Annotated in this window: 53 protein-coding genes and 1 tRNA gene (1 of these 54 cut by a window edge); 31 read left to right on the forward strand and 23 right to left on the reverse strand. The window is 65.4% G+C overall.

What is annotated here, in order from left to right:
- From DRB19_RS10015 to DRB19_RS10035, 5 genes are all read left to right on the forward strand, one after another.
- Positions 1–246, forward strand: a 246-nt coding sequence (locus tag DRB19_RS10015) for a MarR family winged helix-turn-helix transcriptional regulator (RefSeq protein WP_162815640.1), incomplete at its 5' end; no start/stop codon positions are given.
- Between the two features lie 189 nt (positions 247–435).
- The gene (locus tag DRB19_RS10020; protein WP_114185907.1) at positions 436–864 is read left to right on the forward strand and encodes a DoxX family protein; all 429 of its coding nucleotides are present in this window, start codon (positions 436–438) and stop codon (positions 862–864) included.
- A gap of 228 nt (positions 865–1092) precedes the next feature.
- Positions 1093–2064: an ABC transporter substrate-binding protein gene (locus DRB19_RS10025; protein WP_114185908.1), complete on the forward strand. Its 972-nt coding sequence runs from the start codon at positions 1093–1095 to the stop codon at positions 2062–2064.
- An 18-nt stretch (positions 2065–2082) separates the two neighbouring features.
- Positions 2083–2865 carry an ABC transporter ATP-binding protein gene (locus DRB19_RS10030; RefSeq protein WP_114185909.1) on the forward strand — a complete coding sequence of 261 codons (783 nt, stop codon included), beginning with the start codon at positions 2083–2085 and terminating at the stop codon, positions 2863–2865.
- The gene (locus tag DRB19_RS10035) at positions 2862–3635 is read left to right on the forward strand and encodes an ABC transporter permease (RefSeq protein WP_114185910.1); all 774 of its coding nucleotides are present in this window, start codon (positions 2862–2864) and stop codon (positions 3633–3635) included. The genes DRB19_RS10030 and DRB19_RS10035 overlap by 4 nt, the downstream gene beginning before the upstream one ends.
- Positions 3636–4059: 424 nt before the next feature.
- Here the strand turns inward: DRB19_RS10035 and DRB19_RS10040 are convergent, their stop codons facing one another.
- Positions 4060–4881 carry a MipA/OmpV family protein gene (locus tag DRB19_RS10040; protein WP_114185911.1) on the reverse strand — a complete coding sequence of 274 codons (822 nt, stop codon included), beginning with the start codon at positions 4879–4881 and terminating at the stop codon, positions 4060–4062.
- A gap of 204 nt (positions 4882–5085) precedes the next feature.
- Between DRB19_RS10040 and DRB19_RS10045 the strand changes: the two genes are divergently transcribed.
- Positions 5086–6006, forward strand: a complete 921-nt coding sequence (locus DRB19_RS10045) for a Gfo/Idh/MocA family protein (protein WP_114185912.1) — start codon at positions 5086–5088, stop codon at positions 6004–6006.
- On the opposite strand, the gene DRB19_RS10050 is transcribed toward DRB19_RS10045, so the two are convergent.
- From DRB19_RS10050 to DRB19_RS10060, 3 genes are all read right to left on the reverse strand, one after another.
- A complete protein-coding gene (locus DRB19_RS10050; RefSeq protein ID WP_114186004.1) occupies positions 5993–6934 on the reverse strand; it encodes a ring-cleaving dioxygenase in 942 nt (313 codons plus the stop codon). The two genes, DRB19_RS10045 and DRB19_RS10050, sit on opposite strands and share 14 nt — an antisense overlap.
- 305 nt (positions 6935–7239) lie before the next feature.
- A complete protein-coding gene (locus DRB19_RS10055) occupies positions 7240–8676 on the reverse strand; it encodes a M20 family metallopeptidase (protein ID WP_114185913.1) in 1437 nt (478 codons plus the stop codon).
- 59 nt (positions 8677–8735) lie between these two features.
- Positions 8736–10277 carry a helicase HerA domain-containing protein gene (locus DRB19_RS10060; RefSeq protein ID WP_114185914.1) on the reverse strand — a complete coding sequence of 514 codons (1542 nt, stop codon included), beginning with the start codon at positions 10275–10277 and terminating at the stop codon, positions 8736–8738.
- 194 nt (positions 10278–10471) lie between these two features.
- On the opposite strand from DRB19_RS10060, the gene DRB19_RS10065 reads away from it, so the two are divergent.
- A complete protein-coding gene (locus tag DRB19_RS10065; RefSeq protein WP_114185915.1) occupies positions 10472–10705 on the forward strand; it encodes a hypothetical protein in 234 nt (77 codons plus the stop codon).
- Positions 10706–10713: 8 nt separating this feature from the next.
- On the opposite strand, the gene DRB19_RS10070 is transcribed toward DRB19_RS10065, so the two are convergent.
- The gene (locus DRB19_RS10070; RefSeq protein WP_114186005.1) at positions 10714–12216 is read right to left on the reverse strand and encodes an MDR family MFS transporter; all 1503 of its coding nucleotides are present in this window, start codon (positions 12214–12216) and stop codon (positions 10714–10716) included.
- 346 nt (positions 12217–12562) lie between these two features.
- On the opposite strand from DRB19_RS10070, the gene DRB19_RS10075 reads away from it, so the two are divergent.
- The 4 genes from DRB19_RS10075 to DRB19_RS10090 all read left to right on the forward strand — a co-directional run bounded on the left by DRB19_RS10075 (position 12563) and on the right by DRB19_RS10090 (position 15672).
- Entirely contained in the window at positions 12563–13039 is a 477-nt protein-coding gene (locus DRB19_RS10075) for a DUF1772 domain-containing protein (protein ID WP_114185916.1), read from the forward strand.
- A gap of 44 nt (positions 13040–13083) precedes the next feature.
- Positions 13084–14286, forward strand: coding sequence for a winged helix-turn-helix domain-containing protein (locus DRB19_RS10080; RefSeq protein ID WP_114185917.1), 1203 nt, complete (start codon positions 13084–13086; stop codon positions 14284–14286).
- Between the two features lie 94 nt (positions 14287–14380).
- Positions 14381–15130, forward strand: a complete 750-nt coding sequence (locus DRB19_RS10085; RefSeq protein WP_245439384.1) for a phosphatase PAP2 family protein — start codon at positions 14381–14383, stop codon at positions 15128–15130.
- Positions 15127–15672: a regulatory protein RecX gene (locus DRB19_RS10090; protein ID WP_114185919.1), complete on the forward strand. Its 546-nt coding sequence runs from the start codon at positions 15127–15129 to the stop codon at positions 15670–15672. Before DRB19_RS10085 ends, DRB19_RS10090 begins: the two co-directional genes overlap by 4 nt.
- On the opposite strand, the gene DRB19_RS10095 is transcribed toward DRB19_RS10090, so the two are convergent.
- The gene (locus DRB19_RS10095) at positions 15669–16316 is read right to left on the reverse strand and encodes a DUF1345 domain-containing protein (protein ID WP_162815641.1); all 648 of its coding nucleotides are present in this window, start codon (positions 16314–16316) and stop codon (positions 15669–15671) included. The two genes, DRB19_RS10090 and DRB19_RS10095, sit on opposite strands and share 4 nt — an antisense overlap.
- Before the next feature lie 149 nt (positions 16317–16465).
- Between DRB19_RS10095 and DRB19_RS10100 the strand changes: the two genes are divergently transcribed.
- A complete protein-coding gene (locus DRB19_RS10100) occupies positions 16466–16888 on the forward strand; it encodes an OsmC family protein (RefSeq protein ID WP_114185920.1) in 423 nt (140 codons plus the stop codon).
- Positions 16889–17006: 118 nt separating this feature from the next.
- Here the strand turns inward: DRB19_RS10100 and DRB19_RS10105 are convergent, their stop codons facing one another.
- From DRB19_RS10105 to DRB19_RS10115, 3 genes are read right to left on the reverse strand one after another with little or no spacing between them, the layout of a single operon-like run.
- On the reverse strand, positions 17007–17990 hold the full coding sequence (locus DRB19_RS10105) for a TRAP transporter substrate-binding protein (RefSeq protein WP_114185921.1): 984 nt from the start codon (positions 17988–17990) through the stop codon (positions 17007–17009).
- A gap of 32 nt (positions 17991–18022) precedes the next feature.
- Entirely contained in the window at positions 18023–19330 is a 1308-nt protein-coding gene (locus DRB19_RS10110) for a TRAP transporter large permease (RefSeq protein WP_114185922.1), read from the reverse strand.
- Position 19331: 1 nt separating this feature from the next.
- Positions 19332–19877: a TRAP transporter small permease gene (locus DRB19_RS10115; RefSeq protein WP_114185923.1), complete on the reverse strand. Its 546-nt coding sequence runs from the start codon at positions 19875–19877 to the stop codon at positions 19332–19334.
- Between the two features lie 266 nt (positions 19878–20143).
- Here DRB19_RS10115 and DRB19_RS10120 point away from each other — a divergent pair, with 266 nt between their 5' ends.
- Positions 20144–20803, forward strand: a complete 660-nt coding sequence (locus DRB19_RS10120; RefSeq protein ID WP_114186007.1) for a PRC-barrel domain-containing protein — start codon at positions 20144–20146, stop codon at positions 20801–20803.
- 59 nt (positions 20804–20862) lie between these two features.
- On the opposite strand, the gene DRB19_RS10125 is transcribed toward DRB19_RS10120, so the two are convergent.
- Positions 20863–21189, reverse strand: coding sequence for a ComEA family DNA-binding protein (locus DRB19_RS10125; RefSeq protein ID WP_114185924.1), 327 nt, complete (start codon positions 21187–21189; stop codon positions 20863–20865).
- Positions 21190–21396: 207 nt separating this feature from the next.
- Between DRB19_RS10125 and DRB19_RS10130 the strand changes: the two genes are divergently transcribed.
- Both DRB19_RS10130 and DRB19_RS10135 read left to right on the forward strand, forming a co-directional pair.
- On the forward strand, positions 21397–22611 hold the full coding sequence (locus tag DRB19_RS10130) for a putative DNA modification/repair radical SAM protein (protein ID WP_114185925.1): 1215 nt from the start codon (positions 21397–21399) through the stop codon (positions 22609–22611).
- On the forward strand, positions 22608–24050 hold the full coding sequence (locus tag DRB19_RS10135) for a UdgX family uracil-DNA binding protein (RefSeq protein WP_114185926.1): 1443 nt from the start codon (positions 22608–22610) through the stop codon (positions 24048–24050). Before DRB19_RS10130 ends, DRB19_RS10135 begins: the two co-directional genes overlap by 4 nt.
- On the opposite strand, the gene DRB19_RS10140 is transcribed toward DRB19_RS10135, so the two are convergent.
- On the reverse strand, positions 24005–25300 hold the full coding sequence (locus DRB19_RS10140) for a cation:proton antiporter (RefSeq protein ID WP_114185927.1): 1296 nt from the start codon (positions 25298–25300) through the stop codon (positions 24005–24007). The genes DRB19_RS10135 and DRB19_RS10140 overlap by 46 nt on opposite strands.
- Positions 25301–25469: 169 nt before the next feature.
- On the opposite strand from DRB19_RS10140, the gene DRB19_RS10145 reads away from it, so the two are divergent.
- Positions 25470–27605 carry a transglycosylase domain-containing protein gene (locus DRB19_RS10145; RefSeq protein ID WP_114186008.1) on the forward strand — a complete coding sequence of 712 codons (2136 nt, stop codon included), beginning with the start codon at positions 25470–25472 and terminating at the stop codon, positions 27603–27605.
- A 121-nt stretch (positions 27606–27726) separates the two neighbouring features.
- Here the strand turns inward: DRB19_RS10145 and DRB19_RS10150 are convergent.
- The 4 genes from DRB19_RS10150 to DRB19_RS10165 form a co-directional block, all read right to left on the reverse strand.
- A tRNA-OTHER gene (locus DRB19_RS10150) sits at positions 27727–27803 on the reverse strand.
- Positions 27804–27905: 102 nt separating this feature from the next.
- The gene (locus DRB19_RS10155; RefSeq protein ID WP_114185928.1) at positions 27906–29093 is read right to left on the reverse strand and encodes a multidrug effflux MFS transporter; all 1188 of its coding nucleotides are present in this window, start codon (positions 29091–29093) and stop codon (positions 27906–27908) included.
- A 272-nt stretch (positions 29094–29365) separates the two neighbouring features.
- Complete coding sequence (locus DRB19_RS10160; protein WP_114185929.1) at positions 29366–30109, reverse strand: M48 family metallopeptidase; 744 nt, start codon at positions 30107–30109, stop codon at positions 29366–29368.
- Positions 30110–30185: 76 nt separating this feature from the next.
- Positions 30186–31460: a polyhydroxyalkanoate depolymerase gene (locus tag DRB19_RS10165; protein WP_114185930.1), complete on the reverse strand. Its 1275-nt coding sequence runs from the start codon at positions 31458–31460 to the stop codon at positions 30186–30188.
- A gap of 251 nt (positions 31461–31711) precedes the next feature.
- Between DRB19_RS10165 and DRB19_RS10170 the strand changes: the two genes are divergently transcribed.
- Positions 31712–33067 carry an ActS/PrrB/RegB family redox-sensitive histidine kinase gene (locus DRB19_RS10170; protein WP_114185931.1) on the forward strand — a complete coding sequence of 452 codons (1356 nt, stop codon included), beginning with the start codon at positions 31712–31714 and terminating at the stop codon, positions 33065–33067.
- 81 nt (positions 33068–33148) lie between these two features.
- A complete protein-coding gene (locus tag DRB19_RS10175) occupies positions 33149–33706 on the forward strand; it encodes an ActR/PrrA/RegA family redox response regulator transcription factor (RefSeq protein WP_147021786.1) in 558 nt (185 codons plus the stop codon).
- 5 nt (positions 33707–33711) lie between these two features.
- Here the strand turns inward: DRB19_RS10175 and DRB19_RS10180 are convergent, their stop codons facing one another.
- Complete coding sequence (locus DRB19_RS10180; RefSeq protein WP_114185933.1) at positions 33712–34209, reverse strand: MmcB family DNA repair protein; 498 nt, start codon at positions 34207–34209, stop codon at positions 33712–33714.
- An 85-nt stretch (positions 34210–34294) separates the two neighbouring features.
- Entirely contained in the window at positions 34295–34849 is a 555-nt protein-coding gene (locus DRB19_RS10185) for a tetratricopeptide repeat protein (protein ID WP_114185934.1), read from the reverse strand.
- A gap of 224 nt (positions 34850–35073) precedes the next feature.
- Here DRB19_RS10185 and DRB19_RS10190 point away from each other — a divergent pair, with 224 nt between their 5' ends.
- From DRB19_RS10190 to DRB19_RS10215, 6 genes are all read left to right on the forward strand, one after another.
- Positions 35074–37608, forward strand: a complete 2535-nt coding sequence (locus DRB19_RS10190) for an ABC transporter ATP-binding protein (protein WP_114185935.1) — start codon at positions 35074–35076, stop codon at positions 37606–37608.
- 96 nt (positions 37609–37704) lie between these two features.
- Complete coding sequence (locus DRB19_RS10195; RefSeq protein ID WP_114185936.1) at positions 37705–38601, forward strand: MBL fold metallo-hydrolase; 897 nt, start codon at positions 37705–37707, stop codon at positions 38599–38601.
- Positions 38602–38814: 213 nt separating this feature from the next.
- Positions 38815–41061 carry a cadherin domain-containing protein gene (locus tag DRB19_RS10200; protein ID WP_114185937.1) on the forward strand — a complete coding sequence of 749 codons (2247 nt, stop codon included), beginning with the start codon at positions 38815–38817 and terminating at the stop codon, positions 41059–41061.
- Positions 41062–41239: 178 nt separating this feature from the next.
- Complete coding sequence (locus tag DRB19_RS10205; protein WP_114185938.1) at positions 41240–42247, forward strand: NAD-dependent epimerase; 1008 nt, start codon at positions 41240–41242, stop codon at positions 42245–42247.
- 20 nt (positions 42248–42267) lie between these two features.
- Positions 42268–43332 carry an MraY family glycosyltransferase gene (locus DRB19_RS10210; protein WP_114186009.1) on the forward strand — a complete coding sequence of 355 codons (1065 nt, stop codon included), beginning with the start codon at positions 42268–42270 and terminating at the stop codon, positions 43330–43332.
- Positions 43329–44258: an NAD-dependent epimerase/dehydratase family protein gene (locus DRB19_RS10215; RefSeq protein ID WP_114185939.1), complete on the forward strand. Its 930-nt coding sequence runs from the start codon at positions 43329–43331 to the stop codon at positions 44256–44258. The genes DRB19_RS10210 and DRB19_RS10215 overlap by 4 nt, the downstream gene beginning before the upstream one ends.
- On the opposite strand, the gene DRB19_RS10220 is transcribed toward DRB19_RS10215, so the two are convergent.
- The 3 genes from DRB19_RS10220 to DRB19_RS10230 form a co-directional block, all read right to left on the reverse strand.
- Positions 44203–46152 (reverse strand): nucleoside-diphosphate sugar epimerase/dehydratase, encoded by a 1950-nt coding sequence (locus DRB19_RS10220; RefSeq protein ID WP_114185940.1) that lies wholly within the window; start codon positions 46150–46152, stop codon positions 44203–44205. The genes DRB19_RS10215 and DRB19_RS10220 overlap by 56 nt on opposite strands.
- A 102-nt stretch (positions 46153–46254) precedes the next feature.
- On the reverse strand, positions 46255–47031 hold the full coding sequence (locus tag DRB19_RS10225) for an ABC transporter ATP-binding protein (protein ID WP_114185941.1): 777 nt from the start codon (positions 47029–47031) through the stop codon (positions 46255–46257).
- Complete coding sequence (locus tag DRB19_RS10230; RefSeq protein WP_114185942.1) at positions 47028–48032, reverse strand: FecCD family ABC transporter permease; 1005 nt, start codon at positions 48030–48032, stop codon at positions 47028–47030. Before DRB19_RS10230 ends, DRB19_RS10225 begins: the two co-directional genes overlap by 4 nt.
- A gap of 194 nt (positions 48033–48226) precedes the next feature.
- On the opposite strand from DRB19_RS10230, the gene DRB19_RS10235 reads away from it, so the two are divergent.
- The 3 genes from DRB19_RS10235 to DRB19_RS10245 all read left to right on the forward strand — a co-directional run bounded on the left by DRB19_RS10235 (position 48227) and on the right by DRB19_RS10245 (position 51372).
- Positions 48227–49378, forward strand: a complete 1152-nt coding sequence (locus tag DRB19_RS10235; protein ID WP_114185943.1) for an aminotransferase — start codon at positions 48227–48229, stop codon at positions 49376–49378.
- A 107-nt stretch (positions 49379–49485) separates the two neighbouring features.
- The gene (locus DRB19_RS10240) at positions 49486–50571 is read left to right on the forward strand and encodes a polyamine ABC transporter substrate-binding protein (RefSeq protein ID WP_114185944.1); all 1086 of its coding nucleotides are present in this window, start codon (positions 49486–49488) and stop codon (positions 50569–50571) included.
- 75 nt (positions 50572–50646) lie between these two features.
- Positions 50647–51372, forward strand: a complete 726-nt coding sequence (locus DRB19_RS10245; protein WP_147021785.1) for an SIMPL domain-containing protein — start codon at positions 50647–50649, stop codon at positions 51370–51372.
- A 39-nt stretch (positions 51373–51411) separates the two neighbouring features.
- Here DRB19_RS10245 and DRB19_RS10250 read toward each other — a convergent pair whose 3' ends face one another.
- Positions 51412–52116: a GntR family transcriptional regulator gene (locus tag DRB19_RS10250; protein ID WP_245439385.1), complete on the reverse strand. Its 705-nt coding sequence runs from the start codon at positions 52114–52116 to the stop codon at positions 51412–51414.
- A 169-nt stretch (positions 52117–52285) separates the two neighbouring features.
- On the opposite strand from DRB19_RS10250, the gene DRB19_RS10255 reads away from it, so the two are divergent.
- The 4 genes from DRB19_RS10255 (at position 52286) to DRB19_RS10270 (ending at position 54707) form a co-directional block, all read left to right on the forward strand.
- Positions 52286–53248, forward strand: coding sequence for a ribokinase (locus DRB19_RS10255; protein ID WP_210207461.1), 963 nt, complete (start codon positions 52286–52288; stop codon positions 53246–53248).
- Between the two features lie 285 nt (positions 53249–53533).
- Complete coding sequence (locus DRB19_RS10260; protein ID WP_114185948.1) at positions 53534–53878, forward strand: hypothetical protein; 345 nt, start codon at positions 53534–53536, stop codon at positions 53876–53878.
- A gap of 2 nt (positions 53879–53880) precedes the next feature.
- Complete coding sequence (locus tag DRB19_RS10265) at positions 53881–54300, forward strand: hypothetical protein (RefSeq protein WP_147021784.1); 420 nt, start codon at positions 53881–53883, stop codon at positions 54298–54300.
- A 107-nt stretch (positions 54301–54407) separates the two neighbouring features.
- Positions 54408–54707, forward strand: a complete 300-nt coding sequence (locus tag DRB19_RS10270) for a hypothetical protein (RefSeq protein WP_174799960.1) — start codon at positions 54408–54410, stop codon at positions 54705–54707.
- 81 nt (positions 54708–54788) lie between these two features.
- On the opposite strand, the gene ptsN is transcribed toward DRB19_RS10270, so the two are convergent.
- On the reverse strand, positions 54789–55247 hold the full coding sequence (gene ptsN / locus DRB19_RS10275) for a PTS IIA-like nitrogen regulatory protein PtsN (RefSeq protein ID WP_114185950.1): 459 nt from the start codon (positions 55245–55247) through the stop codon (positions 54789–54791).
- 80 nt (positions 55248–55327) lie between these two features.
- Positions 55328–55516, reverse strand: partial view of a ribosome hibernation-promoting factor, HPF/YfiA family gene (gene hpf / locus DRB19_RS10280; RefSeq protein ID WP_114185951.1) — the end only. The gene runs 390 nt beyond the window's last position; 189 of the gene's 579 nt are visible here — the last part of the coding sequence; its start codon lies beyond the right edge, outside the window — the gene reads right to left on this strand; the stop codon is at positions 55328–55330.

A 55516-nucleotide genomic window follows, 5' to 3' on the forward strand; every position in this document is an offset into this window, starting at 1 on the left:
CACAAGACCAAGGTCAGCCGGGCGGTCAGGGCCTTGGAGGAACGGCGCTGGCTCAAGCGCCGCGAGAGCAGCGAGGATCGCCGGGAGGAAATCCTGACCCTCACGGCCCTGGGTCGAAGGGTCTATGACGATATCGTCCCACGGGCGATGGCGTTCGAAAAACGTTTGCTCGCCGCCCTGGGTCCGGAGGCGGCCTCCCTGCTCTCGACCCTCGACAAGCTTGAGCAAGTTCTCGAAGCGCATTGAGGGAGGCTCGGCGAAGTCCTTATTTGGACCACGACAGCACAAATGCCTGCCTCAGCATCTCGGTTGCCGATCAGCCTTGGCAACGAAATCGTGATTGGGGAAATGGAGCGGACCGGAGCCGGCTGGCTTGCCAAGCCGTGTTGCAGTGCAGCAAATATGCGCTCCCAACTTACCAGCCAAGGACCTCTTATGACTCTCGACCGTTTCGCTCCGCTGGCGCTCAGCCTGATGCGCGTTGTTTTCGCCGTGACGTTCTTTGCCCATGGCACCCAGAAGATCCTGGGTTTCCCGGCCAGCAACATGAACCCGGCCGCGTTCTCGTTGCCCTGGATCGCCGGTGTCCTGGAACTCGTCGGCGGCGCGCTGCTCATCGTGGGTCTCTTCACGCGTCCGGTCGCCTTTGTGCTCTCGGGCCTTATGGCCTTCGCCTATTTCATGGCCCATGCGCCCAAGAGCTTCTTCCCGGCGCTCAACGGGGGCGACGCCGCCATCCTGTTCTGCTTCGGCTTCCTGTACCTGGTGTTCGCAGGTCCCGGCTCCCTGAGCCTCGATGCGTATCTCGGACGCAAGTCGGCAGGCGGATCCGCCAAGGCTAACGGCATTCCCCAGGCGGCGTGACGCCTCGGCGACAGGCCGTCTGCCCGCGCTGCGACCGGGCGACACCTTACCTTGTCATGGCCGGGCCCGTTCCGGCCATTTCCATGAGCAGAAAGCCACGCAAGCCGGACAACCGGCGCAACGCTAGGCCCCTGGCAGGCGGCGAACTCGGAGTCGCTTCCGGCCGGGCGTCCATTGACCTTTTCGGCGGAGCTTCTAGCCTCTTCTCCTCCTGCTGGAGGTGAACCGATGCGACACGCTTGGCGGCTCATTCTGATTTCGGCACTTTCGTTCCTAGCGACTCACGCACCCGCCATGGCGCAGACCACCACGGTGCGCGTCGGCCATTTTCCCAATATCACCCATGTGCAGGCGCTGGTGGCCCGCGCCCTCGAAAGGCAAGGGAAGAACTGGTTCGCCGATCGGCTCGGCTCCGGCGTCAAGATCGAGTGGTACGCCTACAATGCAGGGCCGAGCGCCATGGAGGCGATCTTCGCCAAGGCGATCGATCTCACCTATGTGGGACCCAATCCGGCCCTGAACGCCTATGCGCGCTCCCGCGGCGAGGAGTTGCGCGTCATCGCCGGCGCGGTGAACGGCGGCTCCGCCCTTGTGGTGCAGCAAGGGAGCAGCCTTGCCAAACCGGCGGATTTCCGCGGCAAGCGCATCGCCACACCACAATTCGGCAACACCCAGGATGTGGCTGCCCGCGCCTGGCTTGTCGCCGGAGGCTTGCGCATCACCCAGACCGGCGGCGACGCACAGGTCGTGCCGACATCCAATCCCGACCAGTTGTCCCTGTTCCAGAACAAGCAGCTCGACGCGGTCTGGACCGTGGAGCCCTGGGTGTCGCGCCTGGAATCGGAGGCGGGTGGTCAGGTCCTGGTGGAGGAAAAGGACGCCATCACGACCATTCTCACATCAAGCGCGGCCTTCCTGGCGAAGGATCGCGACCTCGCGCGGCGCTTCGTGGCGGCGCATCGCGAACTCACCGACTGGATTCGCCAAAATCCCGAAGAGGCCCAACGCCTTGCGCGTGATGAATTGCAGGCCGCGTTCCGCGTGGAGATGGCGCCCGAACTCGTTGCCCGCGCGTGGGCCCGCATGGCCGTGACGTCGGACACGAGCCTGCAGGCCTTCCAGGCCTTCGTGACAAGCGCCCAGCAGGTTGGCTTCCTGCGCGGCACGCCTGACCTGGATCGACTGATCGAGGCGCCCTGAGTGCGGCTCGAGGCTTCTATGACGGATACCGCGCCCAAGCTCATCGTCGAGGGCGTTTCCAAGCGCTTCGCCACGTCGCGGGCCGCTGTTCAGGCGTTGGACAACGTCTCCCTCGACATTGCCGGGGGAGAGTTCGTCTGCCTCATCGGCCCGAGCGGCTGCGGCAAGTCCACGCTTCTCGACATCATGGCGGGCCTCACCCTGCCGGATGCAGGCCGGGTGATGGCCGATGGCAAGCTGGTCCAGGGGCCCGGGCGGCAACGCCTCGTGATGTTTCAGGAATCGGCCCTGTTTCCGTGGCTCGACGCCTTCGGAAACGTCATGTTCGGGCTGAAGCTTCGGCCTGACCTAAGTAGCGCCGAGCGGAAGAAGATCGCCGAACACTTCCTGCATCTCGTCGGTCTGGAGAAGTTCAAACACGCCCATGTGCACGAGCTTTCGGGTGGCATGAAGCAGCGGGTCGCCCTGGCGCGGGCGCTCGCACCCGACCCGCAGGTGCTGCTCATGGACGAGCCCTTCGCAGCGCTTGACGCCCTCACGCGCGATCAGCTCTACGACGACATCCAGCGCATCTGGATAGAGAGCCGCAAGACCATCGTGTTCGTGACGCACAACGTGCGCGAGGCCGTGTGCCTGGGAGACAGGGTCGTCCTGATGTCGCCCTCGCCCGGACGCATCTCCCGGATCTTCGACATCCCCCTGCCGCGCCCGCGCGACATCAACAGCCCGGATCTCGCCGGTTATACCTCGCAGGTCGCGGCAGCCCTCAAGGGCACCCTGAGAGGGAGCGTTTCCGAATGAGGCGCGTGGCCGTGGCTTTCCTCTTCTTCGCGGCCCTCGTGGTCCTGTGGGATCTTGCGGTGCGCAGCGGCCGCTGGTCGATTGTGCTTCTCCCGTCGCCCGTGACCGTGGCGGAGTATCTCTGGGGGGCGGCGCTTGACGGCAGTCTCTGGGAAGCCGCCTGGGTGACCCTGAAACGGCTCCTCATTGGCTATGTGGCCGGGGTGATCATCGGTCTGCCCCTCGGGCTTCTGACCAGCACCTCGCAGGTTCTCGAAGACACGGTCGGATCGCTCGCCCTGGGGCTCCAGACCCTGCCGAGCGTGTGCTGGGTGCCCCTGGCGCTGGTGTGGTTTGGGCAGTCGGAAGGCGCGATGCTCTTCGTGGTGATCATGGGCACGGTCTGGTCCGTGATCATCGCGACCGATCACGGCGCGCGCACGATCCCGCCGATCTACGCCCGCGCGGCCCGCACCATGGGATCGGAGGGTTTCCATAAATGGACCCGGGTGATCCTGCCGGCCTCGCTGCCGTTCCTGGTCAGCGGCATGAAGCAGGGCTGGGCCTTCGCCTGGCGCTCATTGATGGCGGCGGAGATCTACGTGACGATCCTGACCGGCTTCGGCCTCGGCCATCTGCTCCATTACGGGCGCGAACTGAACGCCATGGAGCAGGTGATCGGAATCATGATCGTCATCGTGCTGATCGGCCTCCTGGCGGACCGCCTCTTGTTCTCGCCTTGGGAGCGCTTCCTGCATCACCGCTGGGGCACGAACGTGAAGGAGACGTGAGCTCCCCTCGGGCCCCGTCGGAGAGGCGATTCCCTTGAAGGTGAAGAGTCGCACGACGGTGCCGTCCCAACCTTCGGTCAGCACCTCGGCGGTGTTGCCGCTTTCCTGGGACACCTGCGCGGCTTCGATCGCCGCCCGAATCGCATCGTTTCGCCGCCGGAAGACGCGGAGGATTTCGGCGTTCAGCCGCACGGCCCAATGATCGCCGGCAGGCACAATCTCATAACGGTCAAGCTGCATGGCCGCCATTTAGGGCAGCTTAACCTTACGTAAAGGATAAAAGCGATCTGTTTCGGCCCACCAGGAGGGGGTGATGATGGCGCACGTGCCAGGTCATCCCGAATGCCGAAGGCGATCCGGGATGACGGCGCAAAAGGACGCCGCCAGGGCCTTGAGCCCGAGAGCGGGGCGATCAGCCGGTTTATCAGGAACCGGTGTTGAACGAGTACGACACCGTCAGGCCCAGGCTGTATTGGTTCTCCGAACCGAACTGCTTGACGATCGGGCTGTCGGCCGCATCGCCCACGAGACGCCGGTAGGCCACGTAAGCGGTCGTGGACCAGGCAGGGGACCATTCATAAGTCACGCCCGCAAGCGCGCCGACCGACGTGATGCCGCCGGATGGGTTATAGGGAGTCACCTGGCCGTTGAGGGCCGCCTCGAACGGCGTCACGCCGAAATAGGTTCGGGTGAATTCATTGTCGCCCAGCGCGAGGCGCGGCCCGAGGGAGGTGGTGAAGGCGCCGAACCGCTGGACCCAGTCGAGGCCCAGGTCCGCCACGAATCCCTCATGGCCGCCGAAGCCGCGGCGGATCTCCGCGCGGGCGCGCAGGAACTCCACCGGCCAGTATTCCACGAAGATGCCCGGCTCCACCGCCCAATCGACCTTGCGCAGGCCGAAGAGTTCCCGGTTGTCCTCTAGGTAGCGCCCACCCTGAAACCGGCCGACGACGCCGATCCGGAAGGCGGAATCGTCGAGAAACGAGAAGCTGACCCCATCGTCCGGGGCGCTAAAGCGCTCGGGCGTTCCAGCGCGGCGCAAGCTCACCGACGGGAAACCGTAGAAGCTGAGGTCGTCCGAGCCCGGATAGGACGGGGCGGCCCGAAGGTTCGCCTTGAGGGTGACGGTCCAGCCCGAGGTGGTGATCGGCTCGGGATTGAAGAACAGGTCCGCCGCATCAGCGGGTGCCATCGTCGAGGCCATCGCCAGAAGAGATACGACGCCAAGGGATTTCGACAAACGCATGGCTGCTCCTGTGCGGTTCGGACCCTTCCGTCGTGACCTCAAACTGCCTTAAGGTCAAGCCACATCGGCGGTCTGCCGTTACGACAGCGAGCAGCGTGGCCAAACCGATACAGAATCAAGGTTTCCGAATTCTTTCCGCCGTCTCGCCCTGCGACGGGTAACAACCTATAGGCCACAGGTTCACACCAGGAGCTTCCATCCATCATGTACGGTATCGGCATCATCGGTCTTGGCGTCATGGGACGACGGTTCATCGAAGGCCTAAAGGCCAATCCGGATTTCAGGATCGTGGCCGCCTACGATCCGGCGCCGGTCGAGACCGACGTGCCGCGCGTGTCGAGCATCCAAAGCCTTCTCGACGACCCTGCCATCGACTGCATCTACATCGCGACGCCCCCCACCACCCACGAGGAACTCGTGCGCGCCGTGGTTCAGGCCGGCAAGGCCGTGTTCTGCGAAAAGCCCCTGACGGCCTCAGTTACGAGCGCACGCGCCTGCCTGGAGACGGTCGCTCGCGCAGGCGTTCCGGCGGCCGTGAACTTTCCCTTCGCGACGGCTCCGGCGGCCGTTCGGCTGAAGGAGCTGGTCGAGACCGGCGCACTGGGCGACGATCTCACGGCCCATCTGACCTTGCGGTTCCGCACCTGGCCTCGGGGCTGGCAGCAAGGCGCGGCCGCCTGGCTCGCTGGCCCGGAACAGGGCGGCTTTACCCGGGAGGTCGTTTCCCACTTCGCGTTCCTGGCCCTTCGCCTGTTCGGGCCGGGGCAGCTTGTGGATCGCGAGGTGATGCGTGGGCCGCTCGGCAGCGAAACCCGCGTGCGGGCGGTCCTGCAATTCGCCAAGGCTCGCATGACCATCGACGCCGGCGTGGAGGGCGACGCCGAGGAGTTCAACCGCTTTGAGGTGAAGGGATCGAAGGACCTCGCCGTGATGACAGAATGGTACCGGCTCACCCATTCGGGCGGCAACATCGAGCCGGTCCGGGCGGACGGCCATCAGATCGCCGAGCTGGCGAAGCTCCTGGGTGGAAAAGAAAACCGCCTCGCGACTTTGCGCGAGGCGGCTTCGGTGGTCGACCTCATCGAGGGGATTCTGTCGGAGAGGCAAACCTCTACAGCGGCTTGAGCCCGGCCTCGATCTCCGCCCGGCGCGGCTCCAGGAACGGCGGCAGCGCCAGTCGCTCGCCCAGCGTCTCCATGGGTTCGTCGGTGGCGAATCCTGGTCCGTCCGTGGCGATCTCGAACAGGATGCCATTGGGCTCCCGGAAATAGAGGCTCTTGAAGTAATAGCGGTCGACGGGGCCGCTCGACGGAGCCCGCAAACTGCGCAGGCGCTCGGCGCAGGCCTGGTAGGTCTCCTCGTTCGGCGTGCGGAACGCCACGTGATGCACCCCGCCGGCGCCCGGGTAGGCGGGCGCCAGATGCGGCTCCACGGCCACATGGAGTTCGGCCGAAGGTCCGCCCTCGCCCATCTCGAACACGTGGACCGGCGTGTCGCCCGAGCGGTATTCCCGCGCGGCCCGCATATCCAGGCCGTCGGTCAGCACGATGGCCGTGCGATCGAGCTTGGGCACGCTGATGGTGACGGGGCCAAGGCCGCGGATCTGGTGCTCGGCCGGCACAGGGCTACGATCCCACGGATGCGGCCCGTCGCCAGTCCCACCATCGTCCACGAGGCCCAGGCGCTGTCCCTCCGGATCCTCGAAGTCGATCCAGAGGCGGCCGTCCCGCTCGACGATGCCGGAATGCGTGACCTTGAGAGCGTCGAAGCGCTCCTTCCACCATTGCAGACTCCGCTCGCCGCTCACCCGCAGGGCCGTATGCGAGATGCTGTGGGTGCCGCGCCGCTCGCGCTGAACCGGCCAGTCGAAGAACGTGAGGTCGGTGCCGGGAGACGCAAGGCCGTCCGCATAGAACAGGTGATAGGCGCTGACATCGTCCTGGTTCACGGTCTTCTTCACGAGGCGCATGCCCAGCGCCTGAGTGTAGAAGGCATGATTGCCGGCGGCGTCGGCCGTCACGGCGGTCAGATGATGAATTCCGGTGAGTTGCATAGCGCACTCCGTTGCTGTGTTGCGAAGAAGATATGATTGCAACAGCGCAATGGCGATGGCGGAGGGCGCCAAAGGTGGCTTGCTAAAACGCAAAGAGACGCCGCCGCCACACCTCTCCCTGAGGGAGAGGTCGAGCGCAGCGAGGGTGAGGGGTTACGTCCTCTCCGGACAGGGCACGCCCCTCACCCGGACCTGAAGGCCCGACCTCCCCATGGGAGAGGTGAAGAAGCGGCCCGCCTCAACATCCTCACCCGGACGCTGAGGTAGCCCCACCCCGCAAAGGAGGAGGGAACCCGTGTCACACCTCAAGCCGCCTTGGCGCGCAGATCGTCCGGCGTCACGTCGTCCGGGATCGGGCACACATAAGTCCTGCCGCCGGTGCGCTCCTGCAATTCCGCCTTGGCGCGGGCAATGAGGTCCGGGTTGCGCAGGCAGTCGGCAGCCGTTGCCGCCATGGCTTTGGCGGCCAGCACCATGCCCTTGTGGGCGGCGGGCAGATTGCCCTGCGCCACGAGTTGCCAGGTGTGAAACGGGGTGCCGATGGCAAAGCACGCGGTGTGGCATTGCACCGTCGGCACGATCCAGCTCACGTCGCCCACATCCGTCGTGCCCATCATGACCTCCTCGCGGGTCGGCATGGACAGGACGCCGTCGTGAAGCACCTGCGTCTTCAGCGAGATGTCATAAGGCTTCACGCTCGCCAGGATTTCCTCGTCCGTGAGAGACGCCTTCCTGAGCTTTTCGGCGAAGGCGAAATCGCTCCTGTCGAAAGGCGGCGGGCCGAGGCGCTTCATGTTCTCGTACATGGCCTCCTCGAGCGCCCGGTTGGGCACGATGTTCGAGGTGGCGTCGGTGATCTGCACCGTGACGCTGGTCTCGGTCATGAGCGCCGCGCCCTCGGCGATCTTCTTCACGCGCTCGAACAGGCGTTCCGCGTCCGGCAAATGCGGCGAGCGCACGAGGTAGAGCGATTCCGCATAGGCCTGCACTACGTTCGGGGCATCGCCGCCCGTGTTGGTGACGGCGTAATGAACGCGCGCGTCGGAGGGCATGTGCTCGCGCATGTAGTTCACGCCCACATTCATGAGCTCCACCGCATCGAGCGCGCTACGGCCCACATGGGGCGATGCGGCCGCATGGGCGGCGCGGCCCTTGAAGCGGAAGTAAGCCTGAATGCAGGCGAGCGAACTCGTGGTCACCACCTCGTTGACCACGTTCGGGTGCCAGCAGAAGGCGGCGTCGAGATCGTCGAACAAGCCCGCGCGGGCCATGAAGGTCTTGCCCGATCCGCTCTCCTCCGCCGGGCAGCCGTAATAGCGCACCGTGCCTGCGATTCCTTCGGCCTCCAGCGCATCTTTAAGCGCAACAGCCGCAAGCGCGGAGCCGGCGCCGAGAAGGTTGTGGCCGCAGCCATGCCCGGGTGCGCCCCTGACCGTGGGCGAATGCTCGGTCAGGCCTGATTTCTGCGCAAGATCGGGCAGCGCGTCGAACTCGCCGAGAATTCCCACGATGGGTCCGCCGCGCCCGTACTCGGCCACCAAGGCAGTTGCCATGCCGCCCACATTTCGCGTGATGCGAAAACCCTCGGCCTCCAGCGTCGTGATCTGTTCCTCGACCGACCGGTGTTCCTCGAAGGCCAGCTCCGGCATCGCCCAGATGCGGTCGCTCAAATCACAATAGGCCTGCGCCTTGGCGTCCACGCCGCGGGCGATTTCATCAAGGCTCAAACGGTCGTTCTGCATTCTGCTCTCCTGGCGTCGATCATGTGCGGCACATGATCTAGCCGGAACGCGAGTTTCTGTCAGCCGACCGCGAACAGATCCCGGTTGTCGGACGAGGCCTGCGGCTCCTCGAAGGCGTTCGGGTCGCCCGGTCCGGTCTCCCACCCGAGATCAGGCAGCGCGATGATGCGAAGGCCTCGCGGGTCGTTGCGGGTCACCACGATATTGCGGCTTTCCATATAGGCCACGAGACGCCGGGCCCGGCCGGGGGAGCGGCTGCCGCAGGCGCGGGCGATCTCGCCGTCCGGCGGACAGGGTGCGCCCTCGAGCGCCGCGCGGGCCAACAGCAGGAAGACGCCCTGGATGTCTTCCGCCAGATCGGCCGCGAAGGCGACGGCGCGGTCCCATTCCGGTCCCTCGGCGGTCGCCGTGTCGACACCCGCGCGGGCCACTGCGAGGCGGCGGCGGAAGGCCGGCAGGCTCAACGGCTCGCCGCCGACGCGGCGGATGCGGCAGCGCACCAGAAAGTCCTGGTAGAGCACCGCGACGGTGCGGAACGCTGCCTCCGGATCGTCGAGGATCTCGCGCAGGACGGCATCGACCGCGGCATCCCGTTCGGCCTTGGTTTCCTCCGTCGCCTCGACTTGCGCCTCCGGCGCGGCGGCCGGACGCGTGCGGGCGAGCTGGGCCAGAAGGTCGTTGGTGGACGGGGCCGGCGGCGGAGGGGCACGGCGCGGCATGACCGGGCGCACCGGCTCGTCCTCGCCCGGCTTGAAGATGAGATCGCGCGCGTCCTCCTTGGGTTGCTCTGGCAACGGCACGAGCTTGAATGTGCCGCTGCGGGCGGAGGTCTCCACATCGCCGATGCGGATCGGCACCGGCCGGCGCGCCAGGGCGGGCCCGAGGGCCACGAAGTGGCCGCGCTCCAGGTCGCGGAACATCTCGGCCTGCCGGCGCTCCATGCCGAGAAGATCGGCCGCGCGGGCCATGTCGATGTCCAGGAAGGTGCGGCCCATGAGGAAGTTTGAGGCTTCCGCCGCCACGTTCTTGGCCAGCTTGGCGAGGCGCTGCGTGGCGATGATGCCCGCAAGTCCGCGCTTGCGGCCGCGGCACATGAGGTTGGTCATGGCCCCAAGGGAGACTTTTCTCGCCTCGTCCGACACGTCGCCGGCGGCGGCGGGCGCGAAAAGCTGCGCCTCGTCCACCACTACCAGCATGGGATACCAGAAATCGCGGTCCGCATCGAAGAGGCCGCCCAGGAAGGCCGCCGCGCAGCGCATCTGCGCCTCGGCGTCCAGGCCCTCCAGGCTCAGCACCACGGAGACCCGGTGCTGGCGCACCCGGGCGGCAATGCGCTGGATGTCGCCCTCGCTGCGCGAGGCGTCCACCACCACGTGGCCGAACTTGTCGGCGAGCGTGACGAAATCGCCCTCCGGGTCGATGATGGCCTGCTGGACAACCCCGGCGCTCTGCTCCAGGAGCCGGCGCAGCAGATGCGACTTGCCGGAGCCGGAATTGCCCTGGACGAGCAGACGCGTCGCCAGAAGCTCCTCCAGGTCGAGCAGAGCCGACGTTCCTCCCGGTGCGGAGGACACCACCCCCATGTCGATCCCAGCCTTCATCAGCCTCCCTCAGCCCCAATCCCGAACCGGCTTGGTCCTAACACGGCAATCATGAGGAAAGTGCCCTCCGGCGACGAATCCTCCACAGGCTTGCGTCGCTATCCCCAGGCATGAGGCCGCAGGCACGGGGAGGAAACAACGCATCACCGGGGTCATTAACCTTCCGCTTTTCCTCGTGGGTCGCAGGAGGAACGATGTTTCTGGTCTTTTCCGCTCTTGATGCCTTTGCCGGAGCCGCGATCCTTTCAGTCGAGGGCTCCCACCAGCCGGTCATGACGGCTGCCGTGGCGCAACCCCTCATCCAGGATACAGGCCCGCCGCCCGCCGCGGCCGCCCGGGCGGAGCGGATTTTCGAGTATACCGGCATCGCGCTGCTGCTCGTGATCATCGTCTCCGTGGTCATGATCCTGATTCGGCAACGGCGCTAGACCGGGGCTCAATCGGCAACCGCCGCCTCGGCGGCCTTGACGGCGCTGCCGCGCAGGGGCCGCTCCTCCATGGCCAGCAGGAACAGGAACGCGATGGCGAACCCGATGGCGGCGGCGATGAACACGCGCGAGAACACGTCGCTGAGATTCACGCCGCTTTGTGCGGCCGAAGCCGCCAGGCTCTCGAAGCTCCCGCCCCCGCTCAGGCCAGCGCCGGTGAGGACGATCGCCCCGAAGATCGCCACGATGAAAGCGCCGCCGAGCGAGCGAAAGAAATTCGCCGTGCCGGTCGCGGTTCCCAGTTCGTGCGGCGCGACCGCGTTCTGGATCGCCACGGTGGAGACCGGCAGGAGCGTGCCGAGACCGACGCTGATGAGGGCTAGGACCAGCTCGACCGCCACGAGCGGCATCCGGGCGCCGATAGCCGCCATGACGGCGGTTGCGATCATGGCCACCAGGAGGCCGGCGATCGGCAGGTGCTTGTAGTGCTTTACCTTGGCCATCGCGCGCCCGGACACGGTGGCGCCCACGACCGTGCCGGCCATGAGCGGGATCAGGGCGAGGCCCGAGAGGCTGGCCGAGAGGCCGCGCACGTTCTCGAAATAGACCGGAAGATAGATGGTGAGGCCGATATAGGTGCCCATGCCGAAGCAGGCCGCGAGGGTGCCCATGCGCACCACGGGATTGTGCAGCACGCCGGGCGGAATCAGCGGTTCCAGGGCAAGGCGCATGCGCACCGAGAATAGCCCCCACAACACCACCGAGGCGGCGAAGAGACCGAGGACCGGCCACGAGCCCCAGGGGTAACGCAGGCCGCCCCAGCTCAGGCCGAGGAGGAGCGAGACGGTGGCCAGCACCAGGAGCAGCGCTCCCAGGAGATCGAGCCTGTGCGGCCGGTCGAAGCGCGGCAGTTTTTTCAGCCCGTGATAGGCGATCACTAAGGCCACGAGGCCCAGCGGCAGGTTGATCCAGAAAATCACCGACCAGTGCAGGTGCTCGGCGAAGAAGCCGCCCAGCACCGGTCCGAGCAGGCTCGCGGTCATGAAGACGCTCGCGAAATAGACCTGGTATTTTCCGCGCTCCTTCGGCGGCACGAGATCCGCCACGATGGTCTGCGCCAGCGCGATCAGGCCACCGCCGCCGAGGCCCTGGACGCCCCGGGCCAGGATAAGGGCGAACATGGTGGGAGCCAGGGCGCAGGCGACGGAGCCGATGATGAACACCACGATGCCGATCAGCATGGTGATGCGGCGGCCGTGACTGTCGCTGAACTTGCCGTAGAGAGGCGTCACGGCGGTGGCCGTGAGCAGATAAACGGTCACCACCCAGGGCAGGTGCTCCAGGTCGCCGAGCTCGTGACCGATGGTGGGCAGGGCCGTGGCGATGATGGTCTGGTCGAGGGCCGCCAGCAGCATCGACAGCATGACGCCAAAGATGATCCTGCGGATTTCGGCTTGGCTCAATTCACGTCCCGGGCCGCGGTGCAGGGTCTCGTTCGTTCGCTGATCCATCGTGTCCGTCGCGTTGCTTCCGCCCATCTATGGCAAGCGGGAAGGCATTTGTCTTAACGCCCGTTGCAGGGCAGATATGCGCCTCGGCCCGACGCCATGGCGGATCGGTGCGGACGGAACGGCTGGCAGGATCGCCTGTTCCATCCACCCGCGGAAAGCCTCGCGGTGGTCGGGGCTGATTCACGGTGAAACATCGCCGCCCCGGCCCTCATCCTGAGAAGCGAAGCATTCCGAAGCACGAGGGCGTCTAAGGCATCCGCTGGAACGTCCTTCGAGACGCCGCTGACGCGGCTTCTCGGGATGAGGTAGAGAGTTATCGGAAGACACTCGGCATGCGGTCGGACGGATGAGCAAGGCTCTCAAGGTCTGCAGTGTTGCGGCGCTGGTCTTATCGGCCCTCAGCCTCGGGCCGTCCTTCGCCCATGTGCTCGAGGCCCCGCCGCGCCTGATGGTCTGGTCGCCGGAACTGTGGCGCGACGCGACCGTGTTCAACGGCCAGTTTCGGCTCTTCGCGCTTGTGGGCGCGCCGATCGACCTCGGGGCGATCCTCGCCGCGGCCATCCTGGCCGGCGTTCTGCGCAAGGAACGCGAGCCTTTCCGATGGGCGCTGGCGGGCGCAGTCCTGCTCACCCTCGGCCTCGTCGTATGGTTCGGCTGGGTTGCCCCGGCGAACTCCGTGCTGGCAACCTGGGTTCCTGGTCCGATTCCGGATGATTTCAACGCGGTTCGCCATCGCTGGGAGACGGGACATATGGCGGTTGCGGCCCTCAAGCTCATCGGCTTCATCGCCATCGTGCTTTCGGTTGTCCGCACCAGCCGTTAGCCGGTGCTTGCCGAAAGCGCCCCCTTCGGGCTAACGACCCTTTCATGACGCCTCGCACCCGCCTGTCCGTCTCGCAAGCCCGCCGCATCGCGCTCTCCGCCCAAGGCTTCACCGACGCGCGCCCGGCCGCCCCGGCCGCCCGCCACGTCGCCAGGGTTATCAACCGCTCGAACCTGCTTCAGATCGATTCGGTGAACGTGCTGGTGCGGGCGCATTACATGCCGCTCTTCTCCCGACTCGGGGCCTATGACCGCGCGCTCCTGGAGACGAGCGCCTACCATCCGAAGAAGCGCGCCACATTCGAGTACTGGGGGCACGAGGCCTCCCTCATCCGGCTCGATCTCCACCCGCTCTTCCGCTGGCGCATGGCCCGGGCGGCCCGGGGCGAAGGCATCTATGGCGGGCTCGCCCGGTTCGGCCGGGAGAAGCGCGCCTTCATCGACGGGGTGAGGCGCGAGATCGAAACGCGCGGTCCCATGGGAGCGGGCGAATTGAGCGATGGCGGCAAGAGCCAGAGCGCCTGGTGGGGCTGGAGCGACGGAAAGCGGGCGCTCGAATGGCTGTTCTGGGCCGGTGAGGTCACCACCGCCACGCGGCGCGGTTTCGAGCGCATCTACGACCTGCCCGAGAGGGTGCTGCCCTCCGCTGTCCTGAACGCCCCGACGCCGCCGGAGGACGAGGCGCAGCGCGAACTCCTGCGGCTGTCGATCCGGGCGCTCGGCGTCGCCAGCGAGCGCTGCCTGCGGGACTATTTCCGTCTCGAGCCCTCTGACGCGAAGGCCCGCATCCCGGAACTGGTGGAGTCGGGAGACCTTGTCCCCGTCACGGTGGAAGGCTGGAACGCCCCCGTCTATCTCGACCCGCAAGCCCGCCTTCCGCGCCGGGTCGAGGCCAGGGCCCTCGTGCCGCCGTTCGATCCCATCGTATGGGAGCGCACCCGCACGGAGCGATTGTTCGATTTCCGCTACAGGATCGAGATCTACACCCCGGCCGAGAAGCGCGAGTTCGGCTATTACTGCCTGCCCTTCGTGCTGGGCGACAGGATCGTCGCCCGTGTAGACCTCAAGGCGGACAGGGCCAACGGCCGGCTCATCGTCCACTCGATCCATCCCGAGGCCTCCGCGCCGCCCGACGAGATCGCCCCGGCCCTGGGCGAGGAACTGCGCCTGATGGCGCATTGGCTGGGGCTTGGCGATATCGCGGTCCCGGATCAATCGACGAAGCGGATCGGCGCGATTCTTGCGTGATGGCGCCAGCCTCTCAGGGCGATGCTGTTAAAACAGCGGGGCGAAAGAAGTCGCCCCACTCGCCAGAACAGGCCTCCCCTCTATGTCTGCCGTGATGGATACCTTGATCGCTCCCGCCACACGCCTTTGGGTCCGCCTGCGCCTGAACGAGGTCGGCCCGCTGATTTCCCTTGCGGGCTTCGGGTTTTTCGCCTGGGGCTTCATGGAGTTGGCCGACGACGTGCGCGAGGGCGATACCCACGACCTCGACAGCAAGCTGCTGCTTGCCCTTCGCAATCCAACGAACCTTGCCGATCCCCTCGGGCCCGGCTGGCTGGAGGAGGCCGCCAGGGACATCACGGGGCTCGGGGGCTATGCCATTCTGGCGATCATCACCTGGGTGACCTGGGCCTATCTGATGATGGCCGGCAAGCGCGGCGCGGCGCTCCTGGTACTTGTCTCCATCATTGGCGGGACCCTGCTCTCCAACGGCCTCAAGCTCGGCTTCGAGCGGCCGCGGCCCGACCTCGTGCCTCATGCGGCGCAGGTCTATACGGCCAGTTTCCCGAGCGGCCATGCGATGCTCTCCGCCGTTACGTATCTGACCCTGGGCGCTCTGCTGGCGCGGGTCGAGAAGAGCCGGCGGGCCCGGGCGTTCATCATGATGCTCGCGGTCATCATCACCCTCCTGGTGGGCGCAAGCCGCGTCTATCTCGGAGTCCACTGGCCAAGCGACGTTCTGGCCGGGTGGTCGGTCGGAGCGGCCTGGGCGTCCCTCTGCTGGTTCGTCGCCTTGCAACTGCAGCGGCGCGGACAGGTGGAGAAGCCCGGCGAGACCTCCTCCCCCGAGCCCGAGAGCTCATGACGGACAGCGACGACAAGCCGGTCAGGAAGGTCCCGCGAAAAGTCACGCCGGCCTATCTGCAGCGAGCCGCGATGGCCTATCTCGAACGCTACTCCTCCTCGGCCGAGAACCTGCGCCGGGTGCTCCGGCGCAAGGTCGACAAGCGCTGCCGCCTGCGGGGCGAGGATCCGGCGGAATTCCATGAGGCCATCGACGAGGTGGTGGCCAAGAGCCTGCGCATCGGGCTGATCGACGATACCCGGTTTGCCGAGGCGCGCGTCGCCACCCTGCGGCGACGGGGCGGGTCGGCTCGCGCTATTCAGGCCAAGCTCTCGGCCAAGGGCGTCGACCGCGCCACCATCGCGGCAGCCCTTGAAGGGGAAGACAGCGACGAGGACAAAGCCGCGCTCGCTTTCGCGCGCCGCCGCAAGCTGGGGCCCTTCAGGCTGGGCGAGCGGGCGCCCTATCGGGACAAGGACCTGGCCGCTCTCGCCCGCGCGGGCTTCCGGTTCGACTTGGCGCGCCGGATCATCGACGGCGAGATCGAGGATCTCGAGGCTTAAAGGAGCCCTGCCCCGACGTTCACCGCGAGCGCCAGGATCGTGGTGTTGAACAGGAAGGCCAGGATGGTGTGCGCGAGGGCCAGGCGGCGCATGCGTTTCGACACGATGATGACGTCGGACGTTTGGGCCGCGGCTCCCATGGTGAAGGAGAAATAGAGAAAATCCCAGTAATCCGGCTTGTCCTCGTCGGGAAATTGCAGGCCGCGCCTCCGTCCTTCGTCGGCGTAGTATTCGTGCGCGTAGTGGATGGCGTAGATCGTATGGACGAAGAACCAGGAGCAGAGGATCGTGGCGGCGACAACCGACAGCCCGAAAACCTGCTGCTGCGCCGGATCGGCGTGAACGCCCAAAAGCTCGACGGCGATCGCTCCAAGGCTCGCCACCGACGCCACGAGGGTCAGAACGAGGACCACCACCGCCTTCTCGTCCTCCAGGGCGGCTCGTTCGCGCATGTCGCTGGGCGACGAGCGGGCGGCCATGATCCAGGCGAGAGCCAGATACACCACCACGCCCACATCCCAGGCGACGAGCAGGCGCGAATTCGTCTGCCACGTGGTGGGGGCGAGGATGAAGACCACGATGGCCGCAAGAGCAGCGCAGAGAAGCCGTGGGCGCAAGGGAGCCCAGAATCGTGTTCCGATCACCTCGTTTGCTCCGAAGGAGTTGGCCACGGGAACCCAAGGTCAAATGAACTCGCCTGCCGTTTTGCCAAGGTGGCTTTGCAGGCCCGGGGTCTGGAGCCTGGAAGCGTCTGTCCTAGATGATGCGGCGTAACTGACATCAGGAGATGCACATGAACCGCAAGGCAAGAGCTGTTTGGCAGGGTACGGGCAAGGATGGGACAGGCCATCTCACGGCCGATTCGGGCGTTCTGTCGAACACGCCTTACTCCTTCAAAACCCGGTTCGAGAACGAGAAGGGGACCAATCCGGAAGAGCTGATCGCCGCCGCTCATGCGGGCTGCTTTACCATGGCGCTCGCCTTCCAGCTCCAGAGCGCGGGCTTCACCCCCACCGAGCTCGCCACCGAAGCAGTCGTGACCCTCGAGCAGGAGGGGAGCGGATTCAAGATTTCGAAGTCAGCCCTGACTTTGAACGGGAACGTGCCGAACATCGACCGCGCCAAGTTCGAGGAGCTGGCCCGGGCGGCCGAGAAGAACTGCCCGGTGTCGAAGGTGCTCAACGCCGAAATCACCATGGATTTCACGCTGGCTTGAACTCATTTGTCATCCCGGGGCCGCATCAGCGGAACCCGGGATCGCCCGACGAGATGAGCGCCACATTCGGCGCACGATCCCGGATCGGCTTCATGTCGTCCGGGATCACGTTTGAAATTTACATGCCGGCCTTCTTATAGGCATCGATCACCGCCTGACCGTCGGGGCCGGCTTTCTTGAGCCAATCCTGCGTGAGCTGCTCGCCGACCTTCTGGAAGCCCGCCTTCAGTTCCGGGCCCGGCGGCAGAACCTTCATGCCCTTCTGGGCCATCTGCTCCATGTACCACTTGGTCTTGTCCTGGGCCATCTGCCAGCCGCGCTCCTCGGCCTTCTTGGCTGAGCTCAGCACCGCGTCCTGGGTCGGCTTGTCGAGGGCGTCGAAGGCCGCCTTGTTGACGAACACCATGTTCTTCGGAAGCCAGGCCTGCGTGTCGTAGAAGTGGGTGAGCGACTCCCACACCTTGGTGTCGTAGCCGGTGGCGCTCGACGACATGAAGGAGTTGACCGCGCCGGTGGCGAGCGCTTGCGCGAGCTCCGCCGCCTGGATGGTCACCGGCTGCGCGCCCACGAGTTCCGCGATGCGCGCCGTGCCCACGTTATAGGCGCGCCATTTAAGGCCCTTCATGTCCTCGACGGTGTTGATGTCCTTCTTGGCGAAGAGTCCCTGCGGCGGCCACGGGATCGCGTAGAGCAGCATCAGGCCCTGGCTCGCGAGCTTCTTCTCAATGGCGGGCTTCTGGGCCGCCCAGAGCTTCTTGGCCTGGTCGAAGGATGTGGCCACGAAGGGCACCACGTCGAGGCCGTAGATCGGGTCCTCGTTCTCGTGGAGCGAGATGATCACCTCGCCGACCTGCGCCTGTCCCGTCTGCACCGCGCGCTTGATCTCCGGAGCCTTGAACAGGGACGCATTCCCGTGAACGGTGATCTGCAGCTTTCCGCCGGCGGCTTCGCCCACATCCTTGGCGAAGAGGTTCAGGTTCTCGGTGTGAAAGTTGTCGTTCGGATAGGCGGCCGGCAGGTTCCATTTGGTCTGCGCGAAAGCCGGCGCGCTCAGGAGAAGCGCTCCGGCAAGGCCGAGGGAAAGCTTGGTCCAGTGTCTCACGAAAAGTCTCCTCTGCTTGTTATGAGTTCAATTTAGTCCGGAAAGGCGAGCTTCGGCAGATAGAGCGCGATGTCCGGAAAAACCGTGATGATGGCGGTGGCGAGCACGAGCAGGAAGAAGAACGGCAGGGCGGCCAGCGCCACCGTGTTCGAATCCTTGCCCGACATGATCTGAAGCACGAAGAGGTTGAAGCCCACCGGCGGCGAGACCTCGGCCATCTCCACCACGAGCACCAGGAAGATGCCGAACCACACCAGATCGAAACCCGCGGTCTTGACCATCGGGATCACGATGGCGGTGGTGAGCACGATCATCGAGATGCCGTCGAGGGCCGTGCCCAAGAGGATGTACATGATGGTCAGCGCGGCGATGAGCGCGTAGGGCGAGAGCTGCATGGCGTCCACCCAGGCGGCGAGCGCCTGGGGAATGCCCGTATAGGCCATGGAGGTGGACATGAAGGAGGCCCCCGCCAGGATCAGCATGATCATGCAGGTGGTGCGCGTGGTGCCCATGACGCTGGCCCAGAACGACTCCCACGACAGGGAGCCGGACCACCACGCGATGGCGAGCGAGCCGAGCACGCCCCAGGCGGCGCATTCCGTGGCGGTGGCCCAGCCCAGGAGGAGCGTGAGAAACACCAGCACGATCAGGAGCGCCACGGGAACGAGGTTGGTGGATTCCTTCAGCTTCTCGCGCAGGCTCATGACCGGCTCGGCCGGCGGGGTCTTGTCTGGATTGAGCAGTGACCATACGGCGATGTAGCCGGAGTAAAGCGCCATCACGAGAAGCCCCGGCAGGAAGCCCGCCAGGAACACCTGAATGATCGATACGTTGGCGGCCACCGCATAGACCACCATGGTGATCGACGGCGGGATGAGGATGCCGAGGGTGCCCGCGCCCGCGAGACTCCCAAGGCTGACCGTTTCGTCGTAGCCGCGCTTCTTCAGCTCCGGCAGGGCGATCTTGGCCACCGTTGCGCAGGTGGCGGCGGACGAGCCGGAGACGGACCCGAAGAGCCCGCAGGCCAGCACGTTCACATGCATGAGCCTGCCGGGGAGCCAGTTGAGCCAGGGCGCGAGACCGCGGAACATCTCCTCCGACAGGCGGGTGCGGAACAGGATCTCGCCCATCCAGATGAAGAGCGGCAGGGCGGCAAGCGTCCAGGAGGCGGAATTGCCCCAGATGGTGGTGGCGAGCACCGAGCCCGCCGGGATGCCCCCGCCCACGAATTGCATGCCTACCCAGCCGCAGGCCAAGAGCGCGATGGCGATCCACACGCCCCCTGCAAGCAGCAGGGCCAGGAACAGGAGAAGCAGGCCGGAAATTTCAACGAGCGCCATGCTACACCCCACTCTGGATGGCGCGCTCCACCACCTCTTCGGCGCTTGTGGCGGGCGGCTTCTCGTAGCGGGGATCGCCCCCGCTGATCACGTGGACGAACTCGTCCACGAAGGCGATGAACAGGATGACGAGGCCGCTCGCGTAGCCGAGCTGAGGGATCCACAGGGGCACGGCCAGTACCCCCTGGGCCATGTCGTTGAACCGGTAGCTGTCGTAGGTCAGCTGCACCGCATGCCAGGCGAAGAACCCGACGAAGCCCAAGCCCACCAGGAGGGAGAAGATCTCGAAGGGCCTGCGGGCACGGCCCCGGATGCGGTCGATGAGGAGCCCGACCCGGATCATTTCGCCGGACCGGAACGTATGGGCCAGGCCCAGGAACGCCATGGCGGCCATGCACCACGAGGCCAGATCGTCCCCTGCCGGAATGTTGATGTTGACCTGCCGGCCGATCGAGAGCCCCATCATGAGCAGAAAGATCAGGATAAGGAACACGCCTGCGAGATAGCCCGCAAGGCGATAGAGTCCATCGAGAAAAGATCGGAGCATTCGGGTCCGCGAAGGTTTGGTTGCGTCGAAGGGGCCCGGCGGGAGCCGGACCGGGAGCTTAGCCCGCCCGAACTGCAGCGCAATCGGACTTTGCACCAAGATCCGTCGGCGGATGCAAAAAGAAGCGCCAGCCCAGCTCAACCGCCCGGCCCCAGGAACATCATCACGAGACATTGTGTTTTGCGGGAGAACCAACCCGTCAGCGTCGCCGTTGAATGGTCAAGCGCGCGCATGTTGCGCGTCGCAATCAACCTATGGAGGAAGAGATGCTCGCGAAACATCTGGCGTTGGCCCTGGTCGGAACGGCTCTGGCGTCCGCTCCGGCCCTGGCTCAAACCCAGGCTCCTGGCTCCACCACGGGCGGGTCGGCCACCACGGCCCAGCCTTCGACCGCGCCCGCGTCGGGCATGGCGAGCGGCAACTTCATGACCCAGATGCAGCCCAACCACTGGCAGGCCTCCAACCTGGAAGGACTGAACGTCTATAACAACAACAACGAGAATATCGGCGACATCAGCGAACTCATCGTGGATGAAAGCGGCAAGATCCAAGCCGTGGTCATCGGCGTCGGCGGGTTCCTGGGCCTCGGCGAACGCAGCGTCGCCGTGCCGTTCGACCAGGTCAAGTTCGTGAACGAGCCGCGGGCGAATGCAACCGCCGCGAACGCTCCCGCAACCGGGGCCGGCACCACCACGGCCGGTGGCACCGGCGCAACTACCGGCACGACCACCGCCGGCGGAACCACAACGGGCAACTCCCCAGCCGCGACGGGCTCGACCGGCACGATGGGCACGGCCGGCACGACGGCGCCGAGCGCCGCCGCGGGCGGCGCCAACACGACGGCCCGGTCCAGGCCCGACCATGCCATGCTGAACATGACCAAGGATCAGCTTCGGGCCGCGCCTGAGTTCAGGAGCGACCGTTAAGCCTCCTGCCAAAGCGTGCTTGAGAAAGGGGCCTCATGGCCCCTTTCTTATGCAATCGCCTATGACTTGTGGTGCGCGATGATCCGGTCCTTGATGGCCTCATAGGCGTTCTGGGGAATGATCTTCTTGTCCACCAGTTCGTTCTTGCCCCTGTAGGGACGCCCCTTGATGATCGCATCGGCCCGGGCCGAGCCAATCTGCGGAAGAGCATCGAGCTGCTCCTTGGGAGCCGTGTTGATGTCGATCAGAGCCCCTTGCGGGGTTGCCGCCGGAGCGGCTCTCGCGGCCGGCGCAGCCTGCGGATTCGCCGTCGACGTTTGGGCCAGCGCCGGGGCGGCCACAAGAAGAGCAAGGGCCGCAGCGGCCCCGATGTGTGTCAGACGCATTCAAATCCTCCTTCGATCAAGGGCGGGAGCCCAGGGGTTAAGCGTCACAGTAACGCCGGGCCGCGCCGGAATGATCCGTCGGGCGGCCTCGAGTGCGCCGCCGCGGCGCGACTGCGGGCGGAATGCGACCTCGCGCCCCGTTCCACAGGCTCGCGTCGACCCCACATATCTGCTAGAACAAAACACGAACAATTCTGTTGAGGCTGCATGGACGAGAAGCTGGCCAAGAAGCTGCGTATCCTGGCCGACGCGGCGAAATACGATGCGTCCTGCGCGTCATCGGGCGCACCCAAACGCAAGGCGGACGTGGATGGCCTGGGCTCGACCACGGGCGCAGGCATCTGCCACGCCTACACGCCCGACGGGCGCTGCGTGTCGCTGCTCAAGATTTTGCTGACGAATTACTGCCTGTTCGACTGCGCCTATTGCGTGAACCGCCGCTCCTCGAACGTGAAGCGCGCCCGGTTCTCCGTCGACGAGGTGGTGACGCTCACGGTCGAGTTCTACAAGCGCAACTACATCGAGGGCCTGTTTCTCTCGTCTGGCATCATTCGCTCGCCCGACTACACCATGGAGCAGATGCTGCTGGTGGCCAAGAAGCTGCGTCGTGACCACGGCTTTCGCGGCTACATCCACCTGAAGACGATCCCCGAGGCGAGCCCCTGGCTCATCGAGGAGGCGGGCCTGTGGGCCGACCGCCTGTCGATCAACCTCGAACTGCCGACGGAAAAGAGCCTGGAGCAGCTTGCGCCCGAAAAGGACGGAGCCTCCATCGAGGGCGCCATGGCGCAGATGTCGGAGCGCATCGAGGAGGCGCGCGAGGAGCGCCGCCGCTTTTCGCCCGCCGGCCAGTCGACCCAGATGATCATCGGGGCGGACGACACCACCGATGCGGACGTGCTGCGCACGAGCGCGAAGCTCTACGGCCATTACGACCTGAAACGGGTCTATTACTCGGCCTTCAGCCCGATCCCGGATTCAAGCTCCGTCCTGCCGTTGAAGCCCCCGCCGCTCATGCGCGAGAACCGGCTCTACCAGGCCGATTGGCTGTTGCGGTATTACGGCTTCAACGTGGACGAAATCGCCAGCGGTGGCGAGAAGGGCATGCTCGATCTAGAGGTCGATCCCAAGCTCGCCTGGGCGCTGAAGAACCGCCACCTCTTCCCCGTGGACGTGAACATCGCCGAGCGTGAAATGCTCCTGCGCGTGCCCGGCCTCGGCGCGCGCGCCGTGGACAAGATCGTGGTGGCGCGCAAGCACACCACCCTGCGCCTGGAAGATGTGGCGCGCCTCACCTCAGGCCTGAAGCGCGCACGCCCCTTCCTGATCACGGCTGACCACCATCCGAAAGGGAGGCTCGACCGGGCCGACCTGCGCGAGCGGCTGGTCGAGAAGCCCGAACAGTTGAGCTTGTTCGCATGAGCCTCCATAGCATCACGCTCCAAGACGGCGCGGATCTCGATGGTTTCCGCAGCGCGGTGCGCCGGCTAATTGGCGAGGAGCTGGCTCCCCAGCATGTGATCTGGACGATCTCGGACGCTCCCGACCTGTTCGGTGGCGAAGCGCAAGGGGACGCGCCTCCCGTTTCGCTGCCGAGGACCGTTGGCGAGCTGATCAGCCTCGTTGTCTGCCACCGCGATCCGGAACGCTACGCCCTGCTCTATCAGCTGGTCTGGCGCGTGCTGAACGGTGAGCGCGAGCTTCTCGATGTGGCCAGCGACCCGCTCGTGCACCGGCTCGACCTGATGGCGCGCGCGGTTCGGCGCGATCTGCACAAGATGCACGCCTTCCTGCGCTTCCGCCGGGTCGAAGGCTCCGAGCCGGAGCAGTTCGTGGCCTGGTTCGAGCCGGAGCATTTTATTCTGAAGGCAACGGCGCAGTTCTTCATCGACCGTTTCCGCTCCCTCCACTGGACCATCCTCACACCTATCGGCTCCCTGGACTGGAACCGGGAGACCCTGACATTCGGGCCGCCCGCCTGCCGCGAGGACGCGCCCTCCGAGGACAGCTTTGAGGAGGGCTGGCGCGGCTATTACGAGAGCGTGTTCAATCCGGCGCGGGTAAACCCTACCGCCATGCGGGCCGAGATGCCGAAGAAGTACTGGCGCAACATGCCCGAGGCCGCCTCCATTCCGGGGCTGATCCAAACCGCCTCCCAGCGCGTTGACCGGATGATCGAACAGGAGGCCACCATGCCGACGAAACGCACCCCCGAGCGCGCTCTTGAGGCCATGTGGAACCAGGAGCCCCAGACCCTGAAGGAGCTCAACGCCATCATCGCCAAAGCCGGGCCTCTCGTACCCGGGGCCACGCAGGCGGTGTTCGGCGAGGGCCCGGATCATGCGGACGTCGTGTTCGTGGGCGAGCAGCCGGGTGATCAGGAGGACCTGCAGGGACGGCCTTTCGTGGGCCCGGCCGGCAAGCTTCTGACGAAGGCCATGGGCGAGGTCGGGATCGACCGTGGGCAAGCCTACCTGACGAATGCCGTCAAGCATTTCAAGTTCGAGCAGCGTGGCCATCGGCGCATCCATTCCAAGCCCACCGCCGGCGAGGTGAAGCACTACCGCCCCTGGCTGATGAAGGAGCTGGAGCTGGTGCGTCCCAAGCTCGTGGTGGCGCTAGGCGCAACCGCTCTTCTGGCGCTGACCGGCAAGCCCACGCCGATCACCCGATCCCGCGGCCGGGCCAAGTTCGGCGCGTACGAGGGATACGTGACGGTGCACCCGTCCTATCTGCTTCGCCTGCCCGACGAGGAGACCAAACAGGCTGCCTATGAGGCCTTCCTGGCGGATCTCGCGCGCATCAAGGATCTTGCTCAGGCGGATTTGGAAACCGGCGAGCTTCCGTTGGCGGCCGAGTGAGCGCGCTTCGCCCTTAGGTCTCGGTGCTTTCGGCGCCGGTCGAGACGTCGCATGACAGGCGTGACCGTGACGCCGTGCAGCACGATCGACACCAGGATGATGAAACCGGCCGTGCTCCAGAGAAGATCGGGATTGTCGAATTTGCCTTCCTGCAGCCCATAGGCGAGGTAATAAATCGACCCGATGCCGCGGATGCCGAAGAAGCTGATCGCCATTTTCTCGCCCGCGGGACGGCCCGTCCCCAAAAGCCCGATCCAACCGGCGAGGGGCCGAACCAGGAAGAGCGCAAGGCACCCATAGGCGACGGCCTCCCAGGTCAACGCTTGGAAGAGGCCTGCTCCGGTCATGGCCCCGCCCAGGAGGACGAGCAGCGCCATCATCAACAGACGCTCGAATTCCTCGGCGAAGTCGTGCAGCTTCTGATGATAATCGTGATCGCGCTCGGTCGCCCGCAAGGCCAGCGCCGCCACGAACACGGCCAGGAAGCCATATCCCTTCGCCATCTCGGCGACGCCGTAGGCCAGGCAGGTGATGCCGAGCGCCACGAAGCCCGCGCCGGTGCGGGACAGCTTGGCCCGGTTGGGCAGGTGGAAGGTCAGCCAGCCAAGGCTCCTGCCGATCAGATATCCAATGACCACGCCGGCCGCGATCTTCCAAACGACCGCGTAGACGAACCATTCGGCGACGCTCGATGCGCTCGTTTCATGAGCTAGGGCGACGGCCAGAAGAATGAACGGAAAAGCGAGGCCGTCGTTGAGCCCCGCCTCCGACGTGAGGGTGAAGCGCACCTCGTCCTCCTCGCCGCCGCCAGGGGGACCCACCTGCACGTCGCTTGCGAGCACGGGATCGGTCGGCGCAAGGGATGCCGCGAGCAGCACGGCCGTGGCGAGGCCCAGCCCGAGCAGCGTCTGCCCGAGAAGGGTCAGGCCCAGGATCGTCAGGATCATCGAAACGCCGAGCAGGCGCCACGCCAGGCTCCAGGTGCGCCACGCGAAGGGTCGATCGATCTTTAGGCCTGCACCCATGAGCGAGATGATCACCACCAGTTCGCTCAGGTGTTCGACGATGGCGAGATGCTCCCGCGGATGGGGCATGACGCCGGGAAGGTCCGGGATCGCGAACACAAGGGCGCCCAGGCCGACGCAGAAGATCGGCAGCGAGAGCGGCAGCTCCTTGAGGACCATGGGAAGCCAGGCGGTCAACAGCACCACCGCTCCGAAACTGGCCAGGATAACAATGTAAGGATCCATGGGGATGCCAACGCGGCGGAATCTCGGCAGTTCCGATGGGTCAAGGCCTTGGCAACCTTGGCAATTCCCGGGTACCCCTGCTTAACCGCCCCTTAAACCGCCACAATTAGAGTGCTCCAGAGCGTACGAAGGCCGGAAGATGCCGGCTGCATGAACGTGGGGTTTGATTTTGGCGAAGGGACGTGACCGGCAGGAGCCGGTTTTCGATACACCCGCCGCTGGTGGTGCGGGGGAGCTGGATTTCCACCTCTCGCCTGAGGATCGGGCAGGGGGCGCCATGGCAGGACGACGCGCATCGCGGGGTGATTCGGGCCGCAGGCCGTCCCGGTCGAACAAGCCGAAGCGCAAGCGCGGCGGACGCTCCCTGCTGAGCCGGCTGTTCTATGCCGGAGCCGTGCTATGCCTCTGGTGCGTGATCGCGGTTGGCGGCGTGGTGGCCTACTACGCCTCGCAGCTTCCGCCCATCGACCAGCTGACCGTTCCCAAGCGGCCCCCGAACATCGCCATCATGGCAAGCGACGGCTCGCTTCTGGCCAATCGCGGCGAGACGGGCGGGCGCACGGTTTCGATCAAGGAGCTTCCGCCCTACCTGCCGAAGGCCTTCGTGGCCATTGAGGACCGGCGCTTCTACGACCATTTCGGCATCGACCCCATCGGCATCTCTCGCGCGGTCTATCGCAACGTGGCGCATAAGGGCGGCCTGCAGGGTGGCTCGACTCTCACGCAGCAGCTCGCCAAGAACCTCTTTCTCACCCAGGAACGCACCGCCTCCCGCAAGATCCAGGAGGCGATCCTGGCGCTCTGGCTCGAGCGCAACTACACCAAGGACCAGATCCTCGAACTCTACCTGAACCGGGTCTATTTCGGCGCAGGCGCCTACGGGGTCGAGGCCGCCGCCCAGCGCTATTACGGCAAGTCGGCCCGCAACGTGTCGCTCGCGGAAGCCGCCGTGCTGGCGGGCCTCGTGCAATCGCCGTCGCGCCTTGCTCCCAACCGCAACCCGGAGGGCGCGCAGGCCCGCGCCGAACTCGTCATCGCCGCCATGAACGAGCTCGGCTTCATCACGCCCGGCATGACCAAGACGGCCCTCGGCACGCCGGCCGAACCCGTGCGCCAGAACGGCGCCGGGTCGGTCAACTACGCGGCCGACTACGTGATGGACGTGCTCGACGATTTCGTCGGCACGGTCGAATCCGACATCGTGGTCTCCACCACCATCGAGCCGACGCTCCAATCCGTCGCGGAGCGCGTGCTGGTGGACGAACTGAACACCAAGGGCCAGAAGTTCAACGTGAGCCAAGGGGCGTTCGTGGCCATGCAGCCCAACGGCGCCCTCATGGCCTTGGTGGGCGGCCGGAACTACGAGGCAAGCCAGTTCAACCGGGCGACGGTCGCCCGCCGCCAGCCGGGCTCCGCCTTCAAGCCCTTCGTGTACCTGACGGCCATCGAGCAGGGCCTCACCCCCGATTCGGTGCGGGAGGACTCACCTGTCAACTACAAGGGCTGGACCCCTGAGAACTACGACCGGGGCTACCGCGGCCCGATTGCGCTGCGCGACGCCCTGGCGCTCTCGCTCAACACGGTGGCGGTCAAGCTCGGCTTCGAAGTCGGTCCCAAGGCCGTGGTGCAGACGGCCCAGAGGCTCGGCATCTCGTCGCCACTCCAGGCCAATCCGTCGCTTGCGCTCGGCACCTCCGAGGTGACGCCTCTCGAACTGGTGAGCGCGTATGCGGCTTTCGCCAATGGCGGCATCGGGGTGATTCCCTTCGTGATCAACCAGGTGAAGACCGCCGACGGTAAGGTGATCTACAAGCGTCCCGGGGGCGGCGGTCTCGGCCGCGTCATCGATCCGGGTGCGGTCGCCATGATGAACGAGATGATGAACAACACCTTCGTCATCGGCACCGCCAAGAAGGCGCAGGTTCCCGGCTGGCCTATGGCCGGCAAGACGGGCACCACCCAGGACTACAAGGACGCGTGGTTCGTGGGCTTCACCGGAAATCTCGTGGCCGGCGTGTGGCTCGGCAACGACGACGGCGCGCTGACGAAGCGCGTGACCGGCGGCAACCTGCCGGTGGAAGTCTGGCACAACTTCATGAAAGTCGCCCTCAAGGACAAGCAGCCGGTCGGCCTGCCTGGCCACGAGCGCTTCCGCGCCCCCGTCGAGGACACGCCGGTGGCGAATGCGGGCGGCGATCCCCGCGTGGCAAGCGCGAATGCCCGCGAAGGCGGCTGGACCCCGCCAGCTCCCCAGCCCCGGCGCAGCGGCGAGAAGAACTTCTTGGAACGCCTGTTCGGGCTCTGATCGTCCCAATACGGTGCAACGCCCGGCCGCCTATGGCGGCCGGTTTGCTTTGCGGCGCGAAGACGTGCCCTCAAGCGCCAAACAAAGCCAAGATTTTCGAAGAAGAACCAGAAAGAAGAATTGGCAGGGGTGGCACGATTCGAACGTGCATCTGAGGATTGGCCCCCCAAAAGCTCTACCGGACTGAGCTGCACCCCTGTACGCCTTCAGGAATAACCGACGATCACGGCTCTGTGAGCTATCCTTAGGGAGATATGGCTGGGGGCAAAGAGGTTATTCCTGTGGCCCTCTCCGACCACCTCATCCCTGTCGGGCGCGGGTGGTGGCGAGGAACACCGCCAAAGCCAGCACTCCGGTCACCGCGATGGTGGCCGGCAGCGGCAGGGCGGACCCTCCGAGGTTCTGGCCCAGCGCGATCCCGAGGATCGCCGCGAAGGTCATCTGGCAGATCCCCAGAAGAGACGAGGCTGCCCCGGCGCGGCCCGGAAACGGCATCAGGGCCGACGCCATGGATTGCGGCATGGTGAGGCCGACCCCCAGCGCATAGATCGCCATGGGGCCGGTGATGGCCATCGACGAGGCCGCCCCGAGGCCCACCAGCGCCAGCATGAGGACCCCGCCGGCCGCCAGACTTGCGACGCCGAACCGGATCGTCCCGTCGAGGCCGTGGGAGCCGACGAGCCGCTGGGCCAGCGTGGTCCCGGCGATGAAGCCGATCACCATGAAGGCGAACGAGAACGCGAAAGCCAGCTCGCTCAGGCCATAGATCCCTTGGAGCACGAAGGACGAGCCGGAAATGAACGCGAAGAGCCCGCCATAGGCCAGCATGGAGAGCGCCACATAGACCCGGTAGCCCGGATGCGCGAGCAGGACTCGGAAGCCCCGGAGGATCGACATGAACGAGATCGGCTGGTCGGATTTCGACCGGATGCTTTCCGGCAGGCGGAACGCCACCACGGCGGCAAGCGCCACCCCGCAGGCCATCATGACCCCAAAGGTCACCCGCCAGTCGAAGAACTGGGTGATCAGCCCGCCGAGAACCGGCGCCACGGCCGGCACGATGCCCATGATCGTGCCCATGCGCGACAGCTCCTTGCCGGCCCGCGGCCCCTCGTAGAAATCGCGCACGATGGCGCGGCCCAGGACGATCGGCCCGGATGCGCCGAGCGCCTGCACGAACCGGGCCGCCACCAGCGTCTCGATATTGGGCGCAATGGCGCAGACAAAGCTCGCCAGCACGAACAGCCCGAGGCCGAAGAGCAGCACGGGCTTGCGGCCGACCCGGTCCGAGACCGGTCCGTAGAAGAACTGCCCGGCGGCAAAGCCGAGGAGAAACGCCGAGAGAGTGAGCTGCGCCTGCCCGGTGGTCGCGCCGAGCCCCGCCGCGATGGCCGGAAGCGACGGCAGGTACATGTCGGTCGACAGCGGCCCCAAGGCGGTGAGAAGCGCCAGGATGACCGTGAGAGCCAATGTGTCGGGTTTGATCATGGGAGCAGCTTGCGGGCGGTGACGGAGAAGGCGACTTAAGCTGATCCGCCACGCGAGTCACGAGCAGACGGTTTCCGGCAGCCTCCTGGCATCAGGGCGCCGGAGCCGCTCGGTGTCGGGTCCGTCTAGACTGATCCGGGGTTGCTGCCATTTTCGACGAGGAATCGAGGAGACGATCCGTCTCATTCTCGCAAGCGCAGGCGACGGTGAGAGGCGGACGGGTCCCGAACAATCGCGTTCAACCAAGCCCGTTCAACCGGGCCAGGGCCCTGTCACCCGAACCGGTGGAGGGCGCTGCCGTAGGTCTTGAGCCAGGCTTCCGCCTCGTCGGTGCGGGGGCAGAGATGGTGGGTGAGCTTCCAGAAGCGCTGGGAGTGGTTGAGCTCGCGCAGGTGCGCGACCTCGTGGGCCGCGAGGTAATCCAGCACGAAGGGCGGGGCCATGATGAGGCGCCAGGAGAAGCTGAGCGCACCGCTCGCCGAGCAGGAGCCCCAGCGGCTCTTGGTGTCGCGCACGGTGATGCGCTTGGCGGCCACGCCCAAAGCCGCCGTGTGGCGCTTCACGGCCGCCGCGAAGTCGCGCTTGGCCTCGGCCTCCAGGAAATCCTGCACCCGGCGGGTCACGTGGGAGATATCGCCCGTCACGGCGATGATCGGGGCCCCGGCATTGTCCGTGGCGGCCTGGGTTGTTCCCCTAATGTTCGACCAGTGAACGACCCGATGGGGCACCCCGCGCAAGGGCACGAGGGAGCCCGGCTGGAACAGGACCCGCTTGGGAACCTTGGCGAGCCGGGTGGCGATCCAGTTTCCGTGGCTGTCGGCGAATTTCTGGGCCAGGCCGACATCGGTCCGCTCGGGGATGGTCAGCACGACCTCCCCCGTCGCGTTGGACACGCGCAGGGTGATCCGCTTGGCGGTCGGACGACGCTTCAAGGCGACCTTGAAGGCTTGGCCCTCATGGAAGACCTTGAGATGAGGGGGGTCCGCAGGAACGCGGCGGAACAGGGCGAATCTCATGTCCGCAATCTGCCCCGCCGGCGGGTTTTTGTCAGCGCAGCCGTTTGCCGCTGCCGAGAACCTATCCAGAACGAAACTAGGCTCTTGACGCCCTGCGCCGGACCGGCTCTCGCTCTGATTCAAACGCGTGATTCTCAATGAATTCAACGATTCGAGGAGCGATTTCAGCCCTGAAACGAGAACCGTTGAAGACACCATAATGGCCGACACCCTTCTGCAGGTGGTAGAGCTTCTTGTCCGGCGGGAGATTGGGGGTTAGCTCCAAGGCCGCCAGGGTCTGGCCGACGCCCGAGATGTCGTCCCGCTCGCCCTCGATCGCCATAATGGCGCAGCGGCGGATCGCCATGAGGTCGACCGGCTGGTCCCGGTGCATCATCTCGCCCTTGGGCAATTCATGCAGCACGAAGACCTTTTCGACGGTCTGGAGATAGAACTCGGCTGTCAGGTCCATGACGGCAAGGTATTCGTCGTAGAAGTCGCGGTGCTTCTCGGCCGAATCGCCGTCGCCTTCCACGAGATGATTGAACATCTCCCAATGGGCCGACACATGGCGGTCCAGGTTCATGGCCATGAAGCCGGAAAGCTGAAGGAAGCCTGGATAGACGTCGCGCCAGAAGCCCGGGTGGGCCGGCGGCACCTTGGTGATGCAATGCTGCCGGAACCAGTCGATCCCGCGCTCTTCCGCGAGCTGGTTGACCCCTGTTGGCGAGCGCCTGGTGTCGATGGGGCCGCCCATGAGGATCATAGAGCGAGGCGTGGCGGGATCCTTCTGGGCCTCCATCCTGGCGATGGCGGCGATCACCGGCACGGCCGGCTGGCAGACCGCCATCACATGGAGGTCCGGACCGAAATGCCGGAACATGGCCTTCAGGTAGTCGATGTAATCGTCGAGGTCGAATTTCCCTTCCGCCAGTGGCACCATCCGGGCGTCGGTCCAGTCGGTGATCATGACCTGGTGCGTGGGCAGGAAGGTCTCCACCGTGCCGCGCAGGAGGGTGGCGTAGTGACCCGACATGGGAGCCACGATGAGCAGCTTCGGCTGGTCGGCGGCCTTGGCCGAATCCCGGTCGAAGGCGATGACCTCGCAGAACGGCTGCGCCCAGACGATGCGCTCGGTGACCGCCACCTCGTGGCCGTCAATGGTGGTCGTGGGCAGGTCGAAGGAAGGTTTGCCGTAGCGGCGCGTGGTTCGCTCGAACAACTCGCAGGCTGCGCTTACGGTGCGCCCATAGGGCGTGTTGGTTAAAGGATTGCCGGGATTTTCGAACAAGGACTTCGTTGCATCGGACGCTGCACGTGCCGGCCCTAGCAACCAATGGGCCGTCTCATACCAATAATATGAAAGATTCATCTAAAACCCCAATTACGGTCGGGTGCCCTGTTCTCCCGCGGATTGCGAGTGTGGACTTTTCTTCCAACCATAAGGTTAAAATGAAAGTTCCAGACCATAATTGCAATGCTTATCCCCTGCCGGGCGGCTTTGTTAGCCTTAAGACTCATGCGTTTCGAGGCTTTTGAGCGCAGCCTCGCCCCAACATGCGCGAGCCAGCGCGCCCGGCGGCTTGCTTGGCGAATGGCCAAAGGGCCCTATCCTGTTGGCAGATGGTTGAGATCAACCCGACGAATCTGACCCGCCACGCCCGCCAGCTGCGCCTCGACACCCTGGTGCGCCTGCGCTGGCTGGCGATCGGCGGCCAGGCCGCCGCGGTGGCGGGCGTCCGCTTCGGCCTCGGCTTCCCGCTGCCGTTCGGCCTGTGCTTTCTGGTGATCGCCGCATCGGTCTGGGTCAACCTGATGCTGCGGATCCAGTTTCCGGCGAGCCACAGGCTCAGCGACAACGCCGCTACGGTGCTTCTCGGCTTCGACATCCTGCAGCTGGCGGCCCTGCTCTACCTGACCGGCGGCCTGGAAAATCCCTTCGCGCTCCTGTTCCTGGCGCCCGTGCTGATCTCGGCCACCGCCCTCAAGCCGGAGAGGACCCTGGGGCTCGGCCTTCTGGCGGTGGCGTCGGCGACCCTGCTGGTGCTGGTGCATCAACCCCTGCCGTGGTTTCCGGGCCAGACCTTCAGCCTGCCGTTCCTTTACGTCACCGGCATCTGGACGGCGATCCTGCTCGGGACGGTCTTCACCGGCATCTACGCCTGGCGGGTGGCCGAGGAGGCGCGCCAGCTCGCCCAAGCGCTGGCCGCCACCGAGCTTGTGCTGACGCGGGAACAGCATCTGTCCCAGCTCGACGGGCTGGCGGCAGCGGCCGCCCATGAGCTCGGCACGCCCCTCGCCACCATCGCGCTGGTCGCCAAGGAGCTCAATCATGCCCTGCCCCAGGACGGGCCGGTCGCGGAGGATCTGAAGCTCCTGCGCGAGCAGGTCGAGCGCTGCCGGACGATCCTGACCAAGCTCACCTCCATGGGGCAGGACCAGGGCGGCTTCCTGGAGACGATTTCGCTGAGCCACTTGGTGGAGGAGATCGTCGCGCCGCAACGGGCCCTCGGACTCGACATCCAGGTGATCACCAAGGGCGATGGCCCTGAGCCCATGGGGCGGCGCAATCCCGGCGTGGTCTATGGCCTCTCGAACATTCTCGACAATGCGGCCGATTTCACCGAGACCCGCGTGACGGTGGAAGCCTGCTGGTCGCCCCACGAGGTGTTCATCGAAATCCGCGATGATGGGCCAGGTTATGCGCCCGATATCCTGCTCCGGGTCGGCGAGCCTTACGTGACCACCCGAAGCGCCGCGGAGCGGTCCGATCTCGACGAGGAGGAAGGCGGAGGCCTGGGACTGGGACTGTTCATCGCCAAGACCCTGATCGAGCGCTCGGGCGCCCAGCTGACCCTGACGAACGCCGCTCCGCCCGCGTCCGGCGCGGTCGCACGGATCGTTTGGCCGCGTCACGCGTTTGACCGAGGTGCGGCAATATTGCCGCAGGGAGCTCCCGACCGGGCTCTCAAAGATTAGGGGAACGATTCCCATATGAAGGGACAGGCCGAAACGCCTGCTTTCAGAAGGAGTTTTCCTGGAATGCAAGGAGATATTCCGATGGCCGATGCGCCCTTGGCGTTCGAAGATCGGGCCGACAAGAGCCTCTTGATCGTGGACGACGATCGTCCCTTTTCGACCCGTCTGGCCCGTGCCATGGAAGCCCGCGGCTATCAGGTTCGCGTTGCCGAAAGCGTGGCCGACGGCCTGACGGCGATCGAGGCCGAGGCCCCTGCTTTCGCGGTAATCGATATGCGGCTCGGGGACGGCAACGGCCTCGACGTGATCGAACGCCTGAAGAACCGCCGCCCGGACGCCCGCGGCGTTATCCTCACGGGCTACGGCAACATTGCGACCGCTGTCACCGCCGTGAAGATGGGAGCGTTCGATTACCTGGCCAAACCCGCGGACGCGGACGAGATCCACGCCGCCCTTATGGCCCAGCCCGGCGAGCGCGCGCTGCCGCCCGAAAACCCCATGTCGGCCGACCGGGTCCGGTGGGAGCACATCCAGCGTGTCTACGAATTGTGCGGACGCAACGTCTCGGAGACGGCGCGCCGACTCAACATGCACCGCCGCACCCTGCAGCGGATCCTGGCCAAGCGCGCGCCGCGCTGAGGCCCTTACAGGCGCCCGTCGGCCACCGCGTCCGGGTCCGCGAGGGCGTGCAGCGTGAAGGCTGCGGCTTGAGCAAAACGCAAGGTCACTGCCTTGCGGCGAGCGCCGGCGAGCGGATGGTGCAGGGCTTCCCGCATGATGGCGGCGCCGAAACTATCCGCCACGATCAGCCCGCGATCCTCGGGCAGGATGTCGAACGGCAGGGTCTCCAGCACGGCGAAATAGAACCGGTCGCAGAAATCCTCGTAATCGGGCCATTTCCGGTCGGCGCGGAAATCGGCGACGCTCGACTTGATCTCGATAATGGTCAGGCAACCGTTCGGGGCCAGCGCGATAAGGTCCGCCCGCCGGCCGTTCGCCAGGGTGAATTCCGGGATGGTCGCTTGTCCGAGCTGGGCGAACAGGCGCCGCACGCCGCGCTGGATGCCGGCGGCGACCGGCGACTGCCGGCGGTCGGGGACGAGGATGGGCTGAGGGCGAAGAATTGCAGACGAATCGGACATGTCCGCAAGAGTACCCGCGGGCGCTTTTCCCGCAACGGCACCGTTGTCGCGCTGACGGCGGGCTCACGCCCTCCGGGCTTGGCCTTTAATGCAGCATGAGAAGCTGCGGATCGAGGTCGTCGAGCAGTTCCCGGATGCCTTCGAGATGCGGATTGACCTTCAGGGCCACCTGAAAGGCCGCCCGGGCCTCGTTGAGATGGCCGTTGCGCAGGCAGATCTGGCCGAAGCCCGACATGGCCCCGAAATGGCGCGGCTCCAGTTCGAGGGTGCGCCGGATATCCTCGAGGCTGTCCCCGTCGCGCGTCTCGATATAGGCCAGCGTCGCGCGCTTATTCCAGGCTTCAGCCCAGTTCGGATAGGTCTCGACCAGATGATCGAGCAGCGGCCGCGCCTCCTTCAGCGCGCCGGACGCCATGGCCTCGATGGCCGCTCCCATGGTCTCTTCCCCGACCTGGCTTTCGTGCGAGATCCAGAGCGCCCAGATCAGATCCTCGGTCTCCTCGGGGTCGCGTTTGGGTTCGGTCTCCGAGAGTTCCCGAAAAAGACCGGTCAGGCGGCGCGGCAGCCCGGGCGCGGGCTTGCGGGAGGCTGTGTCCAGGATGAGCCGGAGCACCGGATCGACAGGGAGAAATGACGACATGGCGGGTCTCGATCACCTTCCATGAGCAACGGGTTCGGCGGATTGCGAGCCGCCTCGAAGACAGGAGCCTGATCGGCCACAGCCGCGGATTCCGCTTTTGCCGATCAGGCTTCCGGAAAGAGATAGGGGCCATGCCCGCGACGGCGAGGGGCCCACTACTTTGCACTGGCCGTTGCGGCAAGGCTTGGATAACGTCGGGTCGATCAACCACCCCTGGAGCTACTATGGAGCGCGACCCGCTTCGCCTCGCCTGGAAGACGAGCCCGGCCCGTCACCTGCTCGGGTTCTGCCTGCTGACGCTTGCCGGTTTCCTGCTTCTCATCGGCCTCGACCTGGTGCGCATCGTGGTGGCCCGGGCAACCGGCGCGCCTGGCGCTTCCGCCGCGGCGAACACGTTCCTGCGCATTGTCATCACGCCGCCCGAGAGCATCTGGGTGCACCCGATCGTGCTGTTCTCCGGCTTCGAGCTCGCGCCGCACACCTTCGCGATTGCGACCATCGGCGGCCTGTTGGTCGTTCCGCTCCTGATCGCCCTGACGCTCACCGTTCTCGACTGGCTCATCGTGAGCATCGGCGCAGGCGTGCTCGCCCACATCCGGACGCGCATTCTTGAGGCGGTCGTCAAGGCGTCCCCGTCGGCTCAGGACGACGCCTCGACCGCCACATCCCTGGCGGGCGACGCCCTTGCGCGGGAGAGCAGCATTCTCGGCGCGGCTCTCCTGATCCCCATGCAGCTGGGCGGCATGATCGGGCTTGCTTTCGCGTATGTGCTCGTGACCGACTGGCGCCTGGGCGCGACCCTTGCCGTCGTGCTGGCCATTGGCGCCATGCTCAACGGGAGGCGGCTCGTCCTGCGGTTCGAGGCGATCCGGGCCCGGCACCGGGAGGGTCAGGACGTCGATGCGGCGTTCGGCGATCTTCGGCATCGCGTTCCGGCCGTGCGGGCCCACGGCACCGGCCCGTTCGAGCGGGACCGGACCCGGCAGGCGCTGGTGCGCAGCCACCGTTTGGTGGAGGCGCGGGAGAAGCGGGTGGCGCTGGCGGACGCGATTGCCGCCGCGGCTCTCATGATCGCGCCGCTCTCGGTGCTCGCGGTGGGCGTCTGGTTCGCCGACGTGAGGCCCCTGTCGGCGGGGTCGGTGGCGGCCAGCATCCTGGCCGGATCCCTGGCGGCCTTTGGCATCCGCGAACTCGTCCAGTGGCACCGCTTCGAAGCCCGCGCCCGGTTTCTTCTGTCGGATATCGGCCAGAGCCTGACCGGACTGCAGCCCCGCGACCGCCGGCAGGCCGGCGCGCACCTGCCGCAGAGCGGCGCGCTCGTAGCCGAGGGCGTATCGGCCTACGACCGCGCGAGCGGCGCCCGCGTCACGGGCGTCACCATGACCCTGGGCTTTCCGGCCCATGTGGCCCTGATCGGCGACGGGGATGCGGGCCCGCGGGTGTTCGCGGCCCTCGTGGGCGGCCTGCTTCCACCCTCAACGGGACGACTGACCTATGGCGGGATCGATCTGGCCGGCGCCGATCCGGCGGAGCGGGCGCATCGCATCGCGGTTGCGGGCGAGACGGTCCTGATCCCCGGCACATTGCGCGACAACTTGGTCTACGGCTCGGCGGACGGGGCGGACGACATCGACACCCGTCTGTCGGAGGCGATCGCCGTGACCGGGCTCGACCGCCTGACCCATGCGCGCGGGTTGTCCGGCACCCTCAACCCCAAACGGGAACCGGAGATCGCCGCGGCCATCGTGGAATCGCGCCGCGCCGTACAGGCGGCGCTGGCCCGCGAGGGGCTCGACCGCTTCGTCGATCCCTTTCATGCGGAGAGCTACAATCGCTACGCCACGATTGGCGAGAACCTGCTGTTTGGAAAACCCATCGGCGACACGTTCCGGGAGGATCGGCTCTCGGGCCATCCCTTCGTGCGGGCGATCCTGGAAGCCGACGACCTGACCAAGCCCCTCGAGCGGATCGGCCTGTCGATCGCCACCAGCATGATCGAGATCTTCGCCGAGATCCCAGACGGTCACCCGCTGTTCGAGCGGTTTTCGTTCTTCTCCGCCGCGGACCGGACCTATTTCGAGGATCTGGTGGAGCGGCGCAGCGAAAAGCGGCGCGGGGTGCAGACGTCCCGCGACCAGGAGCGCCTGATCGGCCTCGCCCTGCGCTACAACGAGAACCAGCATCGCCTGGGGCTCCTTGACGACACCATGCAGAACCGCATCCTGGCCGCCAGGGACGATTTCACCCGTATGCTGCCGGTGAGCCTGAAGCCGTCGATCGAGTTCTACGACGAGAACCGTTTCTGCGCCGCCGCCAGCGTGCAGGACAACGTGCTGTTCGGGCGCATCGCGTCCGACCAGGCGGGAGCCCCCCAGGCGGTGCAGGCCTCGATCCGGCAGGTGCTGACCGAGCGAGGGCTCGACGCCGAGGTATCCCGCATTGGCCTCGACACGCCCATCGACATCCAGGGCAACGACCTCACCTTGAGCGAGATCGCCGCGATCGATCTGGTGCGCTGCCTCGTCCGCCGGCCCAGCATCCTGGTGGTCCAGCGCGCCCTCGACGGATTGCCCGGCCCGGCCGCGGACCGGCTGGTCGCCAACCTGCGCCGGGCTCTCGTCGGCCGGGGCCTCGTGCTCGTGACGTCGGAAATCAGCCCCGCCATGGATCAACCGCCCTTCGACGCGGTTATCCGTTTTGAGCGGGGCGAGCCCGTGATGGAGAACCGCGTCAGGCAGCCGGAGGCTTTGTCTGCATGAAAGATTGGACCTTGACCGTCAGGGCAACTCGCAGTCACCTACCCGCATGTGCGCCAACGCACTTGAGGCGGCTCCCATATTGGCCATGATGATAAGATGACAAGTCGAGTTGAACCTTCCGACCAGATCCAGATCAAATTCTGGGGGGTCCGTGGCTCGACCTGCGCATCGGGACCGCAATTCGTCGAGTTCGGCGGTCACACCCCTTGCGTCGAGATCCGATGTGGCGAGCGCCTGTTCATCATCGATGCCGGGACAGGCCTTGCGGCCCTCGGGACGGAACTCGGCGCCTCCGCCCCGAAGGAGGTCGACATCCTCCTCAGCCACCTGCATCTCGACCATATCGGCGGCCTTCCGTTCTTCAAGCCGGCTCTTCTGAGCAAGGACCGGGTGATCCGCACCTATTGCGGCCATCTCGAAGGCGAAAGCGCGATGGCGCCCCTGGAGCGCCTGTTCTCGCCGCCGCTGTTTCCGGTGCGCCTTGGGCAGCTTCCGGCCCGTTTCGAGCATCACGGCTTCAGGGCCGGTGAGCCCCTGATCTTCGACGACGGGACCCGCATCGAGACCCACCTCCTGAATCATCCAGGCGGAGCGACCGGCTACCGCTTCCACCACCGGGGCCGCAGCGTTTGCTATGTGAGCGATCTCGAGCACAGCGAGCCCTGGCCCGATGCGGGCCTGACCGACTTCATCCGCGACGCCGATCTCGTCATCTATGACGGCATGTTCTCCGACGACGAATATCCCGGCTGCCGGGGCTGGGGCCATTCCACCTGGGAAAAGGGCGTGGAGCTTGCGAAAGCAGCCAACGTGAAGTCCCTGGCGGTCTTTCACCACTATCCTGGCCACGACGACATGTTCCTGAAAGCCGCCGAAGCCACCATGCAGATCGCCATGCCGTCCGCCTTCGTGGCGCGGGAACGCCAAGTGATCACTCTCTCGGCCGCCGAAGAGGAAACGGCAGCGGAGCAGGTGGAGCCGCTGCAGGCATAGCCGGGGCGCTGTGAAGGGTTCGGGGCCGCGACCGGGTCGACGATTCCTCTAAACCTTGCCTCTACAGTCTTTCACCAAGCCCGTCCGCCGCGAATACAGTCCAAGAATGTTATCCTTGTAATTAGTTACTTTATAACGTATTCAGTCTTCAGGCCCCTTACGATCTGCCCAGGGGTAACCACTCGCGCCTAGCGCCGTGCCTGAGGGGAAGACATGACCAACCGCCGCTCGATGCCTGTTCCGTCCACACTTTCGGCCACCTCGGAAAATTCACCCGTGATCGGCAATCTCTCGGGCGACGTCGTCAGAGCAGCCGTAGGGGAAACGGTGCGCCTGGACCAGGGCCTCGACGCCACGGTCACCGACCTGGACGGGAATTTGTTATTCCTCCACGTCTGGAATACAGATGCGGTCGACCAAGTCGGGATCGCGGAAGGGGACGGGATCGTCCTGTCCGGAGGCGCAATCGAGATCGACGGGATCCATGTCGGGACGACCATGTGGATCGAAGGAGATTATTGGATCGACATCATTCTCACCGAGAACGCGACGCCGGCACTCGTGCAGCGCCTCATCCGGGCGTTCACCTACAAGAGCACGAGCACCGATCGCGACGCGATCACGAGAAAACACCTCACCGTTATGCTGCAAGACGCAGACTACAACGATGTGCAGGTAAACGTCAGCGTCGTCGTCGGGCCAGCCAACATCCAAGTCCTGACGCGGGGCGAAGATCATCTGACCTGCACGGAGGGCGCTGACACCTTCGTGACCCGATATCAGGATCTCACGGCGGGCGACCAGATTGCCGGGGGCGACGGTAACGATACCCTGCTTCTCCATGAGGGCGACCGTTTCGATCTGACGCGGATCACCTTTACTGGAATCGAGGCTATCGCGGGATCCGATATTTCGGACGAAATCATCATCTCCGGCGAGCAGTTGCTTGGCGTCGGCGCCATCGATGGCGGCGGAGAGGTCTATAATGGCCTTCACTTCACCGGAACCGACATCAATCTCACAGGCAAAACGATCACGAACATCACGCGCATCGAATTGAAGACCGACAATGCCGCCATCACCCTCGACAACGAGGATCTTGCCAAGAAAGTCTATGCCCGTTTCACTCAAGGCGACAAGCTGGTCCTGAACGCAGGTAGGCTCGACGATGTGGAACGCTTGGCTCTTCACCGCCAGGGTATCGAGACGATTGTTGATGGGGGAGGCCGCAGCACGACGCATATTGCGCCCCTGATCGCCAATCTCGGCGGCGATCAGGTTGCGAGCACTGGAAACACGCCCGTTCTGCTCGATGCCGGCAGCAATGCCACGTTGTCGGACGACGACGGGCAATTCTTGGAACTCAAAGTTTCGGTCACGGGCCGGACCAGCTCCAACGACGTTTTCAGCCTCTCGTCTTCAAGCGGCGTCACGGTCGATCAATACGGAAACATCCGCATCGGCGATCAGACCGTTGCGTCTCTCTTCGGCGGGTCGGAAACGGCATCGGAGATGACGATCCACATCGACGAGACCGCCACGGAGGCGCAGGTCCAGAAGCTTCTCCAGTCCCTGACTTACCGCCATTCGACTGGCGCCCTTGACCAAAACCTTGAGATCAAGATCGAACTCACGGATGTCGGCGGACGCACCGCCTCCCACACGGTCACGGTTCTGGCCTCAACCGATCCCGGCAATACCAACGTGGCCCCCACCAATGTGCGGCTCAACGGCGACACCACTGTGTCGACTCCTGAGAACACCGCCTTCGCGGCAGCGCTCAGCGCCACGGATCCGGATAATACGACGCTCACCTTCTCGTTCGACGCCAGCGCGGCGGGCGGGGGAAACGCAGGCGGCATGTTCGTCATCGACGCCGCCACCAAGCAGCTCAAGCTCGCGCCGGGCAAGACCCTGGACTTCGAGAGCGCCCAGAGCTTCACGGTCTACGTCAAGGCTTCCGATGGCCGGGGCGGCGTCAGCGCCACCCAAGCCCTGACCATCAACGTGACGGATTTGGCTGAAGTCCCAGCCGATCAGGTTCTGGCCGGCTCGTCGAAGGCCGACCGGCTCGTGGGCGGAGACGGGAACGACCGGCTGGCGGGCAAGCTCGGCAAGGACGTGCTGACGGGCGGAGCGGGGCAGGACCGTTTCGTGTTCGACACCAAGGCCAGCAAGACCAATGTGGACAAGGTCACGGACTTCACCACCAAGGCGGACAAGATCCTGTTGTCCGACACGGTCTTCAAGAAGCTCGGCAAGGGCACGGAGCTGAAGCCCGGCAAGATCAAGAAGGACATACTGGCCTTCGGCTCCAAGGCCAAGGACAAGAACGACTACCTCGTCCAGGACAAGGGTGGCGTTCTCTACCACGACGCGGACGGCTCCGGCCGGGGCGCGAAGGTGGCGATTGCGGATTTCGACCGGAAGATCAGCTACACGGATATCCTGATCATCTGAGGTAGGGCGAAAAATTTCCCTTTAGAGCTCCGGCGCGACCGCGCCGGGGCTTTTTTCATGGCTGGTCATCCGCTATCTGCCGGAGGGGTTGCACAAAGGACTTGCCTGAAGGCGCCTCGGTTCCATCCATGGGCGAACGGCTCTAAGCTGCCAAGCCTCCAACTGAAGCAGGACGTTCATGCCAGCTCCCATCCTAGTGACCGGAGCAGCCGGTTTCATCGGCTTCCACGTCGCTCGACGTCTCCTGAAGGAGGGCCATCACGTGGTCGGCGTGGACAGCTTCACGCCCTTTTATGACGTGGCCCTCAAGGAGGACCGCTTCGCGAACCTGACCCCGCACAACACCTTCCTGGGCGAGCGGCTCGATCTGGCGGACCAGCAGGCCACCCGGGAGCTTTTCGAGCGCCACCGCTTCGAGCGGGTCATCCATCTGGCGGCGCAGCCGGGGGTGCGCTTCGTGGATCCGCAGCCCTACGTCGCCTCGAACATGGTGGCCTTCATGAACATGCTGGAGGCCTGCCGCCATGGGGGCGTCGAGCACCTGGTCTATGCCTCGTCGAGCTCGGTCTACGGGGCGAACCGTTCCCTGCCCTTCTCGGAGCACGATTCCACCGACCATCCGGTGAGCCTCTATGCGGCCACCAAGAAGGCCAACGAGATGATGGCACATTCCTATGCGCATCTCTTCGGCCTGCCCTCCACGGGCCTGCGCTTCTTCACGGTCTATGGACCCTGGGGCCGGCCCGACATGGCGGTCTACAAGTTCACACGGGCCATCGCCGAGGGCCGCCCCATCGAGGTGGCCAATGCGGGCAAGGTCTGGCGCGATTTCACTTATGTGGATGACATCGTCGAGGGCGTGGTGCGCCTCGTGGATCGACGGGCCGCCCCCGATCCGGCTTGGGACGCCACCAACCCGGACCCTGCTACAAGCGGCGCGCCGCACCGGGTCTACAATATCGGCAACGACAACCCGGAAGAACTCAACCAGCTCATCGCCCTGATCGAGGATGCGCTCGGCCGCAGGGCGCAGCGCACCGACACCCCCCTGCCCCCCGGCGACGTGCTGGAGACCCGCGCAGACGTGACGGACCTGCGCCGTGATGTGGGTTTTGCGCCCACCACGTCCCTGGAAGAGGGCGTGCGCCGGTTCGTGGCTTGGTATCGCGAGTATCACGGCGCTTAGATATGGCTTACATCACCAGTATGATCGCGGTCCTTTTCAGACCGCTTGAACGTGGGCAGGTGCTCTTCGTGTTCCTAGTCCTGTCGGCGCTGTTGTCCGCAATCCTGATTGTCGTGCTGATGCCGCTCCTCAGGCGTTACGCGCTCGCTCGACCGAATGCCCGATCAAGCCATCGTATTCCGACGCCGCAGGGTGGCGGGATTGCAGTCATTGCTGCTACCTGCCTCCCTATCATGATTATGCTCCTGCTCTCGGAGCCCGATTTCAAATATGCCTGGGAATCCGGCCATGGCCTTAGGTTTCTCTGGCTGACATTTGCAGCCACTATTGGATTAGCGATTGTTGGGGCAGTTGACGATATCCGCCCCCTCCCCGTTTTGCCACGTCTTCTCCTCCAGCTACTGGCCGTCATGGCTATCGCGGCATCCGCTCGCGGCGGAAACTTCCTTCCCCTGCCTGACTGGATTGCTGTAATCGTCGTGTATCTTGCCGGCCTCTGGTTCGTAAACCTCGTCAACTTCATGGATGGGCTCGACTGCATCACCATTGCCGAGATGGTGCCGATTACGGCTTTCGTGGCCATTCTTGGCTGGTTTGGGTTTATCCCACTTTCCGCTGCTCTTGTCGCTGCCGCCTTGTGCGGCGCGCTCCTCGGTTTCGCGCCCTTCAATAGACCGGTAGCAAAGCTCTTCCTCGGGGATGTCGGCTCCCTGCCCATCGGCCTGCTCGTGGGATGGATGCTCCTCCAACTCGCCGGCACCGGCGCCGTCGTGGCGGCGATCCTGCTCCCGCTCTACCATCTCATGGACGCCACCATCACACTGTTGCGCCGGCTGGCGCGGGGCGAGAAGGTGTGGGAGGCCCATCGCAGCCACTTTTACCAGCAGGCCACCAATAACGGCTTTACGGCCCTGTCGGTGAGCGCTCATGTGTTCGGGCTCAATCTCGCCTTGGCGGGGCTGGCTGCCGTGACCCTGCTGTGGCCGTCCTGGCCGGTTCAGGCTGCCTGCCTCACCCTGGGCGTGGCCATAGTTGCCTGGCTCCTCTCCCATTTCGCTAAGCCACGCCTACAATCCCCTGCATGACAGCTCCCCTCATTGCGCTCACCGGCGCGACCGGTTTCATCGGCCAATATCTCCTGCGTGAACTGCCCAAGCGCGGCTACCGCGTCCGCGTGCTGCTGCGCCGTCCCTCCGAGGTGCCGGCGGGTGCCACAAGCGCCGTGATCGGCGACATCGCCCAGCCCTACAACATGGCGGCGGCCCTGCGGGACGTGGATGCCGTGATCCATTCGGCGGGCCTGGCGCATGCCATGTCGGGATACCCGGAGGACGACTACCGGACCATCAACACCGAGGCGACGATCAAGCTGGCTCAGGCTGCCGAGCGCGCAGGAGTCAACCGCTTCGTTTTTCTCTCGTCCATCCGCGCCCAGAGCGGGCCGGTCGCCGAAGGTGTTCTGACGGAGGATCGGGTCTCCACCCCGACGGACGCCTATGGCCGCTCCAAACTGGAGGCCGAACAGGGTCTGGGCAGTCTTGGCATCGATTGGGCGGCCTTAAGGCCGGTTCTCGTCTATGGGCCCGGGGTCAAGGGCAACATGGCGGCGCTGCTCGGACTTGCGCAGTCCCCGTGGCCCCTGCCCCTCGGGGGCCTCAAGGCCAAGCGCTCGCTTCTGTCCCTCGACAACCTGACCGCCGCGGTCGACGCGGTGCTGAAGGCTGAAAGTCCTCTCCGGCGGCCCTTCATCGTGGCGGATCCGGAGCCTGTCACCGTGCCGGAGATCGTCGCTGCCTTGCGGGAAGGTCTTGGGCGGAAGGCCGGCCTGATCCCGGTTCCCCCGGCGATCCTACGGGCAGCCGCCTCACTGACGGGCCGTTCGGAAGCCTATCAGCGCCTCGCCGGGTCGCTCGTTGCGAGCCCGGAAGCCCTGAAAGGCATCGGCTGGCAGCCGGTCAATTCGACGCCAGACGGGCTTCGACGGCTGGCGCAGGCGGCGTCCGGCGCTTGAATTCCGGAATGGCCTGATCGAAGACCCGTTCGGCCGCGGCCCGGTCGCCATGAGTGACAGCCCATTCAAGGGCCTTCAGCCACTGATCCACCCGGGCGCGATCTGCGAAGATGGGCTTAGCCGCCATGACGCCGTCGATGCCGATCTCGGCCATGGGCTCGTCGCGGGCGAACAGGATTTCGTGCAGGCGTTCGCCCGGGCGAGTGCCCGTGACTTGGATCTCGATATCCTCGCCAGGCTCGTAGCCTGCGAGGCGGACCATGCGCTCGGCGAGGTCGTAGATGCGAACGGGCTGACCCATCTTGAGCACATAGACTGAGGCGCGCTCTTGGCCGTTCGAGCCGGCCAGTTGAGCCCGGCTCGTATCGGCGTGGGAGGCCGAGGTGAGCACCAGATCTGCCGCTTCGCGGGTGGTCATGAAGTAGCGGACCATGTCCGGATGGGTCACCGTGAGGGGGCCGCCGCGGGCGATCTGCGCCTTGAACTTGGGCACCACGGACCCGACGGAGCCCAGCACGTTGCCGAAGCGCACCGCGATGAGGCGAGTGGCCCCGTTGTCGATGAATTCCGCATCGAGGGCCTGCGCGTACATCTCGGCGATGCGCTTCGTGGCGCCGAGCATCGACACCGGATCGATGGCCTTGTCGGTGGAGATCATGACGATCTCGCCCGCGCCTGCCTCCACGGCCGCATCGGCCACGTTCACGGATCCGAACACGTTGGTCTTGATGCCTTCGGTCCAGTTCCTCTCGAGATACGGAACATGCTTGAGGGCGGCCGCGTGGAAGACCACTTCCGGGCGGAAATCGAGCATGACCTCACGGATGCGTTCCCGGTCGCGCACGTCGGCGATAACGCCGTCCACATTGGTGTCGCTCGAGAGCAGCGTGGGGTTTTCCAGGATGTGGTGCAGGGAGGGTTCGGAGCTCTCCACGATCATGAGATCGCTCGCCCCGAAGGCGACGACGCGGGTGCAGATTTCCGACCCGATCGACCCGCCGCCGCCGGTGACGAGAACGCGCTTGCCGCGGATAAAGGTCTCGAGGCGCTGCCGGTCGATCTGCACGGTCGGGCGCAGGAGGAGGTCTTCGATCTCGAGCGGCGCCAGCTCCGCGTCGCGCATGCCCTCGCCCAGGCTCGTGACCCGCACCAGCGGCAGGCCGAGGCGCCGGGCCCGGGCGATCAGCCTGTCGGGGTTGGCCTCTGGCACGAGCGCGCTCGGGGTCGCCACGAGACGGCGGATGGGCGTGTGGCGCTCTTGGAACTCCTGAACGACCTCGTCGAGATCCGCGAAGGTGCCTAGCACCGGAACGCCTCGGATCGACTGCCCAAGCTCGTCGCCCCGGTATGACAGGACACCCTTGGGCTGAAGCTTCTTGACCGCTCCCGATTCGATGGCCCGCAGAAACACCTCCACGTCGCTGCCGCGCCCCAGGACCAGGGTCGGAGTGTTGGCGTCCCGCTCGATCGTGTTGCGCGAACGGGCGTATTTCATATAGCGGAAGGCCAAGCGCGGCCCGCCCAGCAGGAACATCTGGATGAGCCAGTAGAGTGCGATGGTGATCTTGCCGAAGAAGTAGAAGCCGAAGAGCTGCGGCGAAACCAGAATGTAGTCTGTCACGAGAAGCGCGAGCGCTAGGACGCTGGTCGCCCGGAAGATGTTGAAGAGGTCGGGCAGGGAGGCGAAGCGCCACTTTGACCGGTAGAGCTGGAAGAACCAGTATACGAACCCGGCAAAGATCACGAAGGGGGGCAGGAACAGGGACAGGTGCGTCAGGCGCTCATCCAGAAGCCTTCCATCGAACCGCACATAGAACGTCGCCACGATGGCGATCGCCGTCATCGCGAGATCGTGGGCGACGATGAGAGTTTTCTTGAAGTCCTGTCGAGTCATAGGCCCAGCCACATTAACAAGCTGCGGTATCCGTCGGGCCCACCCCTCTTGTCAATGTAAGGTTAGTGCAACCCTGCGACGAAGGTCGTAGGGCGAGACCCGTTAAGGAAGGGGCCTATCGGCCACCACGACGAGGCCGTCAGGCCCATTGGACACATGCGCGCTGATGCCGAAGCTCTCGGACAGCCGATCCTCGGTCAGGACCTCGGCCGGGGCCGCGTGAGCCTTGAGCCGGCCTTCGTGAAGGAGAACGATTTCGTCGGCAAAGCGGGCCGCAAGCGTCAGATTGTGCATGATGGCCACCACCGTGGCGCCGGCCCGGGCCTGCTCCTTCAGGACGTCGAGCACGATCAGCTCATGGCGCGGGTCAAGCGCCGCAACGGGCTCGTCGGCGAGGAGCACGGGTGCTTTTGTCGCAAGCGCCCGGGCCAGCAGCACCCGGGCCCGTTCGCCGCCGGAGAGTTCCGTGGCCGGACGGTCCTCGAACCCTTCGAGGTCCGCCCGGACGATAGCCTCGGCGACGGCCTCGCGGCCGGCGGCCGGGAGAGTATCGGGCTTTTCCCCGTGCGGCAGGCGGCCCAGCGCCACGACGCTCCTGACTGGAAGCGGCCAGGCCACCGTGCCGCTCTGGGCCAGATAGGCGATCGCCCGCGCCCGGTCGGTTGCCCGCATGCGCCCGATGGGGGCCCCATTCAGGGTGACGGAACCGGCGGAGGCCGGGAGAAGGCCGGCCAAGGCGCGCAGCAATGTCGTCTTGCCCGCCCCATTGGGACCGATGATCACCGTGAAGCGTCCAGGCTCCAGGGAGAGGTCGACCGCCGACAGGGCGCGGCGTCGTCCCAGATCCACCGACAGGGATCGGGCCACGAGGCGCGTCATGCGGGGGTCTCCGCAAGCTCGGCCTTGCGGCGCGCAATGACCCAAAGAAAGAACGGCACGCCCAGGATGGCGGTCAGCACCCCGATCTTGACCTCTACGCTCGACGGGATGAGCCGCACGGCGCAATCGGCCGCGAGAAGGAGCGCTGCCCCGACAAGGCCGGCCGGGATGAGGGCGCGGGCGGGATCGTAGCCGGTGAGCGGGCGCACCAGATGCGGGGCCACGAGGCCCACGAAGCCGATGGAGCCCGCGACCGCCACGGACGCGCCCGTCCCGATGGCGGCTCCCGCGACTACGAGAAGCCGGAGCCATTTCACATTCACGCCGAGGCTGCGGGCGGTTTCCTCCCCGAGCGCCAGCGCCCGCAGGCCTGGCGCCGCCGCCAGGACGAGGATCGACGCGAACACGATGAAGGGAGCCGCCAGGACAACGTGCACGCTGGAGCGATCCTCGAAGGAACCCAGAAGCCAGAACACGATCTCGGTCACCGCGAAGGGATTGGGCGAGAGGCTGATGGCGAGCGAGGTGCCGGCCCCCGCAAGGCTGCCGACCGCAAGCCCGGCGAGAACCAGCACCACCACGGTGGCGTTGCGGCCCGCCACCGCCACCACAAGCGCGATGGAGAGAAGCGCTCCGGCGATCGCCGCGACGGGCAGGGCCCAGGACAGGGCGCCGACGAGGCCGAAATACAGCACCAGCACCGCACCCAGGGCGGAGGCCTGCGGCGCCCCGAACACCGCCGTATCGGCGAGAGGATTGCGCAAAAGGCCCTGGAGGCCCGCGCCCGTGAGCCCGAAGATCCATCCGACCAGGATGGCCAGCAGCGTGCGCGGCAGGCGGATCTCCCGGACGATCACGCTGGCGCTCCCCTGATCCGAGACGAGCGCCCTCACGGCCGCCACGGGGGTGATCGGCGCCGGTCCCAGGCTGAGCGAGGCAGCGGCCAGGATCGCGATCAGGATGGCAAGGCCCAGGATGAGGGATGGCCGGGAGAAGGACATGGGCTCGGAATGCTCGGTGCGCCTCCGCGATAGCAACAGCGCCGCCCGGTGTCACCCCGTCCGGCGACCATCCGGCCGGCGCGAATGACGCTTGTCCCGTACGGAAACTGAGGCGAGAAGCCGGTTTCGATCCCGCTCGAGTCCGTGATACGAAGCGGATGAAACCCTGGAAAACAAACCGACGAGACCCCGGCATGAACCCGCTTTTCGCCAACCTGCCCACCACCGTCTTCGAAGTGATGTCGAGCCTGGCCCGCGAAACCGGAGCCATCAATCTCGGTCAGGGCTTTCCCGACAACCCGGGCCCCGAAGATGTGCGGCGCGCCGCGGCGGATGCGGTGATGAACGGCTACAACCAGTATCCGTCCATGATGGGCATTCCGGAGCTGCGCTCAGGGATCGCGGCCCATTACCGGCACTGGCAGGGCCTCGATCTCGACGCCACAACCGAGGTCATGGTCACGTCCGGCGCGACGGAAGCATTGGCAGGCGCGATCCTCGGCATTGTCGAGCCCGGCGACGAGGTGGTGCTGTTCGAGCCCATGTACGACGCGTATCTGCCCCTGGTAAAGCTCGCTGGCGGCGTGCCGCGCTTCGTGACCCTGCAGCCGCCCCATTTCCGGCTCACCGAGGAGGCGCTGGCAAAAGCCTTCTCGCCCAAGACCAAGGCGGTGGTGTTCAACAACCCGCTCAATCCTACGGCGACGGTCTTCGGCGCAGAGGATCTGGCGCTTTTGGCCGATTTCTGCCGCCGCTTCGACGCCATCGCCATCAGCGACGAGGTCTGGGAGCACGTGGTGTTCGACGGCCGCCACCAGCCGGTGCTGGGGCTTGAGGGCATGCGCGAACGCTCCGTGAAGATCGGCTCGGCGGGCAAGATCTTCAGCCTCACAGGCTGGAAGGTCGGCTTCGTGTGTGCCGCCCCCCACATCATGAAGGTGCTGGCGAAGTCCCATCAATTTCTCGCCTTCACGACCGCCCCGAACCTCCAGGCGGCGGTGGCCTACGGGCTTGCCAAGGAGGATGCCTATTTCGACGAGATGCGGCGCGACTTCGCCCGCAGCCGCGACCGGTTTTCGGCCGGGCTCGAGACCCTGGGCTTCCGGGTGATCCCGAGCCAGGGCACCTATTTCCTCAACATCGACATCACGCCCTTGGGCGAAACCGACGACGTCGCGTTCTGCCGTCGCCTTGTCATGGATCACGGGGTTGCGGCGATTCCGGTTTCGGCCTTCTACGCAGAAGGCGCAGTCAAGAACGTGGTGCGCTTCTGCTTCGCCAAGCGGGACGAAACGCTGGACGCGGGGCTGGAGCGCCTTGCCGGGGTGGCTAGACGGGCCGCCTGAGGACAGTCTCTCGGACGGCTGAATTCAACATTGTTTCTTCGTCGAGAAAATCCTAGCCTCACCGCGTTTGTTAACCCGGTCTTCGAACCATAGGAGTTCTGAATTCGATGATCCGTATCCTCGCTTCGCTTGCATTGGGCCTTGGCCTTGCGACGGGCGCCGCCGCCCAAGAGCGCGTCGTCAATGTCTATAACTGGTCGGACTATGTGGACCCGAAGGCGCTGGACGAGTTCACGAAGGCCACCGGCATCAAGGTCGTCTACGACACCTATGACAACAACGAGATCGTCGAGACCAAGCTTCTGGCTGGCAAGTCTGGCTACGACATCGTCGTGCCGTCGGGCCCGTTCGTGCAGCGGCTCATCGGCGCAAAGGTGTTCCAGAGGCTCGACAAAGCCAAGCTGCCCAACCTGTCCAACCAATGGCCCGAGGTGACGCAGCGCCTAGCCGTGTTCGATCCCGGCAACCAGTTCGCCGTCAATTACATGTGGGGCACCACCGGCATTGGACTCAACACCAAGAAGGTGAAGGACATCCTGGGCGACATGCCCCTCAACACCTGGGACCTGGTTCTCAAGCCCGAGATCGCCTCGAAGCTGAAGGCCTGCGGCATCTATATGCTGGACTCGCCGGAGGATCTCTTCCCGGGCGTCCTGGCTTATCTGGGCCTCAACCCGGATACCAAGCGCACCGAAGACCTGAACAAGGCCGGCGACGCCCTGTTCCGGGTGCGCGGCAACATCCAGAAGTTCCACTCTTCCGAGTACATCAACGCGCTGGCCAACGGCGACATCTGCGTGGCGGTGGGCTATTCGGGCGACATGATCCAGGCCAAGAACCGGGCCGAGGAAGCCAAGAACAACGTCGAGGTGTCCTACGTGATCCCGCGCGAGGGCGCGCTCATGTGGTTCGACAGCTTCGCGATCCCGGCCGACGCCAAGAACGTGGCCGAGGCGCATGAATTCATCAACTTCATGCTCCGGCCCGAAATCGCCGCCATGAACACGAACTTCGTGTCATACGCCTCGGGCAATCTCGCGGCCAAGCAGCACATCAACCCGGACATCCTCAACAATCCGGGCATCTATCCGGACGAGGCGACCATGAAGCGCCTGTTCACCAACACGGCCTATGACGAGCGCTCCCAGCGCACCGTAACGCGGCTCTGGACCCGGGTGAAGACCGGCCGTTAATCCGCCGCTCAGGATCGGTTTGAAACTGTGTGCTCCGCCATCTCGGCGGAGCATGTCTTTCAGGAGCCTTCAACCATGCGCCTTGTCCCCTTTGCGGCCGCTGCCCTGCTGGCTCTCGCGGCCCCGGCCCTCGCCCAGAACGGCACTGCACCGCGCCAGCCCACCATCAGCGTTGTGGGAACGGGCGAAGCCGAATTGAAGCCGAATTTCGCCCGGGTCTTCGTGACGGTCGCCACCCAGGCCGACACGGTCGCCCAGGCGGCTGGCGCCAACCGCACCGCGACCGAACGCGTGCTTGCCCGGATCGAGAGTCTCGGCATCAAGAAGGACGACATCCAGACCTCGAACTTCCAGGTCTTTCAGACGCCGCAGCAGGTCGGGCCGGACGGCAAGGAAACCAAGGTTCCGCGCTTTTCAGCCAACCACCAGCTGCGCATCACCACCCGCGACCTGGACAGCGTCGGACGACTGGCGGGCGAAATCCTGGCGAGCGGCGACATGACGTTCCAATCCGTCACTTTCGGCCTCGACCGTCAGGAAGAGGGCGGCGACCGGGCCCGCGAGACGGCCGTGCGCGACGCCCGCCGTCAAGCTGAAGTTTATGCGACGGCAGCCGGCGTGACGCTTGGGCGGCTGGTGGAAATCCGGGACGGCACCGCCCAGCCCTTCGAGCCGCAGCCCGAAATGCGCATGCAGATGGCTCTCGCCAAGGGTGCCGAGTCCGCTCCGATCGTACCCCCGGCCACGATCCGCTATACGGCGAGCGTTCAGATGGTCTGGGAGATCGCACCGCGTCCGTGAGTGGGTGCTCAAGCATCAGAAAACTGCGGACTAAGGAGCCTATGCGCCGAGCCGGAGCCGGTAGCTGTACGCATCGCCGCGGAACAGCCCCTCCACGTATTCGACCATAATGTTGCCGTGCGTGTAGCTGCGGCGCTTGATCAACAAGCACGGAACCGGCTGGGTGAAGCCGAAGATCTCGGCTTCCTCCTGGTTGGGAGTCGTGGCCTCGACGGTCTGGTCGCAGTAGTTCAATGGCGTGCCGCATTGCTCGGCCAGAAACGCGTAGACGGATCCGGACAGGTCGCCATGCTCCAAGGCAGGGGCTTCCGCGAGATTGTACCAGGCCACCTCCCGCGAGAGAGGAATGCCGTCGCCGTAGCGCACCCGGACGAGCTTCAGGAACCGGGCCGGCGACGGCAGGCCGAAGATCGACGCGATGGAGCGATCACTCACGATCGCGCGCTCCAGAATGCGCGAGGAAGCCACCTTGCCCAGGAGGCGCATCTCCTCCGTGAAGCCCTTGAGCCGGTCCATTCCGGGATTCAACCGCGGGCCTGTTTCCTGGACCAGGAAACCACGGCGGCCCTGCGAGGCCAGAAGCTTGTGCTGGCGCAACGTGTTATAGGCTTTCTGGACGGTTGCGCGACTGAGCCCCAGATGCTCGGCGAGCTGGCGCTCGGCCGGCAACACCGTGCCGGCAGGAAGCGTTCCGCTTCTGATCAGCGCTTCGAGCTGCTGCTCAAGCTGTTGATAGAGGGGCATGGCCGTGTCGTCCCGCATCCGCAGGAGGCTTGATAACGACGGCCGTTCGCTTGGCCCCTCCGTTTGGGGAATATGGGCCAGGGTCGGGTTTGGCGTTACGCTTTCAGGGCCGCCTTGTGCGCGCTGTTGTGGCGGTCGTTTTCGTTTACTCACGATGGTTCATTATACCATGGATCGCCCGGCTTCTCTCTTTGTCCTCGGCAGCCTCGTCGTGGCCTGCAGCGCCAAGGTCTCCCGTCTCCCTCAGCCAGGCGAATCGCTTTGCGCCGATGCTTTCACCATCGAAATCGGCGGCAAGGGTTTCAACCTGGCTCTCGGCGCTCACCGTCTCGGGGCAAGGACCGAAGGAATATTTGCTATCGGGAACGATCACTTCTCGCAACTGGCCCATAAGGTGTTCTCCCAAACGGGCCTCTCCCCGACGATGCTGCACCCGGTCGATGGGCCAACCGGAAGCGGCATCGGGTTTACGGGCGAGAGGGGCGAGAACTGCCTTGCGGTGTATCCGGGGGCAAACCGCCTTTTGTCCGCACACCACATCCGGGCGGTGGAGCAGGCCGTGCGGGGCGCCGGCTTGGTCGTGGCCCAATTCGAAATCGGCGACGAGCCCATCCTCGAAGCCTTTTCGCTCGCCCGCGCGGCGGGAGCCCGGACTGTGCTCAATCCGTCGCCCTACCGACCTGTCGATCCACGCATTCTCGAGCGCACATCCATTCTTGTTCTCAACCGGGTGGAGGCCGATTGCATTGCCGATAGCCTCGGCCTTGGTGACGCCGAGCCGGGGCTGTCGAGACCCTTTGGCCGGCTGGCCGACGCCCTGCTGGGTCGCGGCCTTGAGATGGTGGTGGTGACCCTCGGACGGGAGGGCGCGGTCGCCTACAAGCAGAACGCGATTCCCCTCCGCCAGCCCGCCTTTCCGGTCGACGCAGTCGATACCCTGGGCGCGGGTGATGCATTCACCGCGGGGCTGGTCACGGGTCTCATGGAAGGCTTGTCCCTTTCGGACAGCCTGGAGCGGGCTGCGGCCTGCGGCGCCATCCTGTGCGAAAGGATCGGCGTGTTCGACGCTCTGCCCACCGTGACAGAACTGGGCCTGTTCATCAGAACCTGGGGCACGAGAATCCCGGCGTAACCGAATTTGTTTTTGGACTGGTTTTGGTATTGCCAAAACCAAGCCGTAAGTTACTCTGGTGTCAGTTGAGTCGGCCCGGGAGCTGACAATGACCTCAAGCCTTTAAGGCGTTGCGTCCTGGCGATTGGGGACATCCCCGCAGTATCAAAGCCGAAGAATTTCAGGGGCCTGACGGATGCCAGGCACCCCGCATTCCGTCTCGCTTGGCGGGAAGTCTCTGCGCCCATGCGAGCGGCCGTAATCACCAGCAGCGTACTTGCGTTCCAACCGGAAGGAGCTGACCAAATGGCCCGTGTATTCCTTGCCCTGATCTTCGTGTTGTCCCTGAGCCCGTTCGAGGCGCAATCCGCAGCGCTCGACAGTGAAGCCGAATGCAGGTCCATCTCCCAGGCGGATCTGTCCAGTTGCAGCTGCCAGGGCCGCTACTTCGAGAGCAAGCTTGGTCCCGACGAAGGGGCAGCCGCGCTGCATCTGGTTGGCCGCAGCTACGTATCGGAGCCTGGAATCACCCTGGCGAGCCTGTACGAGCGCTTCGGCGCCGCCACCTTGAACAAGGTGGCCCAGAGCGTTCTGGAAACCCGGGGCGAGGTGGCCATCTACTGCCCCTTCAGCACGAACCTTAATGATTGACCATGCCAGTCACGCCAGCCGACGTAGCTTTAGGCGCATTCACCCTATGCAACACGGTTCGGGTGTTCGCCTATCTGCCGCAGATCGTGAAGATCAGCCGCGATACGCAAGGCGCGGCCGTGATCTCCTACACCACCTGGGCTCTCTTTGGCGTGTCCCATCTCTCCACGGTCGCTTACGCGGCTCTTGTGGTGACAGACTGGCGCATGGCGGTCATTTTCAGCGCCAACACCCTTTGCTGCGTAATCATCATTGGTGTGACCGCCTGGAAGCGCTCCGTGTTCAAGGCTAGCCAGAGGGGGCCGGCCTCGGCCTCGACGGCGAGCGCCTGTCTTGCGGGCGTACCAGCAGTCTCCCGTGAAGTCGCGGCAAACATAGCCATGAAGCCGGCTGCCATCGTGGGCCGTGCCGCGACATCCTGAGATTAGAGGCGGCAAGCCCGGTTCTGGCGGCGGACCAGCGGCTTATGACCGTATCGTAATTGCGCGTTTTGCGTATTCCCGGCGCTATTCTCTTGAGGAGCACTGCCATGTTGGCGGGCTGGATCGACATTTTCGGCTATGCCGCATCGGGTCTGACACTTGCCACCTTTGCCCAGCGGACGATGCTGCCCATGCGCATTCTGGCGATTGGGGCAAATGTCTGTTTCATCGGGTACGGGGCCATGGGCATGTATCTGCCCGTCCTTGCCCTGCATCTCGTGCTGCTGCCGATCAATTTGGCCCGCCTATGCACGCTGATCGGCCCTTCCGGCGACAGGATGGAGAGCGCCCAACAGTCGCTCATCGATGACTCGCCTCTGCCAGGGGCGTCCAGCGGATTGCTCTAGCGAATCGTGCGGTAAGCCGAATCCACGTTTGCGCGGCGAACGATGCGCCGCTCTTGAAGTGCGCCGGACCGGAAGGACTCATCAGGCGGCCTTCGGGTACTCGGTCATGATCGCGTAAAGGGCCGCGGCGTCGCGGGTGGCGCGCACCCGCTCGATCAGGCCGGGCTCGCGCAGGACGCGGGCGACCCGCGACAGCGCCTTGAGATGGTCCGCCCCGGCCCCTTCGGGGGCCAGGAGCAGGAACAGGATATCGACCCGTTGACCATCCAGGGCCTCGAACTCGATAGGCTTCTCCAGCCGCGCCATCAGGCCGAAGATGCGGGTCAGGCCCGGCAGCTTCCCGTGCGGGATGGCGATTCCCTCGCCGATTCCCGTGGAGCCGAGGCGCTCCCGCTGCAGCAGCGCCTCGAAGACGGCGGTCTGGTCGAGGCCCGTCAGCCGCGCCGCATGGAGCGCCAGCTCCTGAAGAGCCTGTTTTTTACCGTTGACGCGAAGCGCGGGCAGAACGGCTTGGGGGTCGAGGAAGTCCAGCAAGGGCATCGATCAAGCTGCATATGTTGTGAGGCCGATATGGCCTCGCACTGGTCCAAGCAAGTCCCGGGCCAAAACGGCAAAACCCGTCAAGACTGCGCCGGCGGAGGGTCGACCCATCCGATCGCCCCGTCGCCGCGGCGGTATACGACGTTCACGCGGCCGGAGCTAGCGTGGATGAACACCAAAGCGGCCGCGCCGGTCAAATCGAGCCGCATCACGGCGTCGCTCACCGATAGACGGTGCAGCTCCTTCGTGGTCTCCGCAATCACTACCGG

Source organism: Microvirga aerophila, from assembly GCF_003332305.1.
Lineage (GTDB): Bacteria > Pseudomonadota > Alphaproteobacteria > Rhizobiales > Beijerinckiaceae > Microvirga > Microvirga aerophila.

What these genes read in the sequence shown, in the direction of transcription:
- DRB19_RS10065 (WP_114185915.1), top strand. Translation starts at nt 10,472, where the DNA reads ATGTTTCTGGTCTTTTCCGCTCTTGATGCCTTTGCCGGAGCCGCGATC.
- DRB19_RS10210 (WP_114186009.1), top strand. Translation starts at nt 42,268, where the DNA reads ATGATCGCGGTCCTTTTCAGACCGCTTGAACGTGGGCAGGTGCTCTTC.
- DRB19_RS10170 (WP_114185931.1), top strand. Translation starts at nt 31,712, where the DNA reads ATGGTTGAGATCAACCCGACGAATCTGACCCGCCACGCCCGCCAGCTG.
- DRB19_RS10265 (WP_147021784.1), top strand. Translation starts at nt 53,881, where the DNA reads ATGCCAGTCACGCCAGCCGACGTAGCTTTAGGCGCATTCACCCTATGC.
- DRB19_RS10245 (WP_147021785.1), top strand. Translation starts at nt 50,647, where the DNA reads ATGCGCCTTGTCCCCTTTGCGGCCGCTGCCCTGCTGGCTCTCGCGGCC.
- DRB19_RS10055 (WP_114185913.1), bottom strand. Translation starts at nt 8,676, where the DNA reads ATGCAGAACGACCGTTTGAGCCTTGATGAAATCGCCCGCGGCGTGGAC.
- DRB19_RS10060 (WP_114185914.1), bottom strand. Translation starts at nt 10,277, where the DNA reads ATGAAGGCTGGGATCGACATGGGGGTGGTGTCCTCCGCACCGGGAGGA.
- DRB19_RS10100 (WP_114185920.1), top strand. Translation starts at nt 16,466, where the DNA reads ATGAACCGCAAGGCAAGAGCTGTTTGGCAGGGTACGGGCAAGGATGGG.
- DRB19_RS10090 (WP_114185919.1), top strand. Translation starts at nt 15,127, where the DNA reads ATGACGGACAGCGACGACAAGCCGGTCAGGAAGGTCCCGCGAAAAGTC.
- DRB19_RS10120 (WP_114186007.1), top strand. Translation starts at nt 20,144, where the DNA reads ATGCTCGCGAAACATCTGGCGTTGGCCCTGGTCGGAACGGCTCTGGCG.
- DRB19_RS10205 (WP_114185938.1), top strand. Translation starts at nt 41,240, where the DNA reads ATGCCAGCTCCCATCCTAGTGACCGGAGCAGCCGGTTTCATCGGCTTC.
- DRB19_RS10155 (WP_114185928.1), bottom strand. Translation starts at nt 29,093, where the DNA reads ATGATCAAACCCGACACATTGGCTCTCACGGTCATCCTGGCGCTTCTC.
- DRB19_RS10190 (WP_114185935.1), top strand. Translation starts at nt 35,074, where the DNA reads ATGGAGCGCGACCCGCTTCGCCTCGCCTGGAAGACGAGCCCGGCCCGT.
- DRB19_RS10130 (WP_114185925.1), top strand. Translation starts at nt 21,397, where the DNA reads ATGGACGAGAAGCTGGCCAAGAAGCTGCGTATCCTGGCCGACGCGGCG.
- DRB19_RS10075 (WP_114185916.1), top strand. Translation starts at nt 12,563, where the DNA reads ATGAGCAAGGCTCTCAAGGTCTGCAGTGTTGCGGCGCTGGTCTTATCG.
- DRB19_RS10185 (WP_114185934.1), bottom strand. Translation starts at nt 34,849, where the DNA reads ATGTCGTCATTTCTCCCTGTCGATCCGGTGCTCCGGCTCATCCTGGAC.
- DRB19_RS10270 (WP_174799960.1), top strand. Translation starts at nt 54,408, where the DNA reads ATGTTGGCGGGCTGGATCGACATTTTCGGCTATGCCGCATCGGGTCTG.
- DRB19_RS10200 (WP_114185937.1), top strand. Translation starts at nt 38,815, where the DNA reads ATGACCAACCGCCGCTCGATGCCTGTTCCGTCCACACTTTCGGCCACC.
- DRB19_RS10215 (WP_114185939.1), top strand. Translation starts at nt 43,329, where the DNA reads ATGACAGCTCCCCTCATTGCGCTCACCGGCGCGACCGGTTTCATCGGC.
- DRB19_RS10220 (WP_114185940.1), bottom strand. Translation starts at nt 46,152, where the DNA reads ATGACTCGACAGGACTTCAAGAAAACTCTCATCGTCGCCCACGATCTC.
- DRB19_RS10230 (WP_114185942.1), bottom strand. Translation starts at nt 48,032, where the DNA reads ATGTCCTTCTCCCGGCCATCCCTCATCCTGGGCCTTGCCATCCTGATC.
- DRB19_RS10180 (WP_114185933.1), bottom strand. Translation starts at nt 34,209, where the DNA reads ATGTCCGATTCGTCTGCAATTCTTCGCCCTCAGCCCATCCTCGTCCCC.
- DRB19_RS10085 (WP_245439384.1), top strand. Translation starts at nt 14,381, where the DNA reads ATGGATACCTTGATCGCTCCCGCCACACGCCTTTGGGTCCGCCTGCGC.
- DRB19_RS10195 (WP_114185936.1), top strand. Translation starts at nt 37,705, where the DNA reads ATGACAAGTCGAGTTGAACCTTCCGACCAGATCCAGATCAAATTCTGG.
- DRB19_RS10255 (WP_210207461.1), top strand. Translation starts at nt 52,286, where the DNA reads ATGGATCGCCCGGCTTCTCTCTTTGTCCTCGGCAGCCTCGTCGTGGCC.
- DRB19_RS10020 (WP_114185907.1), top strand. Translation starts at nt 436, where the DNA reads ATGACTCTCGACCGTTTCGCTCCGCTGGCGCTCAGCCTGATGCGCGTT.
- DRB19_RS10225 (WP_114185941.1), bottom strand. Translation starts at nt 47,031, where the DNA reads ATGACGCGCCTCGTGGCCCGATCCCTGTCGGTGGATCTGGGACGACGC.
- DRB19_RS10025 (WP_114185908.1), top strand. Translation starts at nt 1,093, where the DNA reads ATGCGACACGCTTGGCGGCTCATTCTGATTTCGGCACTTTCGTTCCTA.
- DRB19_RS10080 (WP_114185917.1), top strand. Translation starts at nt 13,084, where the DNA reads ATGACGCCTCGCACCCGCCTGTCCGTCTCGCAAGCCCGCCGCATCGCG.
- DRB19_RS10050 (WP_114186004.1), bottom strand. Translation starts at nt 6,934, where the DNA reads ATGCAACTCACCGGAATTCATCATCTGACCGCCGTGACGGCCGACGCC.
- DRB19_RS10135 (WP_114185926.1), top strand. Translation starts at nt 22,608, where the DNA reads ATGAGCCTCCATAGCATCACGCTCCAAGACGGCGCGGATCTCGATGGT.
- DRB19_RS10250 (WP_245439385.1), bottom strand. Translation starts at nt 52,116, where the DNA reads ATGCCCCTCTATCAACAGCTTGAGCAGCAGCTCGAAGCGCTGATCAGA.
- DRB19_RS10030 (WP_114185909.1), top strand. Translation starts at nt 2,083, where the DNA reads ATGACGGATACCGCGCCCAAGCTCATCGTCGAGGGCGTTTCCAAGCGC.
- DRB19_RS10070 (WP_114186005.1), bottom strand. Translation starts at nt 12,216, where the DNA reads ATGGATCAGCGAACGAACGAGACCCTGCACCGCGGCCCGGGACGTGAA.
- DRB19_RS10040 (WP_114185911.1), bottom strand. Translation starts at nt 4,881, where the DNA reads ATGCGTTTGTCGAAATCCCTTGGCGTCGTATCTCTTCTGGCGATGGCC.
- DRB19_RS10115 (WP_114185923.1), bottom strand. Translation starts at nt 19,877, where the DNA reads ATGCTCCGATCTTTTCTCGATGGACTCTATCGCCTTGCGGGCTATCTC.
- DRB19_RS10175 (WP_147021786.1), top strand. Translation starts at nt 33,149, where the DNA reads ATGGCCGATGCGCCCTTGGCGTTCGAAGATCGGGCCGACAAGAGCCTC.
- DRB19_RS10110 (WP_114185922.1), bottom strand. Translation starts at nt 19,330, where the DNA reads ATGGCGCTCGTTGAAATTTCCGGCCTGCTTCTCCTGTTCCTGGCCCTG.
- DRB19_RS10125 (WP_114185924.1), bottom strand. Translation starts at nt 21,189, where the DNA reads ATGCGTCTGACACACATCGGGGCCGCTGCGGCCCTTGCTCTTCTTGTG.
- DRB19_RS10235 (WP_114185943.1), top strand. Translation starts at nt 48,227, where the DNA reads ATGAACCCGCTTTTCGCCAACCTGCCCACCACCGTCTTCGAAGTGATG.
- ptsN (WP_114185950.1), bottom strand. Translation starts at nt 55,247, where the DNA reads ATGCCCTTGCTGGACTTCCTCGACCCCCAAGCCGTTCTGCCCGCGCTT.
- DRB19_RS10165 (WP_114185930.1), bottom strand. Translation starts at nt 31,460, where the DNA reads ATGAATCTTTCATATTATTGGTATGAGACGGCCCATTGGTTGCTAGGG.
- DRB19_RS10260 (WP_114185948.1), top strand. Translation starts at nt 53,534, where the DNA reads ATGGCCCGTGTATTCCTTGCCCTGATCTTCGTGTTGTCCCTGAGCCCG.
- DRB19_RS10035 (WP_114185910.1), top strand. Translation starts at nt 2,862, where the DNA reads ATGAGGCGCGTGGCCGTGGCTTTCCTCTTCTTCGCGGCCCTCGTGGTC.
- DRB19_RS10240 (WP_114185944.1), top strand. Translation starts at nt 49,486, where the DNA reads ATGATCCGTATCCTCGCTTCGCTTGCATTGGGCCTTGGCCTTGCGACG.
- DRB19_RS10160 (WP_114185929.1), bottom strand. Translation starts at nt 30,109, where the DNA reads ATGAGATTCGCCCTGTTCCGCCGCGTTCCTGCGGACCCCCCTCATCTC.
- DRB19_RS10045 (WP_114185912.1), top strand. Translation starts at nt 5,086, where the DNA reads ATGTACGGTATCGGCATCATCGGTCTTGGCGTCATGGGACGACGGTTC.
- DRB19_RS10140 (WP_114185927.1), bottom strand. Translation starts at nt 25,300, where the DNA reads ATGGATCCTTACATTGTTATCCTGGCCAGTTTCGGAGCGGTGGTGCTG.